Annotated in this window: 54 protein-coding genes and 1 riboswitch (2 of these 55 only partly in view); of the genes, 21 read left to right on the top strand and 33 right to left on the bottom strand. The window is 72.2% G+C overall.

Going from position 1 to position 56,115, the window contains the following annotated elements; translation table 11 throughout:
• The 4 genes from ABZ624_RS16220 to rsmH form a co-directional block, all read right to left on the bottom strand.
• Window positions 1-275 carry the 5' portion of a UDP-N-acetylmuramoyl-L-alanyl-D-glutamate--2,6-diaminopimelate ligase gene (locus tag ABZ624_RS16220; protein WP_360088140.1) on the bottom strand. 1,246 nt of this gene lie to the left of the window's left edge, so 275 of the gene's 1,521 nt are visible here — the first part of the coding sequence; the start codon lies at window positions 273-275; the stop codon falls past the left edge of the window.
• Window positions 276-441: 166 nt separating this feature from the next.
• On the bottom strand, window positions 442-2,406 hold the full coding sequence (locus tag ABZ624_RS16215) for a penicillin-binding protein 2 (RefSeq protein ID WP_360088137.1): 1,965 nt from the start codon (window positions 2,404-2,406) through the stop codon (window positions 442-444).
• Window positions 2,407-2,411: 5 nt separating this feature from the next.
• Window positions 2,412-2,981, bottom strand: coding sequence for a septum formation initiator family protein (locus ABZ624_RS16210; protein WP_360088134.1), 570 nt, complete (start codon window positions 2,979-2,981; stop codon window positions 2,412-2,414).
• 42 nt (window positions 2,982-3,023) lie between these two features.
• The gene (gene rsmH / locus ABZ624_RS16205; RefSeq protein WP_360088131.1) at window positions 3,024-3,980 is read right to left on the bottom strand and encodes a 16S rRNA (cytosine(1402)-N(4))-methyltransferase RsmH; all 957 of its coding nucleotides are present in this window, start codon (window positions 3,978-3,980) and stop codon (window positions 3,024-3,026) included.
• Between the two features lie 358 nt (window positions 3,981-4,338).
• Here rsmH and ABZ624_RS16200 point away from each other — a divergent pair, with 358 nt between their 5' ends.
• The 4 genes from ABZ624_RS16200 (at window position 4,339) to ABZ624_RS16185 (ending at window position 10,015) form a co-directional block, all read left to right on the top strand.
• Window positions 4,339-4,950, top strand: a complete 612-nt coding sequence (locus tag ABZ624_RS16200) for a carbonic anhydrase (RefSeq protein WP_360088128.1) — start codon at window positions 4,339-4,341, stop codon at window positions 4,948-4,950.
• 306 nt (window positions 4,951-5,256) lie between these two features.
• A complete protein-coding gene (locus ABZ624_RS16195; RefSeq protein ID WP_360088125.1) occupies window positions 5,257-6,276 on the top strand; it encodes a MoxR family ATPase in 1,020 nt (339 codons plus the stop codon).
• Window positions 6,276-7,637, top strand: a complete 1,362-nt coding sequence (locus ABZ624_RS16190) for a DUF58 domain-containing protein (protein WP_360088122.1) — start codon at window positions 6,276-6,278, stop codon at window positions 7,635-7,637. Before ABZ624_RS16195 ends, ABZ624_RS16190 begins: the two co-directional genes overlap by 1 nt.
• Window positions 7,634-10,015 (top strand): DUF3488 and transglutaminase-like domain-containing protein, encoded by a 2,382-nt coding sequence (locus ABZ624_RS16185; protein WP_360088119.1) that lies wholly within the window; start codon window positions 7,634-7,636, stop codon window positions 10,013-10,015. The genes ABZ624_RS16190 and ABZ624_RS16185 overlap by 4 nt, the downstream gene beginning before the upstream one ends.
• 116 nt (window positions 10,016-10,131) lie before the next feature.
• Here the strand turns inward: ABZ624_RS16185 and ABZ624_RS16180 are convergent, their stop codons facing one another.
• The 3 genes from ABZ624_RS16180 to ABZ624_RS16170 form a co-directional block, all read right to left on the bottom strand.
• A complete protein-coding gene (locus ABZ624_RS16180) occupies window positions 10,132-10,515 on the bottom strand; it encodes a DUF3040 domain-containing protein (RefSeq protein WP_360088117.1) in 384 nt (127 codons plus the stop codon).
• Between the two features lie 276 nt (window positions 10,516-10,791).
• A complete protein-coding gene (locus tag ABZ624_RS16175; RefSeq protein WP_360088114.1) occupies window positions 10,792-11,562 on the bottom strand; it encodes a methyltransferase in 771 nt (256 codons plus the stop codon).
• Between the two features lie 142 nt (window positions 11,563-11,704).
• A complete protein-coding gene (locus ABZ624_RS16170) occupies window positions 11,705-12,268 on the bottom strand; it encodes an SAV_6107 family HEPN domain-containing protein (RefSeq protein WP_360088111.1) in 564 nt (187 codons plus the stop codon).
• Window positions 12,269-12,413: 145 nt separating this feature from the next.
• Between ABZ624_RS16170 and ABZ624_RS16165 the strand changes: the two genes are divergently transcribed.
• From ABZ624_RS16165 to ABZ624_RS16150, 4 genes are all read left to right on the top strand, one after another.
• Window positions 12,414-13,217, top strand: a complete 804-nt coding sequence (locus tag ABZ624_RS16165) for an ATP-binding cassette domain-containing protein (RefSeq protein ID WP_360088108.1) — start codon at window positions 12,414-12,416, stop codon at window positions 13,215-13,217.
• A complete protein-coding gene (locus tag ABZ624_RS16160) occupies window positions 13,204-15,288 on the top strand; it encodes a YhgE/Pip domain-containing protein (protein ID WP_360088105.1) in 2,085 nt (694 codons plus the stop codon). The genes ABZ624_RS16165 and ABZ624_RS16160 overlap by 14 nt, the downstream gene beginning before the upstream one ends.
• Window positions 15,289-15,335: 47 nt before the next feature.
• The gene (locus tag ABZ624_RS16155) at window positions 15,336-15,965 is read left to right on the top strand and encodes a TetR/AcrR family transcriptional regulator (protein ID WP_360088103.1); all 630 of its coding nucleotides are present in this window, start codon (window positions 15,336-15,338) and stop codon (window positions 15,963-15,965) included.
• A gap of 364 nt (window positions 15,966-16,329) precedes the next feature.
• Complete coding sequence (locus tag ABZ624_RS16150; RefSeq protein ID WP_360088100.1) at window positions 16,330-17,847, top strand: NAD(P)/FAD-dependent oxidoreductase; 1,518 nt, start codon at window positions 16,330-16,332, stop codon at window positions 17,845-17,847.
• A gap of 28 nt (window positions 17,848-17,875) precedes the next feature.
• Here ABZ624_RS16150 and ABZ624_RS16145 read toward each other — a convergent pair whose 3' ends face one another.
• From ABZ624_RS16145 to ABZ624_RS16120, 6 genes are all read right to left on the bottom strand, one after another.
• Window positions 17,876-18,814, bottom strand: coding sequence for a hypothetical protein (locus ABZ624_RS16145; protein WP_360088097.1), 939 nt, complete (start codon window positions 18,812-18,814; stop codon window positions 17,876-17,878).
• Between the two features lie 56 nt (window positions 18,815-18,870).
• Window positions 18,871-19,794 carry a methylenetetrahydrofolate reductase [NAD(P)H] gene (gene metF / locus ABZ624_RS16140; RefSeq protein WP_360088094.1) on the bottom strand — a complete coding sequence of 308 codons (924 nt, stop codon included), beginning with the start codon at window positions 19,792-19,794 and terminating at the stop codon, window positions 18,871-18,873.
• Between the two features lie 123 nt (window positions 19,795-19,917).
• Entirely contained in the window at window positions 19,918-20,565 is a 648-nt protein-coding gene (thiE, locus tag ABZ624_RS16135; protein ID WP_360088091.1) for a thiamine phosphate synthase, read from the bottom strand.
• Between the two features lie 91 nt (window positions 20,566-20,656).
• On the bottom strand, window positions 20,657-21,022 hold the full coding sequence (locus ABZ624_RS16130; RefSeq protein WP_133922101.1) for an Rv2175c family DNA-binding protein: 366 nt from the start codon (window positions 21,020-21,022) through the stop codon (window positions 20,657-20,659).
• Window positions 21,023-21,164: 142 nt separating this feature from the next.
• Window positions 21,165-22,400: an FAD-dependent oxidoreductase gene (locus tag ABZ624_RS16125; RefSeq protein WP_360088088.1), complete on the bottom strand. Its 1,236-nt coding sequence runs from the start codon at window positions 22,398-22,400 to the stop codon at window positions 21,165-21,167.
• Window positions 22,401-22,431: 31 nt separating this feature from the next.
• The gene (locus ABZ624_RS16120; protein WP_360088085.1) at window positions 22,432-22,782 is read right to left on the bottom strand and encodes a hypothetical protein; all 351 of its coding nucleotides are present in this window, start codon (window positions 22,780-22,782) and stop codon (window positions 22,432-22,434) included.
• A gap of 53 nt (window positions 22,783-22,835) precedes the next feature.
• Window positions 22,836-22,947: riboswitch (TPP riboswitch) on the top strand.
• Between ABZ624_RS16120 and thiO the strand changes: the two genes are divergently transcribed.
• The 5 genes from thiO (at window position 22,945) to ABZ624_RS16095 (ending at window position 28,116) form a co-directional block, all read left to right on the top strand.
• Complete coding sequence (gene thiO, locus ABZ624_RS16115; RefSeq protein ID WP_360088082.1) at window positions 22,945-24,120, top strand: glycine oxidase ThiO; 1,176 nt, start codon at window positions 22,945-22,947, stop codon at window positions 24,118-24,120. Its footprint overlaps the riboswitch before it by 3 nt.
• On the top strand, window positions 24,117-24,335 hold the full coding sequence (gene thiS / locus ABZ624_RS16110) for a sulfur carrier protein ThiS (protein ID WP_360088079.1): 219 nt from the start codon (window positions 24,117-24,119) through the stop codon (window positions 24,333-24,335). The genes thiO and thiS overlap by 4 nt, the downstream gene beginning before the upstream one ends.
• Before the next feature lie 3 nt (window positions 24,336-24,338).
• Window positions 24,339-25,133, top strand: coding sequence for a thiazole synthase (locus tag ABZ624_RS16105; protein ID WP_360088076.1), 795 nt, complete (start codon window positions 24,339-24,341; stop codon window positions 25,131-25,133).
• 88 nt (window positions 25,134-25,221) lie between these two features.
• Entirely contained in the window at window positions 25,222-27,165 is a 1,944-nt protein-coding gene (gene pknB / locus ABZ624_RS16100; protein WP_360088073.1) for a Stk1 family PASTA domain-containing Ser/Thr kinase, read from the top strand.
• Between the two features lie 57 nt (window positions 27,166-27,222).
• Complete coding sequence (locus ABZ624_RS16095) at window positions 27,223-28,116, top strand: deoxyribonuclease IV (RefSeq protein ID WP_360088070.1); 894 nt, start codon at window positions 27,223-27,225, stop codon at window positions 28,114-28,116.
• A gap of 6 nt (window positions 28,117-28,122) precedes the next feature.
• Here the strand turns inward: ABZ624_RS16095 and ABZ624_RS16090 are convergent, their stop codons facing one another.
• Window positions 28,123-28,755 (bottom strand): sulfite oxidase-like oxidoreductase, encoded by a 633-nt coding sequence (locus ABZ624_RS16090; RefSeq protein WP_360088067.1) that lies wholly within the window; start codon window positions 28,753-28,755, stop codon window positions 28,123-28,125.
• A gap of 174 nt (window positions 28,756-28,929) precedes the next feature.
• Here ABZ624_RS16090 and bfr point away from each other — a divergent pair, with 174 nt between their 5' ends.
• Window positions 28,930-29,409, top strand: a complete 480-nt coding sequence (bfr, locus tag ABZ624_RS16085) for a bacterioferritin (RefSeq protein WP_360088064.1) — start codon at window positions 28,930-28,932, stop codon at window positions 29,407-29,409.
• Here bfr and ABZ624_RS16080 read toward each other — a convergent pair.
• Both ABZ624_RS16080 and ABZ624_RS16075 read right to left on the bottom strand, forming a co-directional pair.
• The gene (locus ABZ624_RS16080; RefSeq protein WP_360088061.1) at window positions 29,406-29,630 is read right to left on the bottom strand and encodes a (2Fe-2S)-binding protein; all 225 of its coding nucleotides are present in this window, start codon (window positions 29,628-29,630) and stop codon (window positions 29,406-29,408) included. The genes bfr and ABZ624_RS16080 overlap by 4 nt on opposite strands.
• A gap of 138 nt (window positions 29,631-29,768) precedes the next feature.
• Complete coding sequence (locus ABZ624_RS16075) at window positions 29,769-31,121, bottom strand: class II 3-deoxy-7-phosphoheptulonate synthase (protein WP_360088058.1); 1,353 nt, start codon at window positions 31,119-31,121, stop codon at window positions 29,769-29,771.
• A 106-nt stretch (window positions 31,122-31,227) separates the two neighbouring features.
• Here ABZ624_RS16075 and ABZ624_RS16070 point away from each other — a divergent pair, with 106 nt between their 5' ends.
• Together ABZ624_RS16070 and ABZ624_RS16065 are read left to right on the top strand one after the other, a co-directional pair.
• A complete protein-coding gene (locus tag ABZ624_RS16070) occupies window positions 31,228-31,284 on the top strand; it encodes a trp operon leader peptide (RefSeq protein WP_107440922.1) in 57 nt (18 codons plus the stop codon).
• A 93-nt stretch (window positions 31,285-31,377) separates the two neighbouring features.
• A complete protein-coding gene (locus ABZ624_RS16065; protein WP_360088055.1) occupies window positions 31,378-33,234 on the top strand; it encodes a chorismate-binding protein in 1,857 nt (618 codons plus the stop codon).
• Window positions 33,235-33,251: 17 nt separating this feature from the next.
• Here the strand turns inward: ABZ624_RS16065 and ABZ624_RS16060 are convergent, their stop codons facing one another.
• The 4 genes from ABZ624_RS16060 to ABZ624_RS16045 form a co-directional block, all read right to left on the bottom strand.
• Entirely contained in the window at window positions 33,252-34,280 is a 1,029-nt protein-coding gene (locus tag ABZ624_RS16060; protein WP_360088052.1) for a 6-phosphofructokinase, read from the bottom strand.
• Window positions 34,281-34,374: 94 nt separating this feature from the next.
• Window positions 34,375-35,052 carry a response regulator transcription factor gene (locus ABZ624_RS16055; RefSeq protein WP_360088049.1) on the bottom strand — a complete coding sequence of 226 codons (678 nt, stop codon included), beginning with the start codon at window positions 35,050-35,052 and terminating at the stop codon, window positions 34,375-34,377.
• Complete coding sequence (locus tag ABZ624_RS16050) at window positions 35,049-36,275, bottom strand: DUF5931 domain-containing protein (protein ID WP_360088046.1); 1,227 nt, start codon at window positions 36,273-36,275, stop codon at window positions 35,049-35,051. The genes ABZ624_RS16055 and ABZ624_RS16050 overlap by 4 nt, the downstream gene beginning before the upstream one ends.
• A gap of 42 nt (window positions 36,276-36,317) precedes the next feature.
• Window positions 36,318-37,073, bottom strand: coding sequence for a lysophospholipid acyltransferase family protein (locus tag ABZ624_RS16045; protein ID WP_360088584.1), 756 nt, complete (start codon window positions 37,071-37,073; stop codon window positions 36,318-36,320).
• A 173-nt stretch (window positions 37,074-37,246) separates the two neighbouring features.
• On the opposite strand from ABZ624_RS16045, the gene ABZ624_RS16040 reads away from it, so the two are divergent.
• Together ABZ624_RS16040 and ABZ624_RS16035 are read left to right on the top strand one after the other, a co-directional pair.
• Window positions 37,247-38,026: an alpha/beta fold hydrolase gene (locus ABZ624_RS16040; RefSeq protein ID WP_360088043.1), complete on the top strand. Its 780-nt coding sequence runs from the start codon at window positions 37,247-37,249 to the stop codon at window positions 38,024-38,026.
• Complete coding sequence (locus ABZ624_RS16035; RefSeq protein WP_360088040.1) at window positions 38,019-38,573, top strand: hypothetical protein; 555 nt, start codon at window positions 38,019-38,021, stop codon at window positions 38,571-38,573. Before ABZ624_RS16040 ends, ABZ624_RS16035 begins: the two co-directional genes overlap by 8 nt.
• 25 nt (window positions 38,574-38,598) lie before the next feature.
• On the opposite strand, the gene ABZ624_RS16030 is transcribed toward ABZ624_RS16035, so the two are convergent.
• From ABZ624_RS16030 to ABZ624_RS16005, 6 genes are all read right to left on the bottom strand, one after another.
• Entirely contained in the window at window positions 38,599-39,351 is a 753-nt protein-coding gene (locus ABZ624_RS16030) for an endonuclease/exonuclease/phosphatase family protein (protein ID WP_360088037.1), read from the bottom strand.
• Window positions 39,352-39,496: 145 nt separating this feature from the next.
• Complete coding sequence (locus ABZ624_RS16025; RefSeq protein WP_360088034.1) at window positions 39,497-40,450, bottom strand: ROK family glucokinase; 954 nt, start codon at window positions 40,448-40,450, stop codon at window positions 39,497-39,499.
• A 67-nt stretch (window positions 40,451-40,517) separates the two neighbouring features.
• Window positions 40,518-41,018 carry a DUF5304 domain-containing protein gene (locus ABZ624_RS16020; RefSeq protein WP_360088031.1) on the bottom strand — a complete coding sequence of 167 codons (501 nt, stop codon included), beginning with the start codon at window positions 41,016-41,018 and terminating at the stop codon, window positions 40,518-40,520.
• A gap of 57 nt (window positions 41,019-41,075) precedes the next feature.
• On the bottom strand, window positions 41,076-42,251 hold the full coding sequence (locus ABZ624_RS16015) for an ArsA-related P-loop ATPase (protein WP_360088028.1): 1,176 nt from the start codon (window positions 42,249-42,251) through the stop codon (window positions 41,076-41,078).
• Between the two features lie 44 nt (window positions 42,252-42,295).
• Window positions 42,296-42,739 (bottom strand): SRPBCC family protein, encoded by a 444-nt coding sequence (locus ABZ624_RS16010; RefSeq protein WP_360088025.1) that lies wholly within the window; start codon window positions 42,737-42,739, stop codon window positions 42,296-42,298.
• 153 nt (window positions 42,740-42,892) lie between these two features.
• Window positions 42,893-43,690 (bottom strand): metallophosphoesterase, encoded by a 798-nt coding sequence (locus ABZ624_RS16005; RefSeq protein ID WP_360088022.1) that lies wholly within the window; start codon window positions 43,688-43,690, stop codon window positions 42,893-42,895.
• Between the two features lie 316 nt (window positions 43,691-44,006).
• On the opposite strand from ABZ624_RS16005, the gene ABZ624_RS16000 reads away from it, so the two are divergent.
• Window positions 44,007-45,803: an AMP-dependent synthetase/ligase gene (locus tag ABZ624_RS16000; protein WP_360088019.1), complete on the top strand. Its 1,797-nt coding sequence runs from the start codon at window positions 44,007-44,009 to the stop codon at window positions 45,801-45,803.
• A 13-nt stretch (window positions 45,804-45,816) separates the two neighbouring features.
• On the opposite strand, the gene ABZ624_RS15995 is transcribed toward ABZ624_RS16000, so the two are convergent.
• Both ABZ624_RS15995 and ABZ624_RS15990 read right to left on the bottom strand, forming a co-directional pair.
• Window positions 45,817-47,403 (bottom strand): GMC oxidoreductase, encoded by a 1,587-nt coding sequence (locus tag ABZ624_RS15995; RefSeq protein ID WP_360088016.1) that lies wholly within the window; start codon window positions 47,401-47,403, stop codon window positions 45,817-45,819.
• A gap of 212 nt (window positions 47,404-47,615) precedes the next feature.
• The gene (locus ABZ624_RS15990; protein WP_360088014.1) at window positions 47,616-48,758 is read right to left on the bottom strand and encodes a glycosyltransferase family 4 protein; all 1,143 of its coding nucleotides are present in this window, start codon (window positions 48,756-48,758) and stop codon (window positions 47,616-47,618) included.
• Window positions 48,759-48,877: 119 nt separating this feature from the next.
• Here ABZ624_RS15990 and ABZ624_RS15985 point away from each other — a divergent pair, with 119 nt between their 5' ends.
• Window positions 48,878-50,113, top strand: coding sequence for a glycosyltransferase family 87 protein (locus ABZ624_RS15985; protein WP_360088011.1), 1,236 nt, complete (start codon window positions 48,878-48,880; stop codon window positions 50,111-50,113).
• Here ABZ624_RS15985 and ABZ624_RS15980 read toward each other — a convergent pair.
• Window positions 50,103-51,437 carry an MATE family efflux transporter gene (locus ABZ624_RS15980; protein WP_360088581.1) on the bottom strand — a complete coding sequence of 445 codons (1,335 nt, stop codon included), beginning with the start codon at window positions 51,435-51,437 and terminating at the stop codon, window positions 50,103-50,105. The two genes, ABZ624_RS15985 and ABZ624_RS15980, sit on opposite strands and share 11 nt — an antisense overlap.
• Before the next feature lie 101 nt (window positions 51,438-51,538).
• Between ABZ624_RS15980 and ABZ624_RS15975 the strand changes: the two genes are divergently transcribed.
• A complete protein-coding gene (locus ABZ624_RS15975) occupies window positions 51,539-52,072 on the top strand; it encodes a PadR family transcriptional regulator (protein WP_360088008.1) in 534 nt (177 codons plus the stop codon).
• Here ABZ624_RS15975 and ABZ624_RS15970 read toward each other — a convergent pair.
• From ABZ624_RS15970 to ABZ624_RS15955, 4 genes are all read right to left on the bottom strand, one after another.
• The gene (locus ABZ624_RS15970; protein ID WP_360088005.1) at window positions 52,053-53,237 is read right to left on the bottom strand and encodes a hypothetical protein; all 1,185 of its coding nucleotides are present in this window, start codon (window positions 53,235-53,237) and stop codon (window positions 52,053-52,055) included. The genes ABZ624_RS15975 and ABZ624_RS15970 overlap by 20 nt on opposite strands.
• A 28-nt stretch (window positions 53,238-53,265) precedes the next feature.
• Entirely contained in the window at window positions 53,266-54,309 is a 1,044-nt protein-coding gene (locus tag ABZ624_RS15965) for an NlpC/P60 family protein (protein ID WP_360088002.1), read from the bottom strand.
• 239 nt (window positions 54,310-54,548) lie between these two features.
• Window positions 54,549-55,577, bottom strand: coding sequence for an NlpC/P60 family protein (locus tag ABZ624_RS15960; protein ID WP_360087999.1), 1,029 nt, complete (start codon window positions 55,575-55,577; stop codon window positions 54,549-54,551).
• A gap of 220 nt (window positions 55,578-55,797) precedes the next feature.
• A protein-coding gene (locus ABZ624_RS15955; protein WP_360087996.1) for an NYN domain-containing protein crosses the window boundary here: on the bottom strand, window positions 55,798-56,115 show its 3' portion. 1,026 nt of this gene lie beyond the right edge of the window; the window shows 318 of its 1,344 coding nt (coding positions 1,027-1,344); its start codon lies beyond the right edge, outside the window; its stop codon occupies window positions 55,798-55,800.

Raw genomic sequence — 56,115 nt, 5'->3', positions numbered from 1 at the left:
GGCAGTCCGGTCGCGGCGGCGCGCTCGGCGCCCGTCGGGTCGGTGAGCACGGCGGACGCGCCGAGGCCGGCGGCCTGGGTGACGAAGTCGGCGCCGTGCAGACGGGCGCCCGGGAGGGCGGCGTACAGGTCGCCGGGGCGGACCGCGCGCGAGTCGTGGGTGATCCCCGTGATCTCGGCGGCGGCGTCGGGGGCGGCGGCACCCAGCTGATCGGCCAGTTCCGCGAGGGGTGTGGCGGAGACCTCGACCGGTCGCGGCGGTCCCGGATATGTCACGGAAGCGCCCTTCTGGGTGGTTTGGGACTGATCAGCGTGTGGCACGGCGGTGAGCGTACCCGGCGCACCCGCTCCGGAGCGAAGTGAGGGGCGCAGGGCGCCTTGGTTCCCGGGTTCCGGGGTGATCGTTGTCACGGGCTGGTTCCTGGTGTTTCCGAGGTGCTGATCAGGGCTTGTAGTCGACGGGCAGGTTGGCGGGCTGCGCCCCGGTCGGCGGCACCTGCAGGGTCTTCAGCGCGAACTCCATCACCTGCTTGTAGATGGGACCGCAGATCTGGCCGCCGTAGTAGCTGCCGGAGGTGGCGTTCTGGATGGCGCAGTAGACGGTGATGCGGGGCTTGTCCGCGGGCGCGAAGCCGGCGAACGAGGAGGTGTATCCGTGGTACCTGCCGGTGGCCGGATCCACACGGTTGGCCGTGCCGGTCTTGCCGGCCACCCGGTAGCCGGGGATGCGGGCCTTGATGCCGGTGCCCTGCTCGTCGTCCACGACGGACTCCAGCATCTGGGCGAGGGAGGTGGCGGTCTTCTGGCTGACGACCCTGGTCTCCCTGGGCTTGGGCGCGGGGGTGAAGCGGCCGTCGGGGCCCTTGGTGCCGCGCACCAGGGTCGGCTGGATCCGGACCCCGCCGTTGGCGATGGTCGAGTACACGGAGGCGGCCTGCAGGGCGTTGAGGGAGAAGCCCTGGCCGAAAGGAATCGTGTACTGCTGCGAAGTGGACCACTTCCGGTACGGCGAGAGGATGCCGGGGGTCTCGCCGGGGAAGCCGAGTCCCGTGTAGCTGCCGATGCCGAACTTGCGCAGGTAGGAGTAGAGGACCTTGTTCGCCTCGGGCTGCGTCCTGCCGAGCTGGCCGGTGGCCAGGATGGTGCCGATGTTGCTGGACTTGGCGAGGACGCCGTTGAGGGTGAGGTACCAGGTGTCGTGGTCGACGTCGTCCGAGAAGAGCCGGTCGCCGCGGTGCAGCCGGTTGGGTACGACGACGTGGGTGAGCGGGGTCGCGGCGTTCTCCTCCAGCACGGCCGCCATGGACATCACCTTGGCAGTGGAGCCGGGCTCGTAGGCGTCCTGGAGGGCCGCGTTGCCCATGGCCTCCGCGTCCGCCTTGGACAGGTTGTTCGGGTCGAACCCGGGTGCGTTGGCCATGGCCAGGATCTGGCCGGTGCGGGTGTCCTGGACGACGACGTACCCGCGGTCCGCGCCGGACTTCCTCACCTGCTCGGTGATGGCGTTCTGCGCGGCCCACTGGATGTCGCGGTCGATGGTCAGCTCGACGTCGGAGCCGGGCACGGCGGGGGTCTCGTTGGACCCGGCCGTGGGCACCTCGCGCCCGCCGGACTGGGCATAGCGGATCTTGCCGTCCTTGCCCGCCAGCTGCTTGTTCATCTCCTGCTCGACGCCGCCGCCGCCCTGGCCGTCGGAGTTGACCCAGCCCAGTATCCCGGCGGCGAGGTCACCGTTGGGGTACACGCGCTGGCTGCTGGGGTCGGCGAAGACGCCGGCCAGCACGTTGGCGGTGTTGTTGTCCGTCTCCGCCTTCTTGGCGAGCGCGCTCTTCAGGTCCTTGATCTGCTTCCAGACCTGCGGGGTCTGCCGGGTGGCGAGCCGGGTGTACCGGGAGCTGCTGTCCTTGGGCCGCAGCTTGTTCACGATCTCGGCCTGGCTCTGCCCGAGGATCGGCGAGAGCAGCGCGGCGGCCTGCTCCGGCCCGTCGTCGACCTTCAGCTGCTTCCTGGTGAACATCGTGGGGTCGGCCGTGATGTCGTACGCGTCCTCGCTGATGGCGAGGGCCACGCCGTTGCGGTCGGTGATCCCGCCGCGGTCGGCGGCCAGGGTGTGCACGACATACCGGTTCTGCTCGGCCCGCGCGGCGTACGCGCTGGCGTCGACGGCCTGTACCTGGAGCAGCCGTACGACGAAGGCGAGCAGCACCAGGGTCAGGGCGAGGCTGACCATGCGCAGCCGGGGCCGCGCGCTGCCGAGCCGGAGGGGGCGCTGGGCCGGCGGCCGTGGGCCGCTCGGCCGCCGGCCCGTACGCGCACCGGACGCGGGCTGCCGCCGCACGGCACTCCTCGGCCGCGGCGGCTTCGCAGGCCCGGGTACACGACGGCGCGGCGCTTCCCTGTCGGACACTTCCGTCACCTGCCGGGGGTCGGGGTGGGGATGGGCTGGGGGATGGCGGGCAACGGGGGTGCGGCCGCTGCCGGGGCGGAGGGCACGGGGACGGGCTGGGGCTGTCCCTGCGCCGGTGGGGCGGAGGCGAGCGTGGACGGGGGTGCGGAAAATGCCGCGGCCGGGGTCAGGGGCTCGGGGGCGACCGGGGCAGTGAGGGCGGCGGGCCCGGGGCCCGCGACGCCCGGTACGCCCTTGACGGTGCCGTCGGGACCGAGGAAGGCCGGGTCGCCGCCGGGGACCATGCCGAGTTCGCGGGCCCGGCGCTGGAGCGCGGCGGGATCCGAGTAGGCGTCGATGTCCCGCTGGAGGGCCTGTTTCTCGTCGGTGAGGCTCCTCGTCTCCTTCTGCAGGGCGTCGAGTTTGAACGAGCCTTCGCTGAGCGCGGAGTTCAGCACCAGCAGCCCGATGAGGCCGCCGCCGAGCAGCAGGACGACGAGAAGGACGAACGGGGTGCGGGCGGCCCGGGCGCGGCCGGCCGGGAAGAGCCGGGTGAGCCGCGCGGCCCGCCCCCTCAGTGCGGGTTTTCTACTCACGGCTCCCCCGGTCAGTTCGGGAATCCAACCGACCCGTCTCGCTCACTCGACGTCCTCCCTGATGCGCTCCGCGCCGCGCAGCCTGGCCGGTGCGGCCCGGCGGTTCTCGGCGACCTCTTCCTCGGTGGGAAGTTCGGCACCCCGGGTGAGCAGCTTGAGCCGGGGCTGGTAGCGCTCGGGCACGACCGGCAGCCCGGGCGGCGCGGTGGACGCGGCGCCGGCCGCGAACACCTGCTTGACCAGACGGTCCTCAAGCGAGTGGTACGACAGCACGGCGATGCGCCCGCCGACGTCGAGGGCCTTCACCGCCGCCGGGATCGCCCGCTCCAGGACGGACAGTTCCCCGTTGACCTCGATCCGCAGCGCCTGGAAGGTGCGCTTGGCGGGGTTGCCGCCGGTGCGCTTGGCGGCCTGCGGGAGCGCGTCCCGGATCAGCTCGACCAGCCGGGCGCTGTTGCTGAACGGCTCCTTCTCGCGCCCGCGCACGATCGCGGCCACGATCCGCTTGGCCTGCTTCTCCTCGCCGTACGCGCGCAGGATGCGCACCAGTTCGCCCGGCGGATAGGTGTTGAGGACCTCGGCGGCGCTGATGCCGGTCGTCTGGTCCATCCGCATGTCCAGCGGCGCGTCCTGCGCGTAGGCGAAGCCGCGGTCGGCCTCGTCCAGCTGCATGGAGGAGACCCCGAGGTCGAACAGGACACCCTGCACGCGCGGGATGCGGAGCCGCTGGAGTACGTCGGGCAGTTCGTCGTAGACGGCGTGCACGAGGGTGGCGCGCTCCCCGTAGGGCGCCAGCCGCTCGCCGGACAGCCGCAGCGCCTCCTTGTCCCGGTCGAGGCCGATCAGCCGCGCCTCGGGGAACCGGGCCAGCAGCGCCTCGCTGTGCCCGCCGAGGCCGAGTGTGCAGTCGACGACCACCGCTCCCGGGCGCTCCAGGGCGGGGGCCAGCAGGTCCAGGCACCGCTGGAGCATCACCGGGACGTGTCGACTCTGGCTCAAGGGGGCCTCTCATCTTCCGGCGCGGAGCCGTACGCACCGCCGGGTCCCCGCCAGCTCGTGAAGGGTCAGGCCTGCCGGCGCCGGAAGCGTCAGCCGGACCGGAGCGGGAGGAGGCCGAGCCGTACGTACGCGCCGCGCACGTGGGGAGACGGCCCGGGTGTGAGCCGGGGTCTCCGGGGTTTCACCAGCAGGGAGCGCCGCGTCTCCCGCTTCGCGTCACTTTAGTCCACCGTGTCGCGCGGTCAATCAACCGGCCTGCGCGTCGCTTACCGCATCCCGGCGGAAGCCACAATTCGACGGTGTTCACCCGTCCGGACCACATTCGTCCCACCTGTGGGTTGGCTCACAACAAGCCACGATGACGTTCTTTGTCCCCTCTCACAGCAAGCCAGGACGGGGCGTGACCAGTAACGTCATGACTATGACGACTTCCGCAGCAGTTCCCACTGGATCCGAAGGCGCCATAACGAACGGCGACACCGTGACGGATCGCCTGGTGGAGGCCAACCAGCGGTACGCCGCCGAGTTCGCCGACCCCGGCATGGACGCCCGCCCCGTCCTCAGGGTCGCCGTGGTGGCCTGTATGGACGCCCGCCTCGACCTCCACAAGGCGCTCGGCCTGCACCTCGGCGACTGTCACACCATCCGCAATGCGGGCGGTGTCGTCACCGACGACGTGATCCGCTCCCTGACCATCAGCCAGCGCGCGCTCGGCACCCGCAGCGTCGTACTCATCCACCACACCGGCTGCGGCATGGAGTCCCTCACCGAGGACTTCCGGCACGACCTGGAGATGGAGGTCGGCCAGCGCCCGGCGTGGGCGGTGGAGGCCTTCCGCGACGTCGACCAGGACGTGCGCCAGTCCATGCAGCGCGTGCGCACCTCGCCGTTCCTGCTGCACACCGACGACGTACGCGGTTTTGTGTTCGACGTGCGCACCGGTGCGCTGCGCGAGGTGGACCCGGCCTGACCGGGCACACCGGCCGGCCGCCCCGAAAGCATCCCGCCGCCCCCGTACCGAAAATGCGGTCGAAAAAGATGTAAGACCGACATCGTGCGGGCAGTTGTCCACAGGCGAGTGACACGAATCGGTAACGGCGGCAAGAATGCGGGGTGTGGCATCACGCGGAACCTTTCCCGCGTGGTGTCCGTGTTTCGGGGTGGGCCGGTTTCGCAAGCAGCGTCGGCCCGGAAAGTACGGGCCGAGGAGGGCCGGGTGACGACCTATGAGGATCCTGCGAGCCATGGGGGTCCCCCCGCCCGAGCGTATTCGAGGGTGGGGGAGGATCTGACCGCCACGGTGGAGCGGGTGCGCGGTTCGGTGGAGGGCGTGATCGAGGGCAAGCCCGAGGTCGTACGGCTCGCGCTGACCGTGCTGCTCGCCGAGGGCCACCTGCTGATCGAGGACGTCCCCGGGGTCGGCAAGACGATGCTGGCCAAGGCGCTGGCGCGGTCCATCGACTGCTCGGTGCGGCGTATCCAGTTCACGCCCGACCTGCTGCCCTCGGACATCACCGGTGTGTCCATCTGGGACCAGCAGCGCCGGGACTTCGAGTTCAAGCCGGGCGCCATCTTCGCGCAGATCGTGATCGGCGACGAGATCAACCGCGCCTCGCCCAAGACACAGTCGGCGCTGCTGGAGTCCATGGAGGAGCGGCAGGTCACCATCGACGGGCAGACGTACGAGCTGCCCAGCCCCTTCATGGTGGTGGCCACGCAGAACCCGGTCGAGATGGAGGGCACCTACCCGCTGCCCGAGGCCCAGCGCGACCGCTTCATGGCCCGCGTCTCCGTCGGCTATCCCAGCGTGGAGGCCGAGTTGCGGATGCTCGACATCCACGGCGGGGTGAGCCCGCTGGAGGACCTGCAGCCGGTGGCGCACGCCCACGAGATCGTGAAGCTGATCGAGGCGGTGCGCACCGTGCACGTCTCCGAGCCGGTCCGGCGGTACGCGGTGGAGCTGGTCGCCGCCACCCGCACCCACCCCGACCTCAGACTCGGTGCCTCCCCGCGCGCGACGCTGCATCTGCTGCGCGCGGCGAAGGCGTCCGCGGCCCTCGCCGGCCGGGAGTACGCGCTGCCGGACGACGTCCAGGCACTCGCCGTCGCCGTCCTCGCGCACCGCCTGCTGCCCACCGCGCAGGCGCAGCTGAACCGCCGTACGGCCGAGCAGGTCGTGCAGGAGATCCTCCAGCGCACCGCCGTGCCCGCGGCACCGGGCCAGCAGGCACCGGGCTTCGGCGGCCTCGGGCGGAACGTCCCGGCGTATCCCCGGCAGCCCCCGCGGAGTCTGTGATGAACGCCGGGGGGAGCGGGGAGGCGGAGGCCGACCCGGGGGAGACGGGCGGCGTCCGTACGGCCCTGGCGGGTCTGACGACCCGTGGCCGTTCCTTCCTGGCGGCCGGCATCGCCGCCGCGATCTGCGCGTACGTCCTGGGCCAGAGCGATCTGCTGCGGGTCGGCCTGCTGCTGGCCGCGCTGCCGCTGATCTGCGCGACGGTGGTGTACCGCACGCGCTACCGGGTGGCCGGCACCCGCCGGCTCGCCCCCGCGCGCGTGCCGGCGGGCAGCGAGGCCCGGGTGCACCTGCGGATGGACAACGTCTCCCGGTTGCCCACCGGTCTGCTGATGCTCCAGGACCGGGTGCCCTACGTCCTCGGTCCGCGCCCCCGGTTCGTGCTGGACCGGGTGGAGCCGGGCGGCCGCCGCGAGGTGTCCTACCGGGTCCGCTCCGACCTGCGCGGCCGCTACCCGCTGGGTCCGCTGCAGCTGCGCCTGACGGACCCCTTCGGGATGTGCGAACTGACCCGCTCCTTCTCGACGTTCGACACCCTCACGGTCATCCCGCGCGTGGAACCGCTCGCCCCGGTCCGCTTCAGCGGCGAGGCCCTGGGGTACGGCGACGGGCGGCAGCGCTCGCTGGCCCTGGCCGGCGAGGACGACGTGATCCCGCGCGGTTACCGCTACGGCGACGATCTGCGCCGCGTGCACTGGCGGTCCACCGCGCGCTACGGCGAGCTGATGGTGCGCCGCGAGGAGCAGCCCCGGCGCTCGCGCTGCACCGTGCTGCTGGACACCCGGGGCGGCGCCTACGAGGGCGCGGGCCCCGACTCGGCCTTCGAGTGGGCCGTCTCCGGTGCCGCCTCGGTGCTGGTGCACATGCTCGAACGCGGCTTCTCGGTACGGCTGCTGACCGACAGCGGCAGCGTGGCGCCCGGCGAGGGGGCCGACGGGTTCGCGGGCACCGGCCAGGAGACCGCGGAGGCGGCCGGGCTGATGATGGACACCCTCGCGGTGATCGACCACTCCGACGGCACGGGCCTGTCCCGGGCCTACGACGTGCTGCGCGGCGGCAACGAGGGTCTGCTGGTCGCCTTCCTGGGCGATCTGGACGAGGAGCAGGCCGCGACGGTCGCCAAGATGAGCCGGCGCAGCGGCGGTGCCGTCGCCTTCGTGCTGGACCCGGACACCTGGGTGCGCGAGTCGGCCGACGTGCCGGGGCCGGACGACCGGCACACCGAGCGGCTGCGCATCCTGCGTGAGGCGGGCTGGACGGCACTGAGCGTGCCGCGCGGCGCCCCGCTGAACGGACTGTGGCAGCAGGCGGACCGGGAACGTTCCGGTCTGGCCGCCGTGAGCGGGGAGGCGACGGCATGAGCGGGCGGGCACGACTGGCGCTGTGCGCGGCCGCGGCCACGCTGATGGCCTGCTGCGCGCTGCTGCCTCTGGTGGCCGAGCCGACCTGGCTGCTGCAACTGGTGCCGCTGGTGGCCGTGCAGACCGGGGTGGGTGCGGCGGCCCGCCGGGTGCCGCTGGGCCGGCCGCTGACCGTGGCGGCGCAGGCGCTGGCCACGCTGATGCTGCTGACCCTGGTCTTCGCACGGCAGCACGCGATCATCGGACTGATCCCCGGCCCGGACGCCTTCCGGCACTTCGCCGACCTGCTCCAGCAGGGCTCCAACGACGTCAGCGAGTACGCGATACCGGCGCCCCTCACCGACGGCATCAAGCTGATGCTGATCGGCGGCGCCCTGCTGATCGGCCTGCTGGTGGACACACTCGCGGTGACCTTCCGCAGCGCGGCCCCGGCCGGCCTTCCGCTGCTCGCGCTGTACTCGGTGGCCGCCGGGCTGTCCCAGGGCGGGGCCGACTGGCTGTGGTTCCTGGTGGCGGCGGCCGGCTATCTCATGCTGCTGCTCGCGGAGGGCCGGGACCGGCTGGCCCAGTGGGGCCGGGTCTTCGGCGGCGCTCCCCGTTCTCCGGGCTCCCCCGAGGCCGGCGCGGTGGCCCCGGTGCGCACGGGACGCCGGATCGGCGCGGTCGCGCTGGGCGTGGCCCTGATGGTCCCACTGGCCCTGCCCGCGATGCAGGGCGGCCTGCTCGACGCCGCCGGCACGGGCGTGGGGGTGGGCAGCGGCCGGGGCACCGGGGGCGGCGCGGTCAACCTGCTGGTGGCGCTGCGCGACAACCTGAACACGGACAACGACCGTCAGGTGCTGTCCCTGAAGACCAGCAGCAACGACACCTCGGACCTGTATCTGCGGATCGCCTCCCTGGACGACTTCGACGGCACCACCTGGAAGCCGGCCCAGCGGCACATCGTCGGGGTACCGGACCGGTTCCCCACACCCATCGGCCTCGGCGCGGACGTCAAGCGCAGCACGGTGACGACCACGGTCACGGCGGCGGACTGGTACGCCCAGGACTGGCTGCCGATGCCGTACCCGCCGAGCGGGGTGAAGATCGGCGGACGCTGGCGCTACGAGCCGGTCGGCATGGCCGTCGTCGGCGACCACGGCCAGACCACACGGGGGGCTGCCTACCAGGTGACCAGCCTGGATGTGCAGCCGACCGCGGAGCAGCTGTCCTCCGCGCCGGAGCCGCCCGCGGCCCTCAAGCGCGAGTACACCCAGGTGCCGTCCGCGCTGCCGCAGGTGGTCGCCAAGACCGCCAAGGAGATCACGGCGGGCGCGCGGAGCCACTACGGGGAAGCGGTCAAGCTCCAGGACTACTTCGCCGTCACCGGCGGCTTCCAGTACGACACGCAGGTGGAGGTCGGCCGCGGCCCGGGCGCCATCGCGAACTTCCTGAAGAAGAAGGAGGGCTTCTGCGTCCACTTCTCCTTCGCCATGGCGGCGATGGCCCGCACCCTGGGCATCCCGGCCCGGGTCGCGGTGGGCTTCGCGCCGGGCACCCCGCAGGCGGACGGCACCGTCACGGTGAGCCAGAAGGACGCGCACGCCTGGCCCGAGCTGTACTTCGAGGGCGTCGGCTGGACCCGCTTCGAGCCGACCCCGACCCGCGGTACGACGCCGTCGTACACCCAGTCGGACACGCCCGGCACCTCGCTGCCGGACCAGGACCTGCCCTCGCACCACTCGTCCACGGCACCCTCGGCGGCGCCCTCGGCGAGCGAGAGCTGCACGCCCCAGCTGGTCAAGCTGCAGGGCTGCGCCACCGCGTCCGCCGCGGCGGACCCGAGCAGCGGCGGCGGTGGCCCGGGCCCGGGGTGGTATCTGCTGCTCGGCCTGGCCGCGCTGGTGGTGCTGGCGGTGCCGTTCTCGCCGCTGCTGTGGCGGCTGCGGGTGCGGTCGGTGCGGCTGGGCGGGCACGCCCGCACCGAGCAGGGCGCGGCGGCCCACACCCTGGCCGCCTGGCAGGAGCTGACGGACAGTGCCTGGGACCACGGCATCCCGCCGGACGAGTCGCTGACCCCGCGCAGGGCGGCCGACCGGATCGTCGGGCTCGGACAGCTGGACCCGGCGGCCGGTGCCGCGGTGCACCGCCTCGCGGACGCGGTGGAGCAGGTGCTGTACGCGCCTCGGCCGCGTCCCGCGGCAGGCCTGGCCGAGGACGTGCGCCGGGCGATCGAGGGGCTGCGCGGCACGGTGGGCACCGGCACCCGGCTGCGGGCCCTGTTCCTGCCCCGCTCGTCGGCGCGGGTGCTGTGGGCGGTGGCGGCCCGCTGGTCGGCGCTCCGGGCGCGGGCGGCGGCCAGACCAGGTCTGCGCCGGCCGTCGCGACAGCAGGGCTGAGACAAGCGTGAGCTGAGACAAAGGGACAAAGGTGAAGGGCGACCACCGATGGTGGTCGCCCTCAACGTCTTCTGTCGGCGGTGTCTGTCACGGCCCCGCGCAAACCGGCCGGACGGCTACCGGCCCTGTTCGTCCCGGCGACGCTGCCAGCGCTCCTCGATCCGGTCCATCATGGAGCGCTTCGGCCGCACCTGGCGGCGGACGGCGCCCGCGGGCTGCTCCCCCGGCTTCGGTGCCTTGCGCCAGCCCGTGACGGCGAGTACGGCACAGCCCAGCATGACGAGGAAACCCACCACGCTGACCCAGATCAGCTGCGCGACCATTCCGGCCATGAGGAGCGCGATACCCACGAGGAAGCCAGCGACCGCCTGGTAGACCCGCCGCCGGGTGTACGAACGCAGCCCGCTTCCCTCAAGCGCCGACGCGAACTTGGGATCTTCGGCGTACAGCGCTCGCTCCATCTGCTCGAGCATGCGCTGCTCGTGCTCCGAGAGCGGCACGGAGTCCTCCTCATCGTGCAGTCGCCGGGGCGACCCGGGGGGTCCCTTCAGGATAGGCAGGGAATCGCCCCCGTGAAACCCGCCCCTCTACGCCAATTGGCCAACCGGAACCGTCATGGCCGTCCCGGCTCGCTGAGGCTTCCATTCCCCGGCGGCCGACCCGTCATGCCGGGTGGTGTACCTCGATCATACGGCGCAAACCCCACGATCGGGCGTCTTGTGGCGTACTCCATCCGCTGCCAAGGCCCTGATCAGCGGCGGGTCACCGCAGTCGGCTCAGGCCTCGGCGGCACCCTGCGTCTCGCCGAGCACATGCAGCTGGGTGGCGACGGAGTGGAACGCCGGCAGCTCGGCCGCGGCGGCCTCCAGCTTCAGGAGCGCGTCGAGGGCGCCGGGCTCGGTGTCCACGAGGACGCCGGGGACGAGGTCGGCGAAGACCCGCACGCCGTGCACGGCGCCGACCTTCAGGCCCGCGCCCTCGACCAGCGCGGTGAGCTGCTCGGCGGTGAACCGGCGGGGCATCGGGTCACCGGCGCCCCAGCGGCCGTCGGGGTCCGTCAGCGCCTGCCGGGCCTCTGTGAAGTGGCCCGCGAGGGCGCGGGCGAGCACGGCGCCGCCGAGGCCCGCGGCGAGCAGGCTGAGGACGCCCTCGGAGCGCAGCGCGGCGACCGCGTTGCGCACGCCCTCGGCCGGGTCGTCGACGTACTCCAGGACGCCATGGCACAGCACGGCGTCGTAGCCACCGCGCTCGACCACGTCGAAGAGTCCGTGCGCATCGCCCTGGACGCCCCGGACCCGGTCGGCGACGCCGGCCTCGGCGGCCCGGCGCTCCAGTGCGAACAGTGCGTTCGGGCTGGGGTCGACCACGGTGACGCGGTGGCCGAGCCGGGCGACGGGCACGGCGAAGTTTCCGCTGCCGCCGCCGGTGTCGAGGACGTCCAGCGACTCCCGTCCCGTGGCCTTGACCCGGCGGTCGAGGGCGTCCTGGAGGACCTCCCAGACCACGGCGGTACGGAGAGAGGAGCGGGGGCGGCTCGGGTCCGACACGGCAGTTGACTCCTCGGCAGGGCTGGACGGCTTCGGGTGACTCCACCCTATTGCCTCCGGTGCCCTGCCTGGTCACCCCGGCCGGGTACGCCCGGGCGGGTCTCGCACGGCGCGCGCGGTCACTCGTGCTCCCGGCCGGTGGTCAGCCCGCGTCCGGCAGGTCGCCGCGCGTTCTCGGACGGTCGGGTTCACCGGAGTCCCGGCGGGGCTGTGGCAGGACCGGCTGGAGGACGAGCATCCGCTCGACGATGCGCAGGAACACCCCGACGTCCCGTATCAGGTCGTCGGCGTCCCGTCGGCTCGCCGCTCCCCGGATGCCGGCCTCGGCACGGGCACGGCGGGCGGCGCCGGAGGCGAACAGCGCGCTCCACTCGGTCAGTTCGGGGACAATCTCGGGGAGCACTTCCCAGGCGCTGCGGATCCGGGCGCGGCGGCGCGGGGAGGTCTCGGGGCGGCCCCGGGCGGCGAGCACGGCGGCGGCGGTGCGCAGGGCGGCGAGGTGGGCCGTCGCATAGCGCTCGTTCGGCGCTTCCAGGACGGTGGCCTCCTCCAGTCCGGCGCGGGCCTGGGCGAGCAGGTCGAGGGCGGCGGGCGGGGCCGTGGCCCGGCGGAGCACGGGGTGCACATCGCTCGCCGGGCCGGTCAGTGAGGGGGCAGGGCCGGTGGCGCGGCGCCGGCGGGCGGCGGCTGCGGACGGATTGGCCATGACGAACCTCCTGTCGTCTGGGTGACGGCACGAATGCCGTATGTGCCCATCGTGAGGTATGGCACTGACAATCCGTTCTGACCTGGGCCTTTGCCTCGATCGCAGATTCGGGCGTATTTTTGCACTGACCAGTCAGTTCAAAAACATGGAATCGACAGGGGGGCTTGTGGACGGCGTGCACGTCAGGGCCGAGGGCCTCGGGCTCAAGGGGCCGCGGGGGTGGGCCTTCCGAGGCATCACCCTCGACGCGGGCCCCGGCTCACTCATCGCGATCGAGGGACCGTCCGGCTCCGGCCGTACCTGTCTGCTGCTCGCGCTCACGGGACGGATGAAGCCCACCGAGGGAGTGGCCACCGTCGGCGGATTCAAACTCCCCCGGCACATGGCCGGACTACGTCGTGTCAGCGCGGTCGCCAACGTGACCGGAGTGACGGACCTGGAGCCGGCCCTGACCGTCGGCGAGCACCTGCGCGAACGGGCCCTGCTGCAGAGCCGCTTCGGTGACTCCCTGCGCGACCTGCTGCGCCCCCGCGCCCAGCGCGCGCACGAGGCACGGCTGCGCGTCGACGCCGCCCTGGCCGCCGCCGGACTCGACCTCGACGCGCTGCCCAAGGGCTCCCGGACGGCCGTGCGTGACCTGGAACGGCCACAGGAACTGCGCCTGTCCGTCGCGCTGGCCCTGCTCGGCCGGCCCGGGCTGCTCGGCGTCGACGACATCGACATGAAGCTCTCGGACCCCGAGCGCGCCGAGCTGTGGGACCTGCTGCGGTCCCTCACGCGCGCGGGGACGACGGTGGCGGTCGTCTGCCGCACCGCCCCCGGTGACTGTGTCGTCGTACCGACCGCGCCCGCGGACGCCGAGGCGGACGCGGAGAAGCGCAGTGAGACGGACGCCCACCGGAGCGGCGGGAACAGCGACCCGAAGGAGGACGTCGATGCGCTCGCCTAGGCTGGCCGCGCTGGAACTGAGGCGCTTCGGGCGCGGGAGGCTGCCGCGCGCCGCCCTCGTCGCGCTGCTCGTGCTGCCCCTGCTCTACGGCGCCCTGTACCTGTGGTCCTTCTGGGACCCGTACGGCCGTCTGGACCGCATACCGGTGGCCCTGGTGAACGACGACAAGGGCGCCACAGCGGGCGGGAAGAAGATCAGCGCCGGTGACGACATCGTCGACGGGCTGCGCGACAGCCGGACCTTCGCATGGCACCGGGTGAGCGACGAGGAGGCCCGCAGGGGCGTCGAGGACGGCACGTACTACCTGTCGCTGACCCTGCCGGCCGACCTCAGCCGGCGGATCGCCTCCAGTTCCGGCGACTCCCCTGAGACCGGCGCCCTTCAGGTGCGCACCAACGACGCGAACAACTACATCGTCGGCCAGATTTCGAAGACCGTCTTCAACGAGGTCCGCTCGGCCGCCTCCACCAAGACCTCGCGCACCTTCCTGGACAAGATCTTCGTCTCCTTCTCCGACATCCACGACAAGACCGTCACGGCCGCCGACGGCGCCGACAAGCTGAACACCGGCATCGGGAAGGCGGAGAAGGGCTCCAAGGACCTCGCCGACGGACTGAAGGACGCCAAGGGCGGCAGCGGCAAGCTGGTCACGGGCCTGAAGAAGCTCAACACCGGCGCCGGTGACCTCCAGGACGGTTCCCGGCAGGTCGCCGACGGCACGAAGGCGCTCGCCGACAAGGTCAACGGCGTCTACGGCACGGCCGGCCCGTTCCTGAAGGACAACGAGAAGACCATCGGGGACACCGCCCGCCTGGTCTCCGACTCGGCCAAGACCGTCCAGGACAACCTCGACGACCTGGTGAAGCGCGCCCCGGACGCCGCAAAGCTCGCCCACGCGAACGCCGACATCCTGGCCGCGGTCTACAAGGCGCGCTGCGAGACCGCCACGCTCCCCGACCCGAACTGCGCCGACCTCAAGCGGGCCAGGACGGCCACCGCCGAGGTGGCCACCGTCGCCGACGACCTCAACACGCTCATCGCCGACCAGGACGGCGACCTCAAGACGATGCGGGACAACCTCGGCACCCTGCAGAAACAGGCCACGGCACTCGAAGAGCGCGCACCGCACCTGTACGAGGACGTCGACGACGCCGTCAAGAAGATCAACAAGCTGAACGACGGCGCACAGAAGGTCGCCGCCGGCGCCAAGAAGCTGCACACCGGCCTCGGCACCGCTCAGACCGGCGCGACCACGCTGGACCAGGGCATCGGCACGGCCGCCTCGGGCGCCCAGACCCTGAACGGTGGCCTGTACAAGCTGTCCGACGGCTCGGACAGGCTCGCCGGCGGGCTGCACGACGGCGCCGGGAAGATCCCGGACTACGACAAGAAGGACCGCGACCAGCGCACCGGCGTGATGGCCGACCCGGTCCAGCTGGCCTCCCACGACCTGCACAAGGCGCCGAACTACGGCACCGGCTTCGCCCCGTACTTCATCCCGCTGTCCCTGTGGGTGGGCGCGATGGTCGCCTACATGCTGATCCCGCCGCTCAACCGCCGTGCCCTGGCGGCCGGTTCGCCGGCCTGGCGGATCGCGCTCGCGGGCTGGCTGCCGGTGGCCGCGGTGGGCGTGCTGCAGGTGGGCGCCCTGATGGCCGTACTGCACTGGGCGATCGGGCTGCAGATGCTGCGCGCTGCCGGCACGATCGGCTTCCTGTGCCTGGTCACGGCCTGCTTCGCGGCGATCGTGCAGTGGCTGAACGCCCGCTTCGGCGCGGCCGGCCGGATCCTGGTGCTCGCGCTGCTGATGCTCCAGCTGACCTCTGCGGGCGGCACGTACCCGGTGCAGACCAGCCCGGGCTTCTTCAACGCGATCCACCCGTTCCTGCCGATGAGCTACATCGTGGAGGCGCTGCGCCGGCTGATCACGGGCGGCGGGCTCGGCCCGGTGTGGCAGGCGTGCGGTGTGCTCGCCGCGTTCACCGTGGGCGCGCTCGCGCTGACCGCCCTCGCGGCCCGCCGGCGCCAGGTGTGGACGCTGGACCGGCTGCACCCCGAGCTGAGCCTGTGATCGGCAAGCGGCCACCGCACGCGCGCGTACCTGTGAGAATCAGGGCCATGGAAAGCAGCAGCGCCAGGTCAGGCGGCAGCACCCGCCGCGAGGCCACCCGGCAGAAGCTCTACGAGGCGGCCGTCACGCTCATCGCCGAGCAGGGCTTCTCCGCCACCACGGTGGACGAGATCGCGGAGCGGGCCGGGGTCGCGAAAGGCACGGTCTACTACAACTTCGCGAGCAAGTCGGTCCTCTTCGAGGAGCTGCTGCGGCACGGTGTGGGCCTGCTCACCGCCTCCCTGAAGGAGGCGGCCGAGCAGACCGCGGCCGAGGGCGGCAGCAGGGTCGACGCGCTGGACGCGATGGTCCGCGCGGGCCTGGTCTTCATCGACCGCTACCCGGCCTTCACCCAGCTGTACGTGGCCGAACTGTGGCGCACCAACCGGGCCTGGCAGTCCACGCTGATGGTGGTCCGGCAGGAGGCCGTCGCGGTCGTCGAGGGCGTGCTGCGCGAGGGCGTGGCGGCCGGCGAGTTCAGCGACGAGATCGACGTCCAGCTGACGGCGGCCGCGCTGGTCGGCATGGTCCTGGTGGCCGCGCTGGACTGGAAGTCGTTCCAGCCGGAGCGCTCGCTCGACGACGTCCACGCGGCCCTGTCGCGGCTGCTCCAGGGACGCGTGAGCGGCAAGGGCTGAGCGCACGAGGAAGGCGCCGGTCCGCTGCCGGACCGGCGCCTTCACCCTCCCCGTACTCCCCCGTACTCCCCCGTACGGTCTTCCCCCGATGGTCCCCCGTGGGTGGTCGCCCCCGGGTCCCCCGACTCGCTTCCGCCGACGGATCGGCGGAAGGAGCGGCCAGGTGGCGCGCACCGTTCCGCCGCCCCGTGCCGGCGGTGCCGGGCCGCGCCCCTTTGCCGTGCCTCCACTCTCCCGTGCACACAGGCCGCGGGCCATCCGCGCACATACTCATCTCGCGACCTGAGTACGGATACTCAGCCGCCCGCACATGACCCCACGCCCGCGGACCGGATTGTCAGTGGCGGTCGATAAAGTCGCAGGCATGGCACGGATTGCGGTGATCGGCGCCGGGATGGGCGCGATGGCGGCCGCTGCCCGGCTGGCCGTCGCGGGCCACCGGGTGGCGGTGTACGAGCGTACGGAGACATACGGCGGCGCGGTGCGCCGGTTCGAGCGGGACGGGTTCGCCTTCGACACCGGCCCGGGACTGCTGACGCTGCCGGCCGTGTACCGCGATCTGTTCGTCAAGACCGGCAAGGAGCCGCTGGAGGACTGCGTCGAGCTGGTCCAGGTCGATCCCTCCGCGCGGCATGTCTTCGCGGACGGTACCGAGGTGTCACTGCCGAACGCCTCGCGCGCCGGTGTGGTCGCGGCCCTGGACGAGGCGCTGGGTGCGGGCGCGGGCGAGCGCTGGGGCGGCTTCCTGGTGCGGGCCCGGGAGGCCTGGGACCGCACGCGCAGACCGTTGCTGGAGGAGCCGCTGTGGCCGAGCTGGCAGGTGCTGGCCGAGAAGGAGCCGTATCCGTCCGTCCCGCACCGGCGCCTGCTGCGCACACGGTACGCGCGCACGCTGTCCGAGATCGGCTCCCTCGAGCTGTGCGACGAGCGCCTGGCGGCTCTGCTGGAGAGTTCCGCACTCGCCCACGGCCTCGATCCGCGGACCGCTCCGGCGAGCGCGGCCGTGCTGCCCTACATGGAGCACGCCTTCGGCACCTGGTATGTGCGCGGCGGCATCAGGGAGTTGGCGCGCGCGGTGTACGAGCGGTGCGTGAAGCGGCGGGTCGAGTTCGTCTTCGGCGCGGAGGTCGTACGGATCCTGGAGAAGGAAGGCCGTGCGGCGGGCGTGGAGTCGAGGGACGGCACGGTGGCCGAGGCGGACTTCGTGGTGGCCGGTGTCGCCCCGGACGCCCTTGCCGGGTTCGTCACCGGCACGGCCCTCCGCGGTGACGGCGAGGTCGCGCCACAGCGCGGGACGCCGAGCCGGCTCACGGTGCTGCTGGCGCTGCGCGGCGAGCGGCCGCACGGTGCGGCCCACCGGACCGTGGTGCACGCGCAGGACCGGGAGAGCGAGCGGGAGCTGCTGTTCGGCAGCTCGAAGGGGATGGCGGCGCGCCCGACCGTCACCGTGCTGCGGCCCGACGACCCGGCGCTGGTGCCGGACGCCGCCCATGAGTCGGTCGTGCTGTCCTCGGTGGTCCCTGCCCTGCCACAGGACGGGAGCCGGACCGGGCGGGCGGGCTTCGAGCGCCACGCCGAGGCCATGATCGAGGTGGCCGAGCGGGCCGTGCCCGGACTGCGGGACCGCATCCTGTGGAAGGAGGTGTGTACCCCTGCCGCCGTCGAGGAGGCCACGGGCGCGGCGGGCGGCGCGGTACCGGCCCCGGCGCTCGCAGCCGGTGCCGGACGCCTGCTGCACCCGGGCAACAGCACGAGGCTGGCCGGCCTCTTCACCGCCGGCGGCTGGTCGCACCCCGGCGGTGGACTGCCGCACGCGGGCATGTCCGGCGCGCTGGTGGCGGGTCTGATCGTGGAGGGGCCGGGGTTCCGCGGCTCCCAGTGAGCATGCTCGGGGTGAGCGGGCTCAGGCCTCAGAAACGGTACTGCTCGTCGTAGCCGGCGCCGGGCTGCGGTTGCTGTGCGTGGTCGTGGCCCTGGTACGGGTAGGGCTGCTCCTGCGGGAGTTCGCCGCCGTAGGTCTCGTCGGTGCGCTGCTGCGGTACCCACACCCCGCCCGACGGGGTCTCGCCGTAGCCGCCGCCGGCGTACGGGTCCTGGGCGTAGCCCTGCTGGGCGTACTGCCCGGAGGAGCCGGTGTCGTACGAGGCGCCGCCGTAGGGCTGGCTGCCGATGTACGGGTCGGAGTAGTTGGCGTAGGCCTGCTGGCCACTGGTGTCGTAGCCGTAGCCCTGCTGGCCGTAGCCCGAGTAGTCGTAGGCGTAGCCCTGCTGCTCGGTGCCCTGGGCCTGCGCCTGGGTGGCGCCCGCGTAGGCGGTGTCGCCGTAGACGCCGTAGGAGCTGGTGTCCTCGGGCAGGGGCTGCGGCTCGTAGACGGCGGTGGTCTCGGCGGCGGTGGGGTCGCCAGGACGGGGGGCCGGGGTGAAGACGTCGTCGCGGTCGTAGTCGTCGTCGCCGTGACCCTGCTGGTCGTGGGCCTGGCCGGGGTCCCGGTCGTCGTCCGGGCCGCCGGGCTCCGGGTCGGGGGCGTGCGACTGCGGGTCGTGCCGGTCCGCCTTGCCGCGGCGGCGCTTGCTGGCGCCGCCGGTCTCGGCGTCCGGGCGCTTGACCGCCCAGCCCGCGGCGAAGCCACGGCGGAACGAGAGCGTGACATAGGTCTGGCCGACCGCGAAGGCGATCGCGCCGACACCGATCACGATCACGGACGGCATCAGCACGCCGACCACGACCCCGAGGAAGCCGGTGAACGCGAGCAGCCGCCAGCGCAGGCGTGCCTTGTACTGCAGCAGCACCTCGCCCAGCAACCACAGTGCGACGATGCCGAACGCGATGTAGAGGACCGTCCAGCCCATGTACGCCCCTCTCCCAGTGACCGCTACGCAGTGTGTCGTATCGCGGTGCGGCCGGTCTAGGCCTGCGGGGGGTGGTGCAGGCCCAGGTTCTCGTAGATTTCCAGCGTCGCCGTGGAGTTGTTGAGCGTGATGAAGTGCAGTCCGGGCACTCCCTCGGCGAGCAGCCGAGCGCAGAACTCCGTGGCGAAGCCGATACCGATGGAGCGTACCGCCGCCGGATCGTCCTTCGCTGCGAGGATCCGCTCTTTCAGGGCGTCCGGGAAGACGGCGTTGCTGAGTCTGGGCAACCGTTCCAGCATCTTCACGCTGGTGACCGGCAGGACCTCCGGGATCACCGGGGTGTCACAGCCCGCGGCCGCCACACGGTCGCGCAGTCTCAGATACGACTCCGGCTGGAAGAACATCTGTGTGACGGCGTAGTCGGCGCCCGCACGGCACTTGTCCACGAAGTGGGCGACGTCGGTGTCCCAGTCCGTGGAGCGGGGGTGCATCTCCGGGAACGCGGCGACGCCCACGCAGAAGTCGCCCGACTCCTTGATGAGCCGGACGAGTTCGGCGGCGTAGGTCAGGCCCCGCGGGTGCGGGACCCACTCGCCCATGGGGTCGCCGGGCGGGTCGCCGCGCACGGCGAGCATGTTGCGGATCCCGGCGTCCGCGTACTGGCCGATGATGTTGCGCAGCTCGGCGATGGAGTGGTCGACCGCGGTGAGGTGGGCGACCGGGGTGAGCGTGGTGTCGGCGACGATCTGCTCGGTCTCCTTGACCGTGCCGGCGCGGGTGGAACCGCCGGCGCCGTAGGTCACGGAGACGAAGTCGGGCGCGACCGCCTCGACCCGCCGGAGCGCGCTCCACAGGTTCCGCTCGCCCTTGGGGGTCTTCGGTGCCGAGAACTCGAACGAGTACGTCGTCTTGCCGGTGGCGAGGATCTCACGCACGGTGCGTGCGCGATCAGTCCTGGTGGATGCGGTTCCGAGGGCCATACGGGCAGGTTAGCCAGGGGTGGGCGGTCCCCCAACCGAATGCCGGAAATTTGCCCGAATTGCCCCTTTCCTGTCCACGCCTTGGACAAAAATGTGGACAGCACAGGGGCAGCAGGCGCGCCGCTAGGCCTGCCGCAGCCGCTTCGCGAACTCCGCGGCGGCCGCTCCCGGGTCGTCGGCCTCGGTGATCGCGCGGACCACGACCACCCTGCGGGCGCCCGCGTCCAGCACCTGGTCGAGGCGGGACAGGTCGATGCCGCCGATCGCGAACCAGGGGCGTTCGGTGCCCAGGCCGGCGGCGTACCGGACCAGGTCGAGGCCCGGGGCGTGGCGGCCGGGCTTGGTGGGGGTGGGCCAGCAGGGGCCGGTGCAGAAGTAGTCCACACCGTCCTGCACGGCGGCCGCGGCGGCCTCGGACTCGGCGTGCGTGGAGCGGCCGATCAGCACCTCCTCGCCGAGGATGGCGCGGGCCGCGGGGACCGGCAGGTCGCCCTGGCCGAGGTGCAGCACATTGGCGCTGGCGGCGTGGGCGACGTCCGCGCGGTCGTTCACCGCGAGGAGCTTGCCGTGCCGGGCGCAGGCGTCCGCGAAGACCTCCAGGTGCCGCAGTTCCTCGGCGGCCTCCAGGCCCTTGTCGCGCAGCTGGACGATATCGACACCGCCGGCCAGGACCGCGTCCAGGAACTCGGGCAGGTCGCCCTGGCGCGTGCGCGCGTCCGTGCAGAGGTACAGACGGGCCTCGGAGAGCGCGGCGCGTGCGGTGTCGGACATACGTGGTCCCCCCTGAAGGGTGTGCGGGCGGCCGGCGCGGGGGCGTACGGGCCACGACGGCCCGCACGCCCCGCGCGTGCTGCGGGTCGGCTCAGACGGCGAGCGCCTGGGCCCGGCGCTTCACCTCCGTGCCGCGATTCTCGCTCAGGGCCTGCGCGGGGGTGCCGGGCAGGGTCGGGTCAGGGGTGAAGAGCCACTCGATCATCTCTTCGTCCGTGAAGCCGTCGTCCCGCAGGAGCGTCAGGGTGCCGGACAGGCCCTTGACGACCTTGTCCCCGTCGATGAAGGCGGCGGGGACGTGCAGCGCCCGGTTCTCACCTCGGCGTACGGCGATGAGCTGGCCCTCCTTGACCAGCTGCCGCACGCGCGTCACCTCGACGCCGAACTGTTCGGCGATGTCGGGGAGGGTGAGCCAGGCAGGGACGAGAGCATCGATCTTTGCGTCAATCTCGGTCACGGCACCTAGCGTAGGCGCTCCGCTGGTTCGGTCGCGATGCGCTCCGCCGGGTGCCGCGACGGATCGTCCTTCGGGGGCGGCACCGCCGTGGTTGCTCGCGCCCACGCGGCGGAGCCGCCTATCGCTACGGCCCCGCGCCCCTTCAGGGCGCTGCAGTCGCGTCTTTCAACGGGCGGGCCGGGTCCGCCAGAGCCTCCGCGTCCATGCTGCGGCCCGCCTCGATCAGCCTCCGCCCCTGCGCCAGGTCGCGCGGGCGACCGACGGCCAGCAGAGCGACAAGGCGGTCGCCGCGCAGCCAGCACACCGACCAGGCCAGGCCCGTCGGGTCGCCCCGCCGCACCAGCCGGTCGGCGGCGGCATGGTGGCCGGCGTACTGCACGAAGCGGCCGAACTGCTCGGACCAGAAGTACGGGACCGGGTCGTAGACCGCCGGGGTCTCGCCGAGGATGTTCGCGGCGACCGTGCGGGGGCCCTGCAGGGCGTTGTCCCAGTGGTGGACGAGCAGTCGTTCGCCGTAGCGGGCGGAGGGGAAGGAGGCGCAGTCGCCGACGGCGTACACGTCCTCGACGGAGGTGCGCAGACGGTCGTCGGCGAGGACGTCCCCGTGCGGCCCCAGCTCGATACCCGAGCCGGCCAGCCAGGCGGTGGCGGGGCGGGCCCCGATGCCGACGACGACGGCGCCCGCGGGCAGCCGGGTGCCGTCGGCGAGGACGACCGCGCCGGGCTCGACGCGCTCCACGCGCGCGTGCGTGCGGAGGTCGGCGCCCGCGTCGGCGTACCAGGCGGCCATCGGGGCGGCGACCTCGGCGGGCAGGGCGCCGGCGAGCGGACGGCCGGCGGCCTCCACGACGGTCACCGCGCAGCCGGCCTCGCGGGCGGCCGTGGCGAACTCGGCGCCGATCCAGCCCGCGCCGACGACCACGATCTCGTGCTGCCGGGCGAGCACGGGCCGCAACCGTTCGGCGTCGTCCAGGGTGCGCAGCAGATGCACGCCGGGCACCCCCTCGGTGCCGGGCAGGGTGACCGGTTCGGCGCCGGTGGCGAGGACCAGGACGTCGTACCGCACCGGGCCCTGCTCGGTGTCCAGCTCGTGCGCGGCGGGGCGCACGCCCAGCACCTCGCAGCCGAGCCGCAGCTCGACCCCGAGCGACTCGAAGTCCACGTCGAAGGCGGAGTCCTCCGCCTTGCCGAGCAGTACGGCCTTGGACAGCGGCGGCCGGTCGTACGGTTGGTGGGGTTCGGCACCGATGAGGGTGACGGTGCCCTGGAAGCCCTGTTCGCGCAGGGCGACCGCGGTCTGCACCCCGGCCATGCCGGCGCCGACGACGACCACGCGCCGCCCCTGTGACGTGCCCTCTTGTGCTGTCTGCTCGCTCACCCGATCACCATAGACAGTGACGGAGCGTCAGTCAGCGGGCGGGCTCGGTGACCTGTTCCACAACACTCGTGCCGGAGCCCGCCCGGGACTCCCACTCCCAGGTCTCCTCCAGCCGCACGCGCCCGTCCGGCAGCTCGACGACCGTGGACACACAGTGCCCGGAGGCGGTCGACCCGTCGGTCCTCAGCTGGACATAGCGGAAGTCCAGCCGGTCGCCCTCCCGGGTGCCGACCAGATGGCCGCGTACCACGTCGCCGCCCGCGTACTCGGCCCAGATCTCGCCCTCCGTCTCGTGGTAGGCGAACCGGGTGTGGGTGCCCACCTGACCTGGGGCTTGGTCCGCCACAGGGGCGAGGATCAGTCCGTCGAGCGACCGGGACACGGGCAGGGGCTCCCTTACGGGTGACGAGCGGGGCGGGCTAGGGTGGCCACCGTACAAGCACTCGCGGGAGCCCGGACGCACCGGGCTGAGAGGGAGGCTGGCGGCCTCCGACCGTACGAACCTGATCCGGGTCATGCCGGCGAAGGGAGGGGCTGGACGCCCATGTCGTCACGTACGTCCGATACGTCCGACGTCCTCGTCATCGGGGGCGGCATCATCGGCCTGGTCACGGCCTGGCGCGCGGCGCAGCGCGGGCTCGCCACGGCCGTGGTGGACCCCGAGCCCGGCGGCGGGGCCGCGCAGGTCGCGGCGGGGATGCTGGCCGCGGTCACCGAACTGCACTACGGCGAGGAGAGGTTGCTCGCCCTGAACCTGGAATCGGCGCGCCGCTACCCGGACTTCGCGGCCGAGCTGACCGAGCTGACCGGCCACGACCTCGGCTACCGCCGGTGCGGCACCCTCGCGGTCGCGCTCGACGCCGACGACCGCGCCCACTTGCGCGAACTGCACGCCCTTCAGCAGCGCTCGGGTCTGGACTCGGAGTGGCTGTCCGGGCGGGAGTGCCGGCGTCTGGAGCCGATGCTGGCACCCGGGGTGCGCGGCGGGCTGCGGGTGGACGGCGACCACCAGATCGACCCGCGGCGCCTTGCGGCAGCCCTGGTGACCGCGTGCGAGCGGGCGGGAGTGGTGTTCCACCGGGCGTGGGCCGAACGGCTGGACGTCGTACGGGACCGGGCCGCCGGGGTCACCACGGCGGACGGTGCCGAACTGCGCGCCGGCCAGGTCGTCCTCGCGGCCGGCAGCCTGAGCGGGCGGCTCGCCGGCGTGCCTGAGGCGCTGCTGCCGCCGGTGCGGCCGGTGAAGGGCCAGGTGCTCCGGCTGACCGTGCCGCCCCGGTACGCGCCCTTCCTGAGCCGCACCGTACGGGCCGTGGTGCGCGGCGGCCATGTCTACCTCGTGCCCCGTGAGAACGGCGAACTGGTCGTCGGCGCCACCAGCGAGGAGCTGGGCTGGGACACGACCGTCACCGCGGGCGGGGTGTACGAGCTGCTGCGCGACGCCCATGAGCTGGTGCCGGGCATCACCGAACTGCCGCTCACCGAGACCCGGGCCGGGCTGCGCCCCGGCTCCCCCGACAACGCGCCGCTGCTCGGCCCGTCCGGGCTCGACGGGCTGCTGCTGGCCACCGGGCACTACCGCAACGGGGTGCTGCTCACGCCGGTCACCGGCGATGTGCTGGCCCAGCTGCTGACCGGCGGCCAACCGCCGGAAGCGGCCCGTCCGTTCACACCGCGGCGCTTCGGTGCCGCCGCCGTCCTCATGGAGCAGCCCGCATGAGCATCTCCGTCACCCTTTCCATCTCCGTCAACGGGAAGCGCCGGGAGATCGTCCCGGGTACCGCTCTCGACACCGTCGTACGGTCGCTGGTCGCGGCGCCTTCCGGGGTGGCCGCCGCCGTCAACGAGACCGTCGTCCCGCGCGCGCAGTGGGCGGCCACGGCGCTGGCCGAGGGCGACCGGGTCGAAGTCCTCACCGCGGTCCAGGGAGGCTGAGCCATGGCCGACGATCTCTTGGTCCTCGGGGGCACGACGTTCTCGTCGCGGCTGATCATGGGCACGGGCGGTGCGCCCAGCCTGGACGTGCTGGAGCGGGCGCTGGTCGCCTCCGGTACGGAGCTGACGACGGTCGCGATGCGGCGGGTGGACCCGTCCGTCCACGGCTCGGTGCTGTCGGTGCTCCAGAAGCTCGGCATCCGGGTGCTGCCGAACACCGCGGGCTGTTTCACCGCGGGCGAGGCCGTGCTGACCGCGCGCCTGGCACGGGAGGCACTGGGCACGGACCTGGTCAAGCTGGAGGTCATCGCCGACGAGCGGACGCTGCTGCCGGATCCGGTGGAGCTGCTGGAGGCGGCGGAGACGCTGGTCGACGACGGGTTCACGGTGCTGCCGTACACCAATGACGATCCCGTGCTGGCGCGGAAGCTGGAGGACGTCGGGTGTGCCGCGGTGATGCCGCTGGGGTCGCCGATCGGGTCCGGGCTCGGGATCCGCAACCCCCACAACTTCCAGCTGATCGTCGAGCACGCGCGGGTGCCGGTGATCCTGGACGCGGGGGCCGGGACGGCATCGGATGCGGCGCTGGCCATGGAGCTGGGCTGTGCCGGGGTGATGCTGGCCTCGGCGGTGACGCGGGCGCAGGAGCCGGAGCTGATGGCCGCCGCGATGCGGCATGCTGTGGAGGGCGGCCGGCTGGCCCGGCTGGCCGGGCGGATTCCGCGCAGGCACTTCGCGGAGGCCTCCTCCCCGACGGAGGGGCGCGCCCACCTGGATCCCGAACGTCCGGCCTTCTGATCGCGGGGGAGTCACAGCTGTGCTGCATTCCGTCCCCGGAACAGCACAGCGTGCGGCACTGTCGGTCGGCCCTCGTAGACTCCCCTGCGTGGATACGACCCTTCAGGACCCCCTCGTCGGGCAGGTGCTCGACGGCCGTTATCGCGTCGACGCACGGATCGCGGCCGGCGGGATGGCCACGGTGTACCGGGCCCTGGACACCCGTCTGGACCGTGTTCTCGCGCTGAAGGTGATGCACCCGACGCTCGCGTCGGACGGATCGTTCGTGGAGCGGTTCATCCGGGAGGCGAAGTCCGTCGCGCGGCTGGCGCACCCGAACGTGGTGCAGGTCTTCGACCAGGGGACCGACGGGTCGTACGTGTACCTGGCGATGGAGTACGTCGCCGGGTGCACCCTGCGGGACGTGCTGCGCGAGCGGGGTGCGCTGCAGCCGCGGGCCGCGCTGGACATCCTGGAGCCGGTGCTGGCCGCGCTGGGTGCCGCGCACCGGGCCGGGTTCGTGCACCGGGACATGAAGCCCGAGAACGTGCTGATAGGGGACGACGGCCGGGTCAAGGTCGCCGACTTCGGGCTGGTGCGGTCGGTGGACACGGTGACCAGCACGACCGGCGCCGTCCTCGGGACCGTGTCGTATCTCGCACCCGAGCAGATCGAGCAGGGCACCGCCGACCCCCGGGTCGACGTCTACGCCTGCGGTGTCGTGCTCTACGAGATGCTGACCGGTGAGAAGCCGCACGCCGGGGACTCGCCCGCGCAGGTGCTCTACAAGCACATACACGACGACGTGCCACCGCCCTCTGCGCTGGTGCCGGGCCTGCCGTACGAGCTGGACGAGCTGGTCGCGTCGGGGACCGCGCGCAACCCGGACATCCGGCCGTACGACGCCGTGGCGCTGCTCGCCCAGCTGCGCGAGGCACGCCTCGGGCTGAGCGCCGGGCAGCTGGACGCGGTGCCGCCGCAGGCGCTCACCGCGGAGCACGACAACGCCGAGGACCGGACGAGCGTGATCCCGCGCTCGCTGACCTCCCCCGTGCTCGGCTTCGCTCGCGCGGGGGGACCCCCCTCGCGCCCGCTGCCGGTGAACGAGGACGAGCCCGCGGTCCGGCACACCAGCCGGCTGCAGGCGCCCCCGGCACCGCCCCGGCGGCCGAGGCGTCTGGTGCTGACGATCGTCGCCGCCGTGCTGGTGGTGTTCGGCGTGGGCGCCGGGGTCTGGTACATCAACTCCGGCCAGTTCACGAAGGTCCCGCCGCTGCTGTCGAAGACCGAGGCGCAGGCCCGGGACCGGCTGGAGGCGGCCGGGCTCGAGGTCGGGCAGGTCAAGCGCGCGTACGACGACACCGTCCCGCGGGGCACGGTCATAGGCACCGACCCGGCGCCCGGCGCCCGGATCCGCGACCACGACGCGGTGACGCTGACCATCTCGCTGGGCCCCGAGACGGTGAACGTGCCGGATGTCGCGGGCCGCCCGCTGGCCGAGGCGCGGGCGCGGCTGAAGGCGGACGGGCTGGAGCCGGGCATGGTCACCCGGGAGTTCAGCGAGGACGTCGCCAACGGCTCCGTGATCGCCACGAATCCGAAGGCGGGCACCAAGCGGCACGCCGGCTCGGCGATCGCGCTGACCGTCAGCAAGGGCAGTCCCGTTGATGTGCCGGACGTCACCGGTGACGACGTGGACGAGGCCAAGCAGGAGCTGACGGGCGCCGGGCTGAAAGTGGTGATCGCCCCGCAGCAGGTCAACTCCGACGTCGACAAGGGCAAGGTGGCCCGGCAGAGCCCGGGTGAGGGCAGTCAGGCCGCCGAGGGCGACACGGTGACGCTGACGCTGTCCAAGGGCCCGCAGATGGTCGAGGTGCCGGACGTGACCGGCGACAGCGTGGACGACGCCCATAAAGCGCTGGAGGGCGCCGGCTTCAAGGTGGACGAGGACCGCGGGCTGCTCGGCCTGTTCGGCGACACCGTGAAGAAGCAGTCGGTGGGGGGCGGCGACACGGCTCCCAAGGGGTCGACCATCACGATCACCATCCGGTGACGGGGGTCACCGGGGACCGTGGTCCGGCGGCCGGGGCGGGCATGACACCCTGAACGGGTGAGTCCCGTTCAGCCCGCGTCCCTCCCCTCGCCCCCTGCGCGCAATCCCGTCGGCGGTCATGTCCCCGTGGCCGGCGGCCTGCACTCCGTGGGGCTGTCGTACGCCCGTGAGCTGCGGGCGGAGACCGTGCAGGTCTTCGTGGCCAATCCGCGCGGCTGGGCCACGCCCGCCGGGAACCCGCGGCAGGACGAGGCATTCCGCCAGGAGTGTGCCGAGCGGTCGGTGCCGGCGTATGTGCACGCGCCGTACCTGATCAACTTCGGCTCGCACACCGAGGCGACCGTGGAGCGGTCGGTGGAGTCGCTCAGGCACTCGCTGCGGCGCGGGCGGGAGATCGGCGCGCTCGGTGTGGTCGTGCACACCGGGAGCGCGACCGGCGGGCGGGCCCGCGACGTGGCGCTGAAGCAGGTGCGCGAGCACATGCTGCCGCTGCTGGACGAGCTGACCCACGACGACGATCCGTTCCTGCTGCTGGAGTCGACCGCCGGACAGGGCGCCTCGCTGTGCTCCCGCACCTGGGACTTCGGCCCGTACTTCGAGGCGCTGGACGCCCATCCGAAGCTGGGGGTCTGCCTGGACACCTGCCACATCTTCGCCGCGGGGCACGACCTGACCGGCCCGAGCGGCATGCACCAGACGCTCGACCTGCTGGTCGACACCGTCGGCGAGGGCCGGCTGAAGCTGATCCACGCGAACGACTCCAAGGACGTGGTCGGCGCGCACAAGGACCGGCACGAGAACATCGGCGCCGGCCACATCGGCGAGGATCCCTTTCGCGCCCTGATGACCCACCCGGCGACCGCGGGCGTCCCGCTGGTCATCGAGACGCCGGGCGGCAGGGAGGGGCATGCGGCGGACGTGGAGCGGCTGAAGAAGCTCAGGGACTGCTGAGAGCGGTCAGAGTTCCGGGCCCTCGCCCGGTTCCTCCTGGTAGGAGTAGCGCTGTTCCTTCCAGGGATCGCCGACGTTGTGGTAGCCGCGCTCCTCCCAGAAGCCGCGGCGGTCGGCGGTCATGTACTCCACGCCACGGACCCACTTGGGGCCCTTCCAGGCGTACAGGTGGGGCACGATCAGCCGGACCGGGAAGCCGTGCTCGGCGGTGAGCAGCTCGCCGTCCTTGTGGGTGGCGAAGATGGTGCCGTCGGAGGTGAAGTCCGACAGGCGGAGGTTGGAGCTGAAGCCGTACTCCGCCCACACCATCACGTGGGTGACGTCGGGCGCCGGCGGGGCCAGCTCGAGGATGGTACGGGCGGGGATCCCGCCCCACTCCGCGCCGGTCATGCTGAACTTCGTCACGCAGTGCAGATCGGCCACCACGGTGGTGTACGGCAGGGCCGTGAGCTCCTCGTGGTTCCAGACGTGCTTGTCACCGTCGGCGGTGGCGCCGAAGACCCGGAACTCCCAGCGCTCGGGCCGGAACTTCGGGACGGGCCCGTAGTGCGTGACCGGCCAGCCGCGCTGGAGCCGCTGACCCGGCGGGAGCTCGGACCCTGCCGCTGCTCCAGACTCGCGCTCCACCGGATGACCCATGTATCCATCCTGACAGACCTCGGGCAGTGTCCTTGACCACCCTTCCGAGAATCGGACAAGCAGCAACAACTCAGGGCGTACTTACTAAGTACGCACTTACTGGACGATCTTCGTTGCCGATGCGATCATGCCGCCGCACCCTCTCCCGTAACCCGTGTGGAAGGAGCCGCTGCGATGCAGGGCGACCCCGAGGTCATCGAGTTCCTCAACGAGCAGCTCACCGGCGAGCTGACCGCGATCAACCAGTATTTCCTGCACGCGAAGATGCAGGAGAACTTCGGCTGGACGAAGCTCGCCAAGTACACGCGGCACGAGTCGTTCGACGAGATGAAGCACGCGGAGGTGCTCACCGACCGGATCCTCTTCCTGGAGGGGCTGCCCAACTACCAGCGGCTCTTCCACGTCCGCGTCGGGCAGACGGTGCGGGAGATGTTCGAGGCCGACCGGCAGATCGAGGTCGAGGCGATCGACCGGCTGAGGCGGGGGATCAAGGTGATGCGCGAGAAGGGGGACATCACGTCCGCCAACATCTTCGAGGACATCCTCGCCGACGAGGAGCACCACATCGACTACCTCGACACCCAGCTGGAGCTGCTGGAGAAGCTCGGCGAGGCGCTGTACATCTCCCAGCTGATCGAGCAGCCGGAGAGCTAGGCGGCTTCCGGAAGCTCGGAGAGGACCGGCTTGCCCTGGTCGGCCAGGTCACGCCGCGGGCAGGCACTCCGGCCCAGAAGGGCCTGGATCCGGCGGACGCAGGAGCCGCAGTCCGTGCCCGCCTTGCAGGCGGAGGCTATCTGGCGGGGGGTGCAGGCGCCGTCCTGCGCGTGCTGCTTGACCTGGGCCTCGGTGATGCCGAAGCAGCTGCAGACGTACACGCGGATTCACCTCCCGACGGGATCGCTGTATTACTGCCATCCCCTTATCGGTGAGGCAAACCTAACCTTACCCATCCCCCGGCAACCGCAAAAGAGGAAGGGGCACGGATCCGGTGTGATCCGCGCCCCTTCAGATGCCTACTGGTCCCGGTACATCTCCGCGACCAGGAACGCCAGGTCCAGCGACTGGCTGCGGTTCAGTCGCGGGTCGCAGGCCGTCTCGTAGCGCTGGTGCAGATCGTCGACGAAGATCTCGTCGCCGCCGCCCACGCACTCGGTGACGTCGTCGCCGGTCAGCTCCACATGGATGCCGCCCGGGTGGGTGCCGAGCGCCTTGTGCACCTCGAAGAAGCCCTTGACCTCGTCGAGCACGTCGTCGAAGCGGCGGGTCTTGTGCCCGGAGGCCGCCTCGAACGTGTTGCCGTGCATCGGGTCGGTCACCCAGGCCACCGTCGCGCCGGACGCCGTGACCTTCTCCACCAGCTCGGGGAGCTTGTCGCGGATCTTGTCGGCGCCCATCCGGACGATGAAGGTCAGCCGGCCCGGCTCCCGCTCGGGGTCGAGGCGGTCGATGTAGCGCAGCGCCTCCTCGGCCGTCGTCGTCGGGCCGAGCTTGATGCCGATCGGGTTGCGGATCTGCGAGGCGAACTCGATGTGCGCGCCGTCCAGCTGCCGGGTGCGCTCACCGATCCACACCATGTGCCCGGAGACGTCGTACAGCTTGCCGGTGCGGGAGTCGACCCGGGTGAGGGCGGACTCGTAGTCCAGCAGCAGCGCCTCGTGCGAGGAGAAGAACTCGACGGTCTTGAACTCCTCCGGGTCGGTGCCGCAGGCCCGCATGAAGTTCAGCGCGTTGTCGATCTCCCGCGCGAGCTGCTCGTAGCGCTGGCCCGACGGCGAGGTCTTCACGAAGTCCTGGTTCCAGGCGTGCACCTGGCGCAGGTCCGCGTAACCGCCGGTGGTGAAGGCGCGCACCAGGTTCAGCGTGGAGGCGGAGGCGTGGTACATCCGCTTCAGACGCTCGGGGTCCGGGACGCGGGCGGCCTCGGTGAAGTCGAAGCCGTTGACGGAGTCGCCGCGGTAGGTCGGCAGCGTCACGCCGTCGCGGGTCTCGGTCGGCTTGGAGCGGGGCTTGGAGTACTGCCCGGCGATCCGGCCGACCTTCACCACGGGCACGGAGGCCGCGTAGGTGAGGACCGCACCCATCTGGAGCAGCGTCTTGAGCTTGTTGCGGATGTGGTCGGCGGACACCGCGTCGAAGGCCTCGGCGCAGTCGCCGCCCTGGAGGAGGAACGCCTCTCCCTTGGCGACAGCCGCCATCCGGGCGCGCAGCTGGTCGCACTCGCCCGCGAAGACGAGCGGCGGATACGACTCGAGGTCCGCGATCACTGCGCGCAGAGCCTCGGGGTCGGGGTACTCGGGCTGCTGCGCCGCGGGCAGGTCTCGCCAGGTGTTGCCAGCGCTCGGGCTGGTCTTAGCGTTCACGGTCACCTCGTAAACATTACGGGGTCGTCTCGCGTGCCCCCTCCTCCGGCTCGAAGGGTGAGACACCGCGACTGCCTCGTGGACGCGGCACGGGTGCGGTAGGGTTCCTGCCGTGTTCGCGCTTTCGATCCAGAACTGGTGGTGGACCGCTTCTCCGGCGGCCCGCTGATCGCGCGTACCCAGACTTCGCGAAGGCCGCCCGAGGGGCGGCCTTCGGTGTGTCCGGGGCCGTTCCTCACCGACATCGACGCAAGAGGAACCCATGGACCTGGCACAGCTCCTGCACGACGACCGCCCCTTCGCCCTGCTCCGCCGCCGCACCCCCGGCCGCGACGCGCACCCGGTCGAGGTGCTCCTCGGCCCGGTCACAAGCCGTGACCGGCTCGCCGACCTGCCCGGTGAGTGCCTCGCACTGGTCCCGTTCCGGCAGATCCGCGAGCGCGGCTTCGACGTCCGCGACGACGGCACCCCGCTGCTGGTGCTGACCCCCGAGGAGTCGTACGAGATCCCGCTCGACGTGGCGCTGTCCCAGCTGCCGGCGCACGAGGTGCGCGTGGCGGGCGGTGGTTTCGACGTCGGCGACGAGGCGTACGGCGAGATCGTCACCCGGGTGCTGGCCGAGGAGATCGGCCGGGGCGAGGGCGCGAACTTCGTGATCCGGCGCACGTACGAGGGTGAGATCCCGGGGTTCGGCCGGGCCGACGCGCTCGCCCTGTTCCGGCGGCTGCTGGAGGGCGAACGCGGCGCCTACTGGACCTTCGTCGTGCACACGGGGGACCGGACGCTGGTCGGGGCCAGCCCCGAGGTGCACGTCCGGATGTCGGGCGGAACCGTCGTCATGAACCCGATCAGCGGGACGTACCGGTATCCCGCCGAGGGACCGACCCCGGAACACCTGCTCTCCTTCCTCGCCGACGGCAAGGAGATCGAGGAGCTGTCGATGGTCGTCGACGAGGAACTCAAGATGATGTGCACCGTCGGCGACATGGGCGGGGTCGTCGTCGGGCCGCGGCTGAAGGAGATGGCGCACCTCGCGCACACCGAGTACGAGCTGCGCGGGAAGTCCTCCCTGGATGTGCGGGAGGTGCTGAAGGAGACCATGTTCGCGGCGACGGTGACCGGGGCGCCGGTGCAGAACGCGTGCCGGGTCATCGAGCGGCACGAAGTCGGCGGCCGGGGCTACTACGCGGGCGCGCTGGCCCTGCTCGGCCGGGATTCCGGGGGTGCGCAGACCCTGGACTCCCCCATTCTCATCCGCACCGCCGACATCTCCGCCGAGGGACGCCTGCGGGTGCCGGTCGGCGCCACGCTGGTGCGCGGCTCGGACCCGGCGGGCGAGGTCGCGGAGACGCACGCGAAGGCGGCGGGCGTGCTGGCAGCCCTCGGGGTCCGGCCGTCCCGGCCGCACGCGGAGCGTCAGCGGCCCCGGCTGGCCGACGACCCGCGGGTGCGGGCGGCGCTGGACGGGCGCCGGGCCGCGCTCGCGCCCTTCTGGCTGCGGATGCAGGAGCCGGCGCGGGGGCTGACCGGGCATGCCCTCGTGGTCGACGCCGAGGACACCTTCACCGCGATGCTGGCGCACGTACTGCGCTCGGCCGGTCTGCAGGTGAGCGTCCGCCGGTACGACGAGCCGGGGCTGCGGGCGGCGGTGCTCGCGCACGAGGGGCCGGTGGTGCTCGGGCCCGGTCCCGGTGACCCCTGCGACGGAGCCGACCCGAAGATGCGCTTTCTGCGCGAGCTGGCCGCCACGGTGATCCGGGGTCACCGGCACGGCGTCCTCGGGGTCTGCCTCGGCCACGAGCTGATCGCGGCCGAGCTGGGGCTGGACATCGTCCGCAAGGAGGTGCCGTACCAGGGGGCGCAGACCACGGTCGACCTGTTCGGACGGCCGGAGACGGTCGGCTTCTACAACAGCTTCGTCGCCCGCTGCGACGAGGAGGCGGCCCGTGAGCTGGCCGCCCACGGCGTGCAGGTGAGCCGGGCAGCCAACGGTGAGGTGCACGCGCTCCGCGGCCCGGGGTTCGCGGGTGTGCAGTTCCACCCGGAGTCGGTCCTGACCCTGAACGGGGCAACGGTCGTACGGGAACTGGTCGGTCAGCTGCGCCGTACGACCGTGTAGCCGTCCCGGGGCCGCCGTCAGCCGAAGAACACCCCGGCCTCCTCGTACAGCTTCGGGTCCACCGTCTTCAGCTTGGCCGTGGCCTCGGCGAGGGGGACGCGGACGATGTCGGTGGCGCGCAGGGCGACCATGGTGCCGAAGTCGCCGTCGTGGACGCAGTCGATGGCGTGCAGGCCGAAGCGGGTGGCCAGCCAGCGGTCGAAGGCGCTGGGCGTGCCGCCGCGCTGGATGTGCCCGAGGACGGTGGTGCGGGCCTCCTTGCCGGTGCGCTTCTCGATCTCCTTCGCCAGCCATTCGCCGATGCCGGACAGGCGGACGTGCCCGAAGGAGTCGAGCGACTCGTCCTTCAGGACCGCGTCCCCGTCCTTCGGCATCGCGCCTTCCGCGACGACCACGATCGGCGCATACGACGCCTTGAACCGGGAGGTGATCCAGGCGCACACCTGGTCGAGGTCGAAGCGCTGCTCGGGGATGAGGATGACGTTGGCGCCGCCGGCGAGGCCGGAGTGGAGGGCGATCCAGCCGGCGTGACGGCCCATCACCTCGCAGACCAGCACGCGCATATGGGACTCGGCGGTGGTGTGCAGGCGGTCGATGGCCTCCGTGGCGATGCCGACCGCGGTGTCGAAGCCGAAGGTGTAGTCGGTGGCGGACAGGTCGTTGTCGATCGTCTTGGGTACGCCGACGCACGGCACGCCGTACTCGTCCGACAGCCGCGCGGCGACCCCCAGGGTGTCCTCGCCGCCGATCGTGATCAGGGCGTCGATCTCCTGCTTGGCCAGGTTCTCCTTGATGCGGCGGATGCCGTTCTCCGCCTTGAGGGGATTGGTGCGCGAGGAGCCGAGGACGGTGCCGCCGCGGGGCAGGATGCCGCGCACCGCGGGGATGTCGAGGCGCACGCTGTCGCCTTCCAGAGGCCCCCGCCAGCCGTCCCGGAAGCCGACGAAGTCATAGCCGTACTCCTGCACGCCCTTGCGGACGATGGCCCGGATGACGGCGTTGAGCCCGGGGCAGTCGCCGCCTCCGGTCAGTACTCCGACCCGCATGGAAATGTCCCTTCGCCACGGTTTCCTGACAGGGAGTCACGTTAGTGGTGATCCGTGTCACATCGGGAGGGGCGGGAAGAGTGATTCCGGCGCGCTACTCGTCGTCCAGGCCGCGCTCTATGGCGTACCGCACCAGCTCGACCCTGTTGTGCAGCTGGAGCTTGCCGAGGGTGTTCTGCACATGGTTCTGGACCGTGCGGTGGGAGATGACGAGGCGTTCGGCGATCTGCTTGTAGCTCAGGCCCTTGGCGACCAGCCGCAGTACCTCCGTCTCCCGGTCCGTCAGCCGGGGCGCGCCGGGCTCGTCGGTGTCGGGGGCGGGCACGGGCTCGGCGGCCAGCCGGCGGTACTCGCCGAGGACCAGTCCGGCGAGGCCCGGCGTGAACACGGGGTCGCCGACGGCGGTACGGCGCACGGCGTCCAGCAGTTCCTCGGTGGAGGCCGACTTCAGCAGATAGCCGGTCGCACCGGACTTCACGGCCTCCAGCACGTCGGCGTGCTCACCGCTCGCCGAGAGGACCAGCACGCGCAACGCCGGGTTGTGGCCGACCAGTTCCTTGCACACCTGGACACCGGGCTTGGCGGGCAGGTTGAGGTCCAGCACGAGGACGTCGGGGGCGGCGGCCCGGGCGCGGCGGACCGCCTGCTCGCCGTCGCCCGCGGTGGCGACCACCTCGAAGCCGGACTCGGCCAGGTCCCGGGCGACCGCGTCGCGCCACATGGGGTGGTCGTCCACCACCATGACCTTGATCGGGTCCTGCTGCTCGCTCATCGTCGCTCCGCCTTCTTCCCCCGCGCCCGTCCGGCGCCCTTCGGTACCTTCAGTTCCACTTCCGTGCCCTGTCCGGGGACGGAGACGAGTTCGGCGCTGCCGCCCAGGTCGCGCAGCCGCCCCCGGATCGACTGGGCCACGCCGAGCCGGCCCTCCCCCTCGGCCTGGGCGAGCCGCCCTTCGGGGATGCCGGGGCCGTCGTCCCGTACGGTCACGACGATCTCGTCCGGCTCGTCCTCGACCAGGATCCAGGCCCGGGCCCCGGCCCCGGCGTGCCTGCGTACGTTGTCCAGGGCGGCGCCCACCGCGGCGGCCAGCTCCCGCGCGGCCGGCCGGGACAGCTCGACCGGTGCACCGGGCTCGGCGAGGCTCACCCGGGCACCCGCGTACGGCGCCAGCAGGGCGCGCAGGTCGAGCGGGCCGTCGTCGTCGGGCTCTTCCACCACGCGGACGACGGCTCCCGCGGAGGCGTCCTCCGACACCCGGGAGACCGGCAGCAGACCGCCGGAGACCAGCGTGCGCAGGGCCACCTCCTGCTCCCCCGCGAGCCGGCCCAGCTCGGCCGCCTCGCCGCCGAGCACCGCCCCGCGCCGCTGCACCATCGCCAGCACCTGGAGCACGCCGTCGTGGATGTCCCGGGCCAGCCGCTCCCGCTCCCGGGTCGCCGCCTCGATCTCCAGCGCGCGGGCCAGGGTGCGCTCGGAGGCGCGGGCCACCTCCACGACGTAGCCGATGGCGATCGAGGCCACCCAGACCAGGATCACGTTGTGCACGGTGTCCCGGGCCGGGCTGCCTCGCTCGACCAGGTTGACGACGGCCACGGCCGTGGAGGCGCCGGCCGCCCAGCGCCAGCCGCCCTTGATGGCGAAGGCCAGCACCGAACCGGCGGTCCATATCGACGGCAGGGTGGGGCCGCCGCCCGCGATCCTCTGGTGGTTGTCGGCGAGCGGGGTGAGCAGGATGCCGGCCAGGGCGACGGTCAGGTCGGCGGCCAGGAAGCGCCTGGTGCAGCTCGCCGCGTTCCGCACCCTCGGCAGGGTGGCGAGGGTCCACACGAACAGGACGGCGAAGTAGGCGACGGCGACCCAGGGGCGGGCGAAGCGGGAGTACGCGGTGGCGCACAGGCCGATGGCGTACAGCATGGTCAGCACGCGGTAGCCGGTGAGCGCGCGCCACAGCGGCAGCTCGACCGACATCCTCATGACGCGCTCGCGCTTGGGCATGTCCCCCGGTCCCCCGACTCCCCCGACTCCCCGGCTCCCCGCTTACCCTTCTGCCTTCTTCTCGGCGTCCTTCTCCTCGGCGCCCTTGGCCTTCTCCGCTTCCCGGGCCGCCTTCGCCGCGTCCGCGATCTGCCGCTTGGCCGCCGTCGCGTACATGTCGACGTACTCCTGGCCGGAGAGCTTCATGATCTCGTACATGACCTCGTCGGTCAGGGCGCGCAGGACGAAGCGGTCGTGCTCCATGCCGTGGTAGCGGCTGAAGTCCAGCGGCTTGCCGATGCGGATGCCGGGCCGCATCAGCTTCGGCATCACCTTGCCGGGCGGCTGGATCTTCTCGGTGTCGATCATCGCCACCGGAATGACCGGCGCGCCGGTGGCGAGCGCCACGCGTGCCAGGCCGCCGGGCTTGCCCCGGTAGAGCCGGCCGTCGGGCGAGCGCGTGCCCTCGGGGTAGATACCGAACAACTCGCCGCGTTCCAGCACCTCTATGCCGCTCTTGATCGCGGCCTCGCCGGCACCGCGGGCGCCGGAGCGGTCCACCGGGAGCTGTCCGACGCCCTTGAAGAACGCGGCCGTCAGCCTGCCCTTGACGCCCGGGGTGGTGAAGTACTCGGCCTTCGCGATGAAGGTGACCTTGCGGTCGAGGACCGCGGGCAGGAAGAACGAGTCCGAGAAGGACAGGTGATTGCTCGCCAGGATGGCGGCGCCCTCGGCCGGTACGTTCTCCAGGCCTTCCACCCAGGGCCTGAAGGCGACCTTCAGCGGCCCTCCGATGGCGACCTTCATCGTCCCGTACAACACCCGTGTGCCTCCCGTTTCCGTCGAACAGACCTTAACCCGGAGGACCGGCAATGGACCCGACGACCCTGGTCGGTGTCAGTGCGGTCGCGTACGGTGAACCACATCCGCGCGTTGTCCCACGCCTTTGCCGGCCACCGGTGGGGGCCCTTTCAGGAACAGGAGCGTCGAAGGTGCCGGTCCTCCCCGGAGCCGAGCCGTACCGCCACGAGGGCGGGGAGGTGGGGGTCCTCCTCTGCCACGGCTTCACCGGCTCGCCCCAGTCGCTGCGCCCCTGGGCGGAGCACCACGCGGCGCACGGCCTGACCGTGTCGCTGCCGCTGCTGCCCGGCCATGGCACCCGCTGGGAGGACATGCAGGTCACCAGCTGGCAGGACTGGTACGCGGAGGTGGACCGCGAGCTGCGCGTCCTGTCCGAGCGGTGCTCCCGGGTGTTCGTCGCCGGCCTGTCGATGGGCGGCGCCCTGGCGCTGAGGCTCGCGGCCCACCACGGCGAGCGGGTGCAGGGCGTCGTACTCGTCAACCCGGCGAACAAGGTGCACGGCCTGTCGGCGTACGCCCTTCCGGTGGCGCGGCATCTCGTGCGGACGACGAAGGGCATCGCCAGCGACATCGCCAAGCAGGGCGCGGCCGAGCTGGGCTACGACCGGGTACCGCTGCACGCGGCGCACTCGCTGCGGGTGTTCCTGCGCCGGCTGGACGGCGAGCTGCCCCAGGTCACCCAGCCGTTGCTGCTGCTGCGCAGCGCCCAGGACCATGTGGTCCCGGCGGCCGACTCGGCCCGGGTGCTGAGCCGGGTGTCGTCCACGGACGTGACCGAGACCGTGCTGGAACACAGCTACCACGTGGCGACGTTGGACGAGGATGCGGACCGGGTCTTCGAGGAGAGCCTCGCCTTCATCGGCCGGCTCGCACCCAGTCTCGGCGAGGAAGGGACGGCCACAGTTGGCTGAGCACGAGTCCGACCGCGAGGGCCGCGAGCCGGACGAGCAGAAGGTGCCCTTCGACGAGGACGCCGCCTGGCGTGCCATCGTCGCCGGGTACGGCCAGGAGCCGCCGGATCCGCCGGGCGCCAGGCCCTTCAAGGCGGTGGAGGACCTGGCGTTGCCGGAACCGGAGCAGGACGCCGGGGGCGACACCGACAAGGCGCCGGTCCGGCCGCTGGGCAGCTCGGTCTCCTTCGCGCCCGGCGTCGGCCCGCGCGACTACACGCCTTCGGAGCCCTCCGAGGACGACTTCGACGAGGACGACGAGGGGCACTTCGTCCCGCCGGAGCCGCCGCCGCTGCCGGCCGCCGACACCACGGCGAAGTTCGCCTGGCTGGGTGTCGTCGGCGGGCCGATCCTGCTTCTGCTGGCGGTGCTGTTCGGCTGGGAGATGACCTGGTGGCTGACGACCCTCGGCATCGGCGGCTTCCTCGGCGGCTTCGCCACGCTGGTGATGCGGATGCGCACGGACGACGAGGAGGACGACGACCCCGGGCGGGGCGCGGTGGTCTGAGGGGCCAGTGGTGCCGAAGCGGGGCTCAGGCCACCGGTACGCGCAGTGCCGCCAGGACCGGGAGGTGGTCCGTGGCCGCTTCCAGATCGGCCCCGGTGACGCCCGGCTGGTCCAGCGGGACCCCGCAGCCGAGCACCTCGATGTCCTTGGTCACGAAGACGGCGTCGATGCGCTCGGGAGGTTCGCTGTGCGGCCAGGTCTCCTCGCCGCCCCAGGGGGCCACGGCCCGGCAGTCCCGCAGGCTCGCGGAGACCAGCCGGAAGGCGGGGCCGTCAGGGCCTTCGTTGAGGTCTCCGCCTACGACGGCGTGCTCCACGCCCAGGCCGGCGAACCGCTCCAGGAGCATCGCGGCCTGCTCGTACCGCTCCTTGTCGTCCAGGCTCAGATGACAGCTGATCACGCCCAGCCGGGCGCCGCCGAAGCGGATCACCGCCGTGGCGAAGCCGCGCCGGTGCAGTCCGGGAGTGAGGGGCAGCAGGACGTCTTCCGTCCGCTCCACGGTGGCCCGCAGCGAGCAGAGGATCGCCGGTCCGGCCGCGGTGGCCCCGCCGGTCAGGATCACCTGGCCGGTGGCTGCGGCGAGGCGGGCGAGCTTTTTGCGCCAGCGGAAGAAGAGGGGGGCTTCCTGGATCAGGACGAGGTCCGGGGCACAGGCGGTGATCACTCTCGCGAGGGCGCGGGTGTCGTCGCGCATCGAGCGGATGTTGTAGCTCAGGACGCGGATGACGGGCGAACCGTCGGGTTCTGTGCGGGAGTTGGGGAGCAGGGGGGTTGCCATGCCGTCAATTTACGACGGACGGCGTTGGGGCGCCGCATAGCTCGGGGCGCGGGGTTTCGTGCGCGACCGCCGGTTGTGGGCGGCTGGTCGCGCAGTTCCCCGCGCCCCTGAGGTTGGCGCAGTGGCCGCAGCCCGAAAGCGACTGTCACATGATCGGGTCGGGTTCCCTGGCCAGGTCTGCCGCGCCCACCAGGCCCGCCTTGTTGCCGAGCTGGGCCGCGATCACGTCGGCCACCGGGCGCCAGTTGCCGCCGACCAGCCAGCGCTTGTAGGACTTGCGGATCGGGTCGAGGACCAGCTCGCCCTCGTCGGAGAGGCCGCCGCCGACGATGAAGGCGGAGGGGTCGAAGAGGGAGGCCAGGTCGGCGAGGCCGGCGCCGGCCCAGCGGGCCAGCTCGCGGTAGGAGTCGACGGCGACCGGGTCGCCCTGGCGGGCGGCCATGGAGATGTGCTTGCCCTCGATGCCGTCGGGGGTGCCGTCACCGAGGCCGAGCAGGATCTCGGCGCTCTCGGGGGTGGCGTTGGCGCGCTGCTTGGCGTAGCGGACCAGGGCACGGCCGGAGGCGTACTGCTCCCAGCAGCCCTGCGAGCCGCAGCCGCACAGCAGACCGTCCGGGACCATCCGGATGTGCCCGAACTCCGCGGCCACGCCGAAGTGGCCGCGGCGCAGCTTGTTGCCGATGATGATCCCGCCGCCGAGGCCGGTGCCGAGCGTGATGCAGATGACGTTGCGGTGGCCCTTGCCGGCGCCGAACTTGTACTCGCCCCAGGCGGCGGCGTTGGCGTCGTTCTCGACCACGACCGGGAGGCCGACGCGGGCCTCGACCTTCTCCTTCAGCGGCTCCTGGCGCCAGTCGATGTTCGGCGCGAAGTACACCGTGGAGCGCTGCCGGTTCACGTAACCGGCCGCACCGATGCCCACGCCGACGATCTCGTGCCCGGCGCGCGCACCCTCCACCGCCGAGGCGATGGCGTCCACGATGGCCTCGGGCGTGGTGGGGGTCGGCACCTTGAAGGTCGAGAGGATGTTGCCTTCCTCGTCGACCACGCCGGCCGCGATCTTGGTGCCGCCGATGTCGACGCCGATGGTGAGTCCCATGAATCCCTCAGTTTCGGTCGAGCCCCGCTACGGCCAACCGTACCCGAGGCCCTGCCGTGGGAGGGCTTCAGTCCAGGTCGATGCGTTCCCCCGGGCCGGTGCCCTCGCCCCGGTCGCGCCGGCCGTCGGGCCCCTCGCGGGTGAGGTCGTCGGCTGTGCGGGCGGTCCAGCGGCGCTCCTGGGCCTGGACGGCGGAGCGGTAGGCGGCGAGCAGTTCGCCGCCGGCCGCTGCCAGGTGGTCGAAGACGTCAGGGTTGCGGTCTATGACGGGCTCGACGGCGGCCTTGGCCTGCTGGACGGCCTGGCGCACGACCTGCTGGGCCGCCGGTCCGGCAAGGCCGCCGAGGAGCGGTGACGAGAGGCCGGACAGCTTGTCGGCCACCGTGTCCACGAGTTTCTTCAGTTCTTCGGCGGCCGAGCCCGGCTGCGGGCCGTGCTCGGCGCGGCGGCGGGTCTTCTCGGCGGCGAGGTCCTCGGCGCAGGCCGTCGCCCAGGCGTCGGCGTCGGTCGCCCGGCCTTGTTCCTCGTTTTCCGCGGACGAGTCGGATACGGGACGCTCTTCGCTCATGGCGGACTCCTGACTACGGTTCGCCTTTACGACGTTACCCGAACGGGCGTGCCCGGTTCACCGTCCGCCTGCGGGCCACAGGTCCGGGTCCGGGGCGAAGCGGATGCGCAGTTCGCCCTCGCGCAGGGCGGCGCCGGCGACGGTGCAGCGGCGCAGGGCCGAGGGCAGCGGTACGAGCCGGCGGAAGGGGCCCGCGGTGATGACGAGTTCGTCGCCGCGCCGGATCAGATCCAGCTCGTCGCGTATCGCACCGGGCAGCGGAATGTGCCAGACCAGCACGCCGTCCTCGGCGATCCGGTCGGCGACGGGCCACCCGGCCGGGGCGGGCGACGGGTTGACGGCGGGCAGGGCGAGGGCGGTGAGGTCGTCGGTGCCGCGCGGGTCGCGGCCGAGGTGGGGGACGGGGTGGACCTCGTACGGCTCCTCCTGCCAGTCGGCGAGCGTCTTGCGCTGCTGGGCGAGGAGGGCGGAGAACCAGCTGTCGCCGGTGGCCTCGGGGAGGACGCGGTTGGCGATCAGGGCCTCGGTGCGCAGGGCGCGCAGGGCGAGGCCCAGGCGGCCGGCGCGTACGGCGTCGGCGCCGGCCGGGCCGGGTTCGGCGACCAGGCGTACGGCGGTGTCCCGGTCGGTGAGGACGGCCTCGACGGCGGCCAGTTCGACGTCCCAGCGGGCCGCGGTCTCGTACAGCCAGTCCGCGGGCATGGGGACACCGGCGAGCCGGCCGAGGACCGGGCGCAGGGCGCGGGCCGCCTGCCGCTCGGGCGGGAGCAGGCGGCGCAGGTAGCGGCGCAGTTCCTCGGGGAGGGCGAGCAGCGCGAGGGCCTGTGGGAGGGGCGGGAGGTCGACGACGAGGAGGTCGTAGCGCTCGGAGAGGGCGGCGTCCCGGAGGGCGCGCAGGAAGGACAGTTCCTCGGCGCCGGGCAGCGGGGTGACCTCCTCGGCGTCCAGCCGGGCGGCGCCGAGCAGGTCGAGGACGTTCGCGGCGCGGGTCTGGAAGGCGGTGAGGTCGTGGCGGAAACGTTCGGCGGCGTCCGGGCGCCAGGTGCTGAGGTTCGGCGCGGCTTCGACGGGGGCCGGTCCTGTCGCGGAGCCCAGTGCGGCGCCGAGGGTGTCGGTGCGGTCGGCGCCGAGGAGGAGGGTGCGGGTGCCCTCGCGGGCGGCGGCGAGCGCGGTGGCGGCGGCGACCGTGGTACGACCGCTGCCGCCGGGGCCCGTGATCAGGATGGTGCGCATGAGGCTGAACGGTACCGTCGTGCGCGGGTGCCGGACCGGGGTGACTACTTCTCCCCCGACTCCACCCTCTTCTTCAGGCCCGCCAGGGCGCGGTCGATGATGACCTTCTCCGCCTTGCGCTTGATCATGCCGAGCATGGGGATCTTGACGTCGACCGTCAGGAGGTAGGTGACCTCGGTGGCGCCGGGGCCGCTGGGCCTGAGGACGTACGAGCCGTCCAGGGAGCGCAGCATCTGGGACTTGACCAGGGTCCAGGAGACCTCGTTGTCGCCGGTCCAGGTGTAGGCCAGCGTCTGGTCGTCCTTGATCGCCCCCGCGTCCATGACGAGGCGTACCTGCTCGGCGCGGCCCCGGTCGTCGGTCTTGAGGACCTCCGCCTCCTTCACCTCGCCCGTCCAGTCCGGGTAGCGGGCGAAGTCGGCGATCACCCCCATGACGTCGGCCGGTGCCGCCTCGATCGTGATGCTCGAGCTGGTGTGTTCCGCCATCGCCGTGGCTCCTCCAGATGCGGGCCGGTACAGAGATCGTCGTGCGCACGTGTGTGCAGCGTGAAGGCTACCGCGCCGCCGACCTGCCGCCTTCACCCCAGGTCGCGCCGATCGCCCTCCATGGCCTGCCGACGCCCCTCCGTGGCTTGTCGATCACCATTCGAGAGCCCAGGGGCGGCCCGTCCCGGCGAAGTGGCCCACGTTCACGCACTCCGTCGCGCCGATCCGCATCCGGCGCGCGAGCGGCTGATGGACGTGGCCGAAGAGCGCGTAGCGGGGTCTCGTGCGGCGGATCGCGGCCAGCAGGGCACGGCTGCCGCGTTCGAAGCGGCGGGCGACGGTGTCGTAGACCAGCTCGGGCACCTCCGGCGGAATGTGCGTGCACAGCACGTCGACGTCGCCGACCGCCTCGATCTTCGCGGCGTACTCCTCGTCGCTGATCTCGTACGGCGTCCGCATGGGCGTCCGCAGGCCGCCGCCGACGAAGCCGAAGGTCCAGCCGCCGATCTCGACCCGCTGGCCGTCGAGGACGGTGGTGCCGGGCCGGGCGTACTCCCGCCACAGGGGCGGCATGTCCACGTTGCCGTAGGTGGCGTACGTCGGGGTGGGGAACGCGGCGAACATCTCGGCGTACTGCTTGCGCACCGCCCGCTCGATGGCCGTGGCCCGGTCGGCGCCGATGCCGGCCCACAGGCGGGCGCCGAACTCGCGGGCCTCCTCGAAGCGGCGGGCGGTGCGCAGCTCGACGATCCGGTCGGCGTTCTCCTTGCCGAACAGGTCCGGGAAGATGCCGCGTGAGTGGTCGGCGTAGTCGAGGAAGAGCACGAGGTCGCCCAGACAGATCAGGGCGTCGGCACCCTCGCCGGCCCGGGCCAGGTCACGGGCGTTGCCGTGCACGTCACTGACCACGTGCACGCGCGTCCTTCGGTTGCCGGAGGGTGTGGATGCCATGGTGATCAAGCGTAGGCCTGCGGGATGTGCGTGAACAGTGTCGGTATGTGCGTGAGCAGTGTCGTCCGGCCTGCGGTTACTCGCCGGTCGCTTCAGGCGTGGACTACTGTGCGCGAAGGAACGCCAACATGTGTGACGCAGCGAACATCTCGCCGGAACCCCCTGTCGGGAACGCCATACCGACGGGTAACGTCCGGGCAGTCCAGTCGTGCTCTGGTTTTCAACAGCTGAATTCCCGAGCACTCGCCCGAGCCTTGGACCGCACCGTCGCATCACACAGTGTCGTGGCGACGGCGCCCTATGAGGAGCAGCAGTCTTGCGCGAGTTCAGCCTTCCGGCTTTGTACGAGGTCCCTGCGGACGGCAACCTGACCGACATCGTCCGCAGAAACGCCGCGCAGCACCCCGACGTCGCCGTCATCGCCCGCAAGTCCGGCGGCGCCTGGCAGGACGTGACGGCCCGGGAGTTCCTGGCCGAGGTGCACACCGCCGCCAAGGGCCTCATCGCCGCCGGGGTGCAGCCGGGCGACCGGGTGGGCCTGATGTCCCGGACCCGGTACGAGTGGACACTCCTGGACTTCGCGATCTGGAGCGCGGGCGCGATCACGGTGCCGGTGTACGAGACCAGCTCGCCGGAGCAGGTGCAGTGGATCCTGTCCGACTCGGGCGCGACCGCGTGCATCGTGGAACTCGACAACCACGCGGCGGCCGTGGAGTCGGTGCGCGAGTCGCTGCCCGCCCTCAAGCACGTCTGGCAGATCGAGGCCGGGGGTGTGGAGGAGCTGGGGCGGCTCGGCCAGGACGTCTCCGACGAGACGGTCGAGGAGCGCAGCTCGCTCGCCCGCGCCGACGACCCGGCGACCATCGTCTATACGAGCGGTACGACCGGCCGCCCCAAGGGCTGTGTGCTCACGCACCGCAGCTTCTTCGCCGAGTGCGGCAACATCGTGGAGCGGCTGCGCCCCCTGTTCCGTACCGGTGAGTGTTCCGTCCTTCTCTTCCTCCCGCTCGCGCACGTCTTCGGGCGGCTCGTGCAGATCGCGCCGATGATGGCGCCGATCAAGCTGGGCTGTGTCCCGGACATCAAGAACCTCACGGACGAGCTGGCCGCGTACCGGCCGACGCTGATCCTCGGTGTCCCGCGGGTCTTCGAGAAGGTGTACAACTCCGCCCGCGCCAAGGCGCAGGCGGACGGCAAGGGCGCGATCTTCGACAAGGCGGCGGACACCGCGATCGCCTACAGCAAGGCGCTGGACAGCCCGTCGGGGCCGTCGTTCGGCCTGAAGGTCAAGCACAAGGTCTTCGACCGGCTGGTCTACAGCAGGCTGCGCGCGGTCCTCGGCGGCCGGGGCGAGTACGCCATCTCCGGCGGTGCCCCGCTGGGTGAGCGGCTCGGCCACTTCTTCCGGGGCATCGGCTTCAGCGTGCTGGAGGGCTACGGCCTGACCGAGTCCTGCGCGGCGACCGCGTTCAACCCGTGGGACCGGCAGAAGATCGGCACGGTCGGCCAGCCGCTGCCGGGCTCGGTGGTGCGGATAGCGGACGACGGCGAGGTGCTGCTGCACGGCGAGCACCTGTTCAAGGAGTACTGGAACAACCCGGGCGCGACCGCGGAGGCGCTGGCCGACGGCTGGTTCCACACCGGTGACATCGGCACCCTGGACGAGGACGGCTACCTCAGGATCACCGGCCGGAAGAAGGAGATCATCGTCACGGCGGGCGGCAAGAACGTGGCGCCCGCGGTGATCGAGGACCGGATCCGGGCGCACGCGCTGGTCGCCGAGTGCATGGTGGTGGGCGACGGACGGCCGTTCGTGGGCGCGCTGGTCACCATCGACGAGGAGTTCCTGGGCCGTTGGGCCGCCGAGCACGGCAAGCCGACGGGCTCCACCGCGGCGTCGCTGAAGGACGACCCGGATCTGCAGGCGGCGATCCAGGCGGCGGTCGACGACGGCAACGCCGCGGTGTCGAAGGCGGAATCGGTGCGGAAGTTCCGCATTCTGCCCTCCCAGTTCACAGAGGAGTCGGGCCACCTCACCCCGTCGCTGAAGCTCAAGCGGAACGTGGTGGCGAAGGACTACGCGGACGAGGTCGAGGCCATCTACCAGAAGTAGTTTGGCGGTTGCCTCATGGCGCGGTGTCCTCGGCGAGGACCCGCGCCATCGTGCGTTCGGCGAGCGCCGTGATGGTGACGAAGGGGTTCACGCCGATGTTGCCGGGCACGAGCGAGCCGTCGGTGACGTACAGGCGTGCATACCCCTTCACCCGGCCGTAGTCGTCGGTCGCCTTCCCGAGGACGCAGCCGCCGAGGGGGTGGTACGTGAAGTCGTCCGCGAAGACCTTGCTCGTCGAGCCGAACAGGTCGTAGCGGTAGATGGTCGCGTTGGCCAGGTTGATCCGGTCGAACAGCTTCCTGGCCATGCTGACCGACACCGCGCTCTGGGCCGGGGTCCAGCCGAGCCTGACCGCGCCGGAGGCGGAGTCGTAGGTGAAGGACGCCCGTTCCGGGTTCTTGGTGATCGCCAGGTACAGGCTGATCCAGTGCTCGAACCCCATGGGCAGCGGGGCGATCTCGGCGAAGACCGGGTTGTCGGAGTTGGCCCAGTCGTCGATGCCCATCACCGGCATGGTCGCCTCGTCGGCGCCGACGGTGTCCCAGACGTGGTTCGCCCGGCCGAGCATGGTGTTGCCGTTGGTGCCCCAGCCCGCGCCCACGGCCGCGTTCAGGTCGGGCAGGGTGCCGGTGTCCCGGGCGCGGACGAGGAGTTCGGTGGTGCCGAGACTCCCGCCGCCGAGGAACAGGTACGTGCAGCTGTACTGCCTGGTCTCGACGACCGCGCCGGTGGCGTCGATCCGGTCGGCGGTCAGCACGTACGACCCGTCGCTCGCCCGGCTGACCGACGTCACCTTCTCCAGGGTGTGCAGGGTGACGTTGCCGGTGCCGAGGGCGGCCGCCAGGTAGGTCTTGTCGAGGCTGCGCTTGCCGTGGTTGTTGCCGTAGATGACCTCCCCGGCGAGCGCGGACTTCGTGGCCGTACCGGCCGCCTCCCGCTGCATGTAGCCGAAGTCGTAGACGTTCGGCACGAAGGTGGTCTTCAGGCCCGCGTTGCCGGCGGCCTTCCGGGAGGTGCGGGTGAACCGGTACCACTCGGTGGACTCGAACCACGCCGGGTCGATCGTGTTGACGCCGAGCATGGCGCGGGCCCGCGGGTAGTAGGTGCCGAACATCTCGTCGGCGTCCACGGTCGGGAACTGCTCGGTGAAGTACGACTTCAGGGGCGTGACCGCCATCCCGCCGTTGACGAGGGAGCCGCCGCCGACGCCGCGGCCGACGTAGACGGACATGTTGTCGTAGTGCACGCGGTCCAGGGCGCCGGGGTAGGGGCTGATGTCCTTGTTGACCACGTCCAGCCAGAGGAAGGTGGCGAGCGGGGCCTCGGTGCGGGTGCGGAACCACATGGAGCGCTGGTCGGGGGCGGTGGTGGAGCAGAAGATCCTGCCGTCGGTGCCGGTGGTGTTCCAGAGCCGGCCCATCTCCAGGACGAGGGTGCGGAGGCCTGCCTGACCCAGGCGGAGGGCGGCTACGGCGCCGCCGTAGCCGGAGCCGATGACGATCGCCGGGGCGTTTTCGACTGCGTCGGGCTCGGCGGCCCGGGCCGACTGGAGTCCTATGCGGGTGAAGCCGAGGGTGGCCGCTGTCTGCAGTGCGGCCATGCCGAGTATGTGACGTCTCGTCAGCTGACGTCTCATCAGGTTTGGTGTCATGCGCGCAGCATGGGCGGATTTTCCGGTTCCGCCAAGGGGATGGGCGCCTCCCGGGGGTGCCGGGTGCGCTTCGTCGGCGGGTGCGGGTCCGTCGTGGCTTGTCGCGCCCACGCGGCGGAGCCGCATATCGACACAGCCCCGCGCCCCTGGGTCGGCTGCCCCTACAGCAAGTCTTTGAGTTTCTCGGCGAGCAGGTCCCAGCGCCACTTCTCCTCGACCCACTGGCGGCCTCGGTCGCCCATGCACTTTCGCAGCCCGGGGTCGCCCAGCAGGGCCACGATTCGCTCGGCCGCCTCCTCCGGCCGGCTGCCCCGGACGACCCAGCCCGTCTCGCCGTCCAGTACCGCGTCCGGCGCCCCGCCCGAATCCCCCGCCACGACCGGCAGGCCCGTCGCCGAGGCCTCCAGGTAGACGATGCCCAGGCCCTCCACGTCCAGGCCGCCCCGGCGGGTTCGGCAGGGCATGGCGAAGACGTCGCCGGCGCCGTAGTGGGCGGGGAGTTCGGACCAGGGGACGGCGCCGGTGAAGCGGACGGAGTCGCCCACACCGGTCTCGGCCGCCATCCGCCGCAGATCGCGCTCGTACGGCCCGCCGCCCACGATCAGCAGGACGGTGTCCGGCTCGGCGGCGAGGATGCGGGGCATGGCCTGGATGAGGGTGTCCTGTCCCTTGCGCGGGACCAGACGGGAGACGCAGACCACGACCGGGCGGTCGGTGAGGCCCAGGCGGGCGCGGATCTCGTCGCCGCCGGAGTCGGGGTGGAAGGTCTTCTCGTCGACGCCGGGCGGCAGCTGGACCATGCGGCTCGCGGCCTGCGGGGTGAGCGCGGTGGCGATGCGGGAGCGGGTGTACTCGCCGAGATAGGTGAGCGTGTCCGTGGAGTCGCCGATCCGGCGCAGCAACTGCCGGGCGGCGGGCAGCTGGGCCCAGCCGGCCTCGTGGCCGTGGGTGGTGGCCACCAGCCGCTCGGCGCCGGCCGTGCGCAGGGCCGGGGCCATGAGGCCGAGCGGGGCCGCCGCGCCGAACCACACCGAGGTGCACCCGTGCTCGCGCAGCAGCCGCACCGCCCGCCGGGTCACCTGCGGGGTCGGCAGCAGCATGGTCGTACGGTCGCGTACGACGGTGAAGGGCTGCTCGGCGTCGAAGGCGGCCGTGGCCGCCACACCCTCCCGGCCGCGCTTCCAGGTGGAGGCGTAGACGACCAGCCGGCCGGGGTCCAGGCGGAGGGCCATGTTGTGCAGGAAGGCCTGGATGCCGCCCGGCCGGGGCGGGAAGTCGTTGGTGACGATGAGGGTCTTGCGCATCGCTGCCGACCCTACCCAATGGGCCGGGCGTGGCCGAGTCTGTGGCAGGCGCACAGCCGGGCAGGACATCATGGTCCGCGACGCGTCAATCGAGCGGAGACCGGACGGCAGGGGAGCACGTGGAGACGAAGGGCACCGCGCGGTCCCTGGCATGGCTGCTCGCGACCTGGGGCGCCACCCGTGTGGCGCTGCTGCTGTTCGTCTTCCAGGTGTTCGCCTTCCCGGGCCCGGACGTCACCTCGGACGTGTCGGTGATCTACCGGGGCTGGTACGAGGTGCTGCGCCAAGGAACGTTTCCGCTGGACGACGTGACCTGGCAGTACCCGCCGGCCGCCGCCCTGGCGATCCGCTCCCCCGACGTCCTGCCCTTCCTGTCCTACGCACACGCCTTCTTCGTGCTGGCGTTCCTCGCCGACGTGGTCGTGCTCGCGCTGCTGCTGGGTCCGGCCCGGCGCCCCGGCCGGTCGCTGCGCGGCGCCTGGGTATGGGTGGCGGGCGCGCCGCTGCTCGGCCCGACGGTGTACGCACGCTACGACGTGATGGTGACCGCGGTGGCCGTGGCGGCGCTGGCCGCAGGGGCCCGGCGGCCACGGGTGATGGGCGCGCTGGCCGCGTTCGGGGCGCTGCTGAAGGTGTGGCCGGCGCTGCTGCTGGCCGGGGCCGTGCGGCGGCGGGCGTGGGCGTCGGCGGCGGTGACGGGAGCCGGGCTGGCGGCACTGTTCTCGGTGTCCATGCCGGGCGCCTTCGCCTTCCTGACCTTCCAGCGGGAGCGGGGCACCGAGGTGGAGTCGCTGGGCGGCCTGGTCTTCCATGTGGCCCGGCACTTCGGCTGGCCGGGCGAGGTGCTGCTGAACTACGGGTCGGTCGAGTTCCTCGGCCCGTATGTGGACCAGGTGAGCGCGGCGGCGCTGGCGCTGACCGGGGCCGCGTTCGGCTGGCTGCTGCTGTGGCGGCTGCGTGCCGGCCTGACGGCGCCGCACACGCTCGCGGACGCGGCGTTCACCGCCGTCCTGCTGTTCACGGTCACCAGCCGGGTGATCAGCCCGCAGTACCTGGTGTGGCTGATCGGCCTGGCCGCGGTCTGTGTGTCGTACCGGGCGAGCCGGATGGGGGCGCCCGCGCTGATGGTGGTGGCCGCGTCCTTCGTGACGGTCTTGGAGTTCCCACTCGGCTTCTCGCACGTGGTGGCGAGCGACCGGTACGGGGTCCTGCTGATGGCGGTGCGCAACGGCCTGCTGGTCGCGGCCTCGCTCTCGGCGGCCCGCCGGCTGTGGCGCTCGACGGTGCCCCCGGCCCCCGCCGCACCCCTGCCGCCCCAGCCGGTCCGGCCCCGGCGGGCCCCGGTCAACTCCTGACGCGGCCGCTGCGAGCCGGGGGTGCCTCGGCCTCCTCGCGGCGCACGGCCCGCCGCAGCGGTACCGCCACGGCCGCGCACTGCACAGCCATCGCGAGCGCCAGAGCCAGGCAGACACCAGGCAGCCCCAGGCCGCCGAAGGCATGCGCCAGGGGCAGCTGGACGGCCGTGCCGAGCAGCGTGATCCGCAGCAGCGCCGGTGCTCCCCCGCTGCCCTCGAAGACTCCGCCGAGCGCGATGAAGCAGGACATCAGCAGCAGATAGGGACCGACGCAGCGCAGGAACAGCACCCCCTGGTGGGCGACCTCAGGTCCGGCGCCGAAGGCGGCCGTGATCCAGGGAGCCGTCGCGGCGAACACGGCGCAGGCGGCCAGGCCCAGGGCCCCGGAGAGCAGCACCGCCTGCCGGCCGATGTCCCTCCGCGCGTCCACCCCCGCGCCCCTGGTGTGGGCGGTGTGGATGGCGACGGCCTGCCGTACGGAGTAGAAGGCCATGGTGGCCACGTACATGACCTTGTAGGCGATGGCGTAGGCGGCCACCGCCGTCACCCCGAGCCGGGCCACGATCGCCACCAGGACCAGCGCTCCGCCCTGCCGCACGGTGAAGTCGGCGGACATGGGCAGGCCGGTGGTGAGGGTACGGCGCAGGGCGGCGCCGGCGGGTTCGGCGGGCGGGACCAGGGCCGCCGTCCGCAGCAGGGCGTTCCGGCGCAGGGCGCGCAGACCCGCGGCGAGGGCTACCGAGCGGCACAGCACGGTGGAGACGGCGGCGCCCCTGACGCCGTGGAGGTGGATCAGGATGGGGTCGCACAGCAGGATCAGCCCGTTGGCGAGGAGGGCGAGCCGCATCGGCGTGCGGGTGTCGCCGGTGCCCTTGAGGATGCCGTCGACGAGTTGCTGGGCGAAGAAGACGGCCATGCCGGGCAGGGAGATCGCGAAGTAGGCGGTGGCCAGGCTGCGGGCCGCTGGGTCGTGGCCGCCGAGGACCAGGCCGGCCAGGGGCTCGCGCAGCAGCAGACCGCCGACCGCGACCACCGGGGCCACGAGCCCGCACAGCGCCCAGCCGCCCCGTACGGCGGCGCGTACGGCGGCCGGGTCCCGGGCTCCTCGGGCGTGCGCCACCAGCACGGTCGTACCGGAGGCGAAGACCAGCGCGACACCGAGCAGCACGTTCTCGGTGTTGGTGGCGACGGCCACGGCGGCGACGGCCGGGCCGCCGAGCCGGGAGACCCAGACGGTGTTGATGATCCCGGAGGCGACCGAGGCGAGCAGGGAGAGGTAGACGGGCCGGGCGAGTGCGGTGAGCTGCTTGCGGTGGGCGTTCACGGGCGGATCCCCTCTCATCGGCCTACCTCTTTTCGAGATAGCTCGTTTAGAGGTAGCATGGCGTCCGAGGCCGCCGCAAGGAGACGCAAGGAGAAGGACGCGTGCTGGAGTTGTCGATCCTCGGCTTCCTCGCCGAGGAGCCGCTGCACGGTTACGAGCTGAAGGAACGCATCAAGGCGCTGAGCGGTCATGTCCGCCAGGTCAGTGACGGTGCGCTCTATCCGGCCATCAACCGGCTCGTCGCCGCCGGGCTGCTCGACCAGCGCACCGAGGACGGTGTGAGCGCCGCCCCGCGGCGGGTGCTGTCACTGACCGGCAAGGGCCGGGAGGAACTGCTCGCGCGGCTGCGCAGTCCCAAACAGGCGGAGATCACCGACCACGTCCGCTTCAACACGCTCCTGGCGTTCCTGCGGCACCTGGACGATCCTGCCGAGCAGGCCGCGGTGCTGCGGCGTCGGCTGGACTTCCTCCAGGCGCCGGCGAGCTTCTTCTACCGGGAGGGCGAGCCGGTGCGCGCGGAGGAGGCCGGGGACCTGTTCCGGGAGGGCATGCTGCGGGTCGCCCGGGTCACCGGGGAGGCGGAGCGGGCCTGGCTGCGCGAGGCCCTCGGGGCGCTCAGCCGAGCTGCGACCTGACGTACTCCCGCCACCGCTCGGTGAACGCTCCCGGGGCGGTGCCGAGCACCTTCCTCAGGGCGTCCTCGACCGCGCCCGCCCGCCTGCCGTGGGCGCCCACGGCGCGGTAGAAGGCGCCGAGCCGGGCCGCGCCCCAGTGGGCGGCGATCATCCGGCAGGCCAGCCAGCCGCCCTCGTAGGCCTGCGCCAGCTCGGCCGGGTCGCTGGTGAAGCCGAAGTCCTTGTCGGAGGGGAGTTCCGTGGGCGCGTGACCGTCCTGGACGGCGCGGGTCAGCTCCGGCGCGGCCTCGGTGGGGGTGCGGCCGGTGCCGAGATAGCCGATCCAGTCCGCGTAGCCCTCGGAGAGCCACAGCGGGGTGGCGGCGGTGGTCTGCGCGCGGGTGGCCACATGGGTGGTCTCGTGGGTGAGCACCACCTGCTTGCCGACATCGCCGAGGACGGCGTACGCCTCCGGGTTGACGACCACCCGGTCCGCGGGCGCCCGGCCGGCCCCTCCCGCCTCACCGGTGGTGACGGCCGCGATGCCCCGGTAGTTGGCGGCGGGCGAGCCGAGCAGTCCCCCCATGTCCTTCAGGGACCGCGGGACGAGGACGACGACATGGCGGCTCCAGCCGGTGCCCCAGGCCCGGGAGACCGCCGGGACCGCACGGTCGGCGAGGGTCGCGTAACCGCTCAGCCCGGCGGCCGTCAGACCGGTGCCCAGCACCAGGCTGTGCGCGCCCCGCACGGCGGTCACCGGCCCCTGGTCCCACAGTTGCTGCCCGGCGCCCTTCGCGGGACTGTCCGAGGTGACGTACCACGTGCCGCCGGCGGTGCGGCCGAGGGTGAGCGTGCGGCGGGCGTCCACCGGGGCCCTGTCGTACCCGGCGACGCGGTAGTTCAGGTCGGCGTCGGCGGTGGCACCGGAGGAGGTGCGGCGCACAGCGGTGACCCGGTAGCCCCAGGAGGCCAGCGGGAGGGCGCGCAGCCGGGTGTACTCGCTCCGGACGCCCGTCACGTCGTACGCCGTCTCGTCGTGGCCGAGGAGGGCGGCGGAGCGCCGGTCGAGCAGGTGCTGCACCTCGGTACGGGCCGCGTCGGTCTCCGTACCGCCGCACCCCGCCAGGGGCAGCAGCAGCCCGAGGCCCAGCGCCCCGATGCTCCACCCCCGTCTGCGACCAGCCATTACCCGATCGTAACGGCGAGCGGCGCGGTCAGGGCCGGGTCACCGAGGAGATCGGCATCATCCCGACCGGGTCGTAGCGCACCGCCGCTCCCGGATAGGGCGCGTGGATGACCTGGCCGTTGCCGACGTACATCCCGACATGGCTGGCGTCGGAGCGGTAGACCACCAGGTCGCCGGGGCGGGCCTCGGACAGCGGGACCTGCCGGCCGGCGAAGCGCTGCTCCTGCGAGGTGCGCGGCAGCTGGACCCCCGCCTGCGCGTACGACCACTGCATCAGGCCCGAACAGTCGAAGCCGGCGGGGCCGTTGGCGCCCCACACATAGGGGCGGCCGACGGCGGAGCGGGCGGCGGCCACCGCGGCGGCGGCGCGGGTGTCGGGGAAGACGACACCGGTCAGGTCGGGCAGGTGCAGGTCGAGACGGTCGAGGCGGTCGGGGCCGTCGGGACCGTCGGAGCGCGAGACCCGGTCGTAGGTGGCGCGGGCGGCGACGGGCATCGAGTTGAGCAGTTGCCGGGCCTTGGTGAGCTTCGTCTCCACGGTCCGCTTGTGCACGGCCACCGCCTTGCGGCTCTTCTCCAGCGCGCCGAGCTTCCCGGCCGCCTCGGCGCGCTCCTGGGTGAGGTCCCGCAGCGCGGTGCGCAACTCCCGCAGCCGGCCGGCCTGCTGGCTGCTGATGCGGTCGAGGGTGGACGCCTTGTCGAGATAGTCGTCCGGGTCGTCGGAGAAGAGCAGCGCGACGGCCGGGTCGATGGCGCCCGCGCGGTACTGGGCGCCCGCCAGCGAACCGAGCTGCTCGCGCAGAGCGTTGATGTGCTGCTGCAGCCGCGCGACGCGGTCCTGGGCCTCGCGCACCTCGTGGCGCAGCGTGCCCTCCTGCTCCTGGGCCTTGTCGTAGGCCTGGGTCGCCTGCTCGGCCTCCTGGTAGAGCCGGTCCACCTCGGCACGGCTGTCGCCGCGCGGCGCCGCGTGCGCCGGTACGGCGCCGAGTGCGGCGGCCGCGGCCGACAGCACACACAGGGCGGCGGCGCTCCGGTCGAATCCGGACGAGGCAAGGCGGCGATGAGACCCCACGGCAGTCCTTCTGCTGGCGGACGGATACCGCTCCCCCGGCGCCTGGGGACGGGGAGGCCCCGGCGCCGGGGAAACGCGCCAGACAGTAGCCGCAGGGAAAGGCGCCGAGCCAAAGCCGGCGACGGCAGAAAACGGCGCCGCCCCGCCTCTGACGCAGGTCATGGGCGGGGCGTGGGGTCAGCCTCGGTCCGTGGGATTCGCCCGTTCGGACGTCACCGTGTGCGGGTGCCGGAGTCGCCTCAGACCCGGACGCCGAACTGGAACGGCATGTCGGCCATCGCCTCGTAGCGGACCACGGCACCGGTGTGCGGGGCGTGCAGCACCTGGCCGTTCCCGGCGTACAGACCGACGTGGTGCAGGTCGCCGTAGAAGAAGACCAGGTCGCCGACCTGCAGGTCGCCGGCCGAGCTGATCCGGGTGCCGATGTTCGCCTGGGCCTCGGAGGTGCGCGGGATGGAGACGCCGGCCTGGGCGTAGGCCCAGGAGGTCAGGCCCGAGCAGTCGAAGGAGGACGGGCCGGTGGCGCCGTAGACGTAGGGCTTGCCGATCTGGCTCTGGGCGGCGGAGAAGGCCGCCCCGGCGCGGCCGGAGGCCGGCGGGGCGTCGCCGAGGTGCACCCGCTCGCTGGAGGAGCGGTCGGCGCGCTGCTGCTGGGCGGCGAGGTCCGCCTTCTCCTTGGCCGTCAGGGTGTTGAGGAGCTTCTGCGCGTCGGCGAGCTTGCCCTGGACTTCCTTCTTCTTGTTCTCCAGCTCCGTGCGCGTGGAGGAGAGGTCCTTGAGCTTCTCGGTGGCCTCGGCGCGCTCCTGGGCGAGTTCGCGCTGTTTGTCCTGAATCTTCTTCAGCGCGTCGACCTGCTGGGCGCTCAGCTGGTCGAGGGTGGACGCCTTGTCGAGGAAGTCATCCGGGTTGGAGGACAGGAACAGCTGGACCGAGGGGTCGATGCCGCCCGAGCGGTACTGCGAGGTGGCCAGCGAACCCAGGCCGTCGCGGAGCTTGTTGAGGTCCGCCTGGCCCCGGGCGACATTGTCCTGGATCGTGGATATTTCCTTCTGCAGCTTCTGCTGCTTCTCCTTGGCACCGTTGTACTTCTCGGTGGCCTGCTCGGCCTCTTCGTACAGCTTGTCGACCTTGGCCTTGACCTGGTCCTTGCTGAGCTTCGGCGCGGCGTTGGCGGCGTTCGCACTCAGCACGACGGCTGCGGCGGCTGCGGTGGTCAGCACGGTCACGCGGGCGCGACTCTGCTGTTTGGGTCGACGGTGGGACGCCACGGAGGACGAACTCCTTCTTGTGAGTGAGTGAATGATCACCCGTTCGGAGGTTCGAGCCCAGACCCTAGTGACCCAGTTGTGATCAGTTCAAATCCTCTCACCAGAAAATCCCATCACGCAATGCATTCTTTGCACAGAACTCACATGCAGTGAGGTGCGATTGACACTACGTTGCGTGACAATACGGCCAATTCGGGCATTGTGTATGCCCGTTGGACCTTCAGGACAGTCGCTTGAGAAGCACCGCAGACGCGACCGGTCGGGCACCGGCCTTGGCGACCCCGTCGGCCACCTCCCGGTCGGTGGAGGCGACGATGACCGGACGGCCCGGCGGCTCCGCGCGCACCAGCTGGCGGATCAGTTCGTCGGCCGTGACCCCCGGCTTGGAGAACAGCACCCTGACCCCGCGCGGCGGCGCGAGCAGCACCGGGGCGGCCAGTTCGGCACCGTCGAAGACACACGTCACCTCGGCGCCGGTCTGGGCGGCCAGCGCCGACAGCTGGCCGAGCAGTCTCAGCCGCTGCTTCTCCAGCGGCAT

This window comes from Streptomyces sp. NPDC007205 (genome assembly GCF_040634095.1).
In the GTDB taxonomy this organism is placed as follows: Bacteria; Actinomycetota; Actinomycetes; order Streptomycetales; family Streptomycetaceae; genus Streptomyces.
The sequence above is the reverse complement of the archived record's forward strand: the minus strand, read 5'-3'. Positions and strand labels throughout refer to the sequence as shown.

Coding starts and splice junctions, on each gene's coding strand:
- ABZ624_RS16200 (WP_360088128.1), top strand. CDS start 4,339: ATGACGTTCTTTGTCCCCTCTCACAGCAAGCCAGGACGGGGCGTGACC.
- ABZ624_RS16190 (WP_360088122.1), top strand. CDS start 6,276: ATGAACGCCGGGGGGAGCGGGGAGGCGGAGGCCGACCCGGGGGAGACG.
- ABZ624_RS16185 (WP_360088119.1), top strand. CDS start 7,634: ATGAGCGGGCGGGCACGACTGGCGCTGTGCGCGGCCGCGGCCACGCTG.
- ABZ624_RS16170 (WP_360088111.1), bottom strand. CDS start 12,268: ATGGCCAATCCGTCCGCAGCCGCCGCCCGCCGGCGCCGCGCCACCGGC.
- ABZ624_RS16165 (WP_360088108.1), top strand. CDS start 12,414: ATGGAATCGACAGGGGGGCTTGTGGACGGCGTGCACGTCAGGGCCGAG.
- ABZ624_RS16160 (WP_360088105.1), top strand. CDS start 13,204: ATGCGCTCGCCTAGGCTGGCCGCGCTGGAACTGAGGCGCTTCGGGCGC.
- ABZ624_RS16155 (WP_360088103.1), top strand. CDS start 15,336: ATGGAAAGCAGCAGCGCCAGGTCAGGCGGCAGCACCCGCCGCGAGGCC.
- ABZ624_RS16150 (WP_360088100.1), top strand. CDS start 16,330: ATGGCACGGATTGCGGTGATCGGCGCCGGGATGGGCGCGATGGCGGCC.
- ABZ624_RS16145 (WP_360088097.1), bottom strand. CDS start 18,814: ATGGGCTGGACGGTCCTCTACATCGCGTTCGGCATCGTCGCACTGTGG.
- metF (WP_360088094.1), bottom strand. CDS start 19,794: ATGGCCCTCGGAACCGCATCCACCAGGACTGATCGCGCACGCACCGTG.
- thiE (WP_360088091.1), bottom strand. CDS start 20,565: ATGTCCGACACCGCACGCGCCGCGCTCTCCGAGGCCCGTCTGTACCTC.
- thiO (WP_360088082.1), top strand. CDS start 22,945: ATGTCGTCACGTACGTCCGATACGTCCGACGTCCTCGTCATCGGGGGC.
- thiS (WP_360088079.1), top strand. CDS start 24,117: ATGAGCATCTCCGTCACCCTTTCCATCTCCGTCAACGGGAAGCGCCGG.
- ABZ624_RS16105 (WP_360088076.1), top strand. CDS start 24,339: ATGGCCGACGATCTCTTGGTCCTCGGGGGCACGACGTTCTCGTCGCGG.
- ABZ624_RS16090 (WP_360088067.1), bottom strand. CDS start 28,755: ATGGGTCATCCGGTGGAGCGCGAGTCTGGAGCAGCGGCAGGGTCCGAG.
- bfr (WP_360088064.1), top strand. CDS start 28,930: ATGCAGGGCGACCCCGAGGTCATCGAGTTCCTCAACGAGCAGCTCACC.
- ABZ624_RS16065 (WP_360088055.1), top strand. CDS start 31,378: ATGGACCTGGCACAGCTCCTGCACGACGACCGCCCCTTCGCCCTGCTC.
- ABZ624_RS16060 (WP_360088052.1), bottom strand. CDS start 34,280: ATGCGGGTCGGAGTACTGACCGGAGGCGGCGACTGCCCCGGGCTCAAC.
- ABZ624_RS16055 (WP_360088049.1), bottom strand. CDS start 35,052: ATGAGCGAGCAGCAGGACCCGATCAAGGTCATGGTGGTGGACGACCAC.
- ABZ624_RS16050 (WP_360088046.1), bottom strand. CDS start 36,275: ATGCCCAAGCGCGAGCGCGTCATGAGGATGTCGGTCGAGCTGCCGCTG.
- ABZ624_RS16030 (WP_360088037.1), bottom strand. CDS start 39,351: ATGGCAACCCCCCTGCTCCCCAACTCCCGCACAGAACCCGACGGTTCG.
- ABZ624_RS16025 (WP_360088034.1), bottom strand. CDS start 40,450: ATGGGACTCACCATCGGCGTCGACATCGGCGGCACCAAGATCGCGGCC.
- ABZ624_RS16020 (WP_360088031.1), bottom strand. CDS start 41,018: ATGAGCGAAGAGCGTCCCGTATCCGACTCGTCCGCGGAAAACGAGGAA.
- ABZ624_RS16015 (WP_360088028.1), bottom strand. CDS start 42,251: ATGCGCACCATCCTGATCACGGGCCCCGGCGGCAGCGGTCGTACCACG.
- ABZ624_RS16010 (WP_360088025.1), bottom strand. CDS start 42,739: ATGGCGGAACACACCAGCTCGAGCATCACGATCGAGGCGGCACCGGCC.
- ABZ624_RS16005 (WP_360088022.1), bottom strand. CDS start 43,690: ATGGCATCCACACCCTCCGGCAACCGAAGGACGCGCGTGCACGTGGTC.
- ABZ624_RS15995 (WP_360088016.1), bottom strand. CDS start 47,403: ATGGCCGCACTGCAGACAGCGGCCACCCTCGGCTTCACCCGCATAGGA.
- ABZ624_RS15990 (WP_360088014.1), bottom strand. CDS start 48,758: ATGCGCAAGACCCTCATCGTCACCAACGACTTCCCGCCCCGGCCGGGC.
- ABZ624_RS15970 (WP_360088005.1), bottom strand. CDS start 53,237: ATGGCTGGTCGCAGACGGGGGTGGAGCATCGGGGCGCTGGGCCTCGGG.